Genomic DNA, 56,560 nt, shown 5'->3' on the forward strand with positions numbered 1-56,560 from the left:
CTCCAAGACCGCGGTCGATTACCAGTCGTTCCTGAAGCTTCTGATCGCCGAGATGAAGAACCAGGATCCGACCAAGCCGATGGACTCGACGCAATATGTCGCGCAGCTCGCCACCTTCTCGCAGGTCGAGCAGTCGGTGCAGACCAACACCAAGCTCGACCAGATCATGTCGTCGTCGGCACTGTCGCAGGCCGACGCGCTGATCGGGCGCTCGATAACCTCGGCCGACGGCAAGACGACGGGCACGGTGGCGTCGGTGCGCCTTGCCAGCAACGGCCTGATCGCCGTACTGCAGAACGGCACCGAAATCGCGGTCGGCCCGGGAGTCTCGGTCAAGGCAGCGAGCTGACGCTTCCGGCAGGGTCAGTCCCATGAACGAGGCCGACGCACTCGACATCGTCCAATACGCGGTGTGGACGGTGCTCACCGCGTCCGCACCGGTGGTGCTGGTCGCCATGGCGGTTGGCATCGGCATCGCCCTCATCCAGGCGCTGACGCAGGTCCAGGAGATCACCTTGACCTTCGTGCCGAAGATCGTCGCCATCATGCTGGTGGTGGCACTGACCGGCCCCTTCATCGGCAGCCAGATATCGGCCTTCACCAACGTCATCTTCGAGCGCATCCAGAACGGGTTCTGAGCAACTCAGCAAGCCGTCCCGTCGCCATACCACCAGCCACCCCACCGAAGCGCTGCACGCGGAAGTTCGTGACGCCCGCTACGTCCTCGGACTCGTGGGCAATAGAGGCGTGGACCGGCTCTATCCCATTGTTGGACCATCACCTTTGCCGAAAGCTGTTCGCCCTTTGCGGTGCCTTGCCCTACTTTCGGCAAATGATCTGAGCAAACGGATCATCTGACGAGCAGGCACGACATGGCAGGTACCACCGATGATTGACGAAAAGCCGGAAAGCGAGAGCGCTTCGGCGCTGGCGCCCTTCCGGCACGGCATTTTCCGCGCCGTATGGGCGGCAAGTCTCGTCTCGAATTTCGGGGGCCTGATCCAGGGCGTAGGCGCCGCCTGGATGATGACCACGATCGCCACCTCGCCCTATCAGGTGGCCCTGGTCCAGGCTTCGACCACCTTGCCGATCATGCTGTTTGCGCTTGTCGCCGGCGCCATCGCCGACAGTTTCGACCGGCGCAAGGTGATGCTGGTCGCCCAGACCTTCATGCTGGTCGTCTCGGTGCTTTTGACCCTGTTCACCTATTTCGGCCTGATCACGCCGTGGACGCTGCTGGCCTTCACCTTCCTGATCGACAGCGGCACGGCGCTCAACAGCCCGTCCTGGCAGGCCTCCGTCGGCGACATCGTGCCCCGCAACAAGGTGCCGGCCGCCGTCGCGCTCAACTCGATGGGCTTCAACCTGACCCGCAGCGTCGGCCCGGCGATCGGCGGCATCATCGTCGCCGCGGCCGGTGCGGCGGCCGCCTTCGCGGCCAACGCGGTGAGTTACATCGGCCTGATCGTCGTGCTGGCGCGCTGGAAGCCGGAGCTGCCGGTCTCGACCTTGCCGCGCGAGTCGCTGGGTGCCGCCATGGGCGCCGGCCTGCGCTATGTCGCCATGTCGCCCAACATCGCCAAGGTGCTCGTCAGGGGCGCCGCTTTCGGCTTCAGCGCTGGCGCCGTGCTGGCGCTGCTGCCGCTGGTGGCGCGCGATGTTGTCAAGGGCGATGCCCTGACCTACGGCATCATGCTTGGCGCCTTCGGCATCGGCGCGGTCGGCGGCGCGCTGATCAGCGTGCGGCTGCGGCAGCTGCTGTCCAGCGAGACGATGGTGCGCGGTGCCTTCGCCGGCTTCGCCGTCTGTGCCTTCAATGCCGCCGTCAGCCATCATGCCTGGCAGACGTCGCTCGGCCTGCTTGTCGGCGGCGCCTGCTGGGTGATCGCGCTGTCGCATTTCAACGTCACGGTGCAGATGGCGACACCGCGCTGGGTGGTCGGCCGGGTGCTGTCGGTGTATCAGACCGCGACCTTCGGCGGCATCGCGCTCGGCAGCTGGATCTGGGGCGTCGTCGCCGATGCGCATGGCGCCGAAACCGCGCTGATCGCCGCCGGCATCGCCATGCTGGCCGGCGGCGCCATCGGCCTCTTGCTGCCGCTGCCGCAACAGCAGGTGCTCAACCTCGATCCGCTCAACCGCTTCAAGGAACCGCACCTGGCGCTCGACCTGAAGCCGCGCAGCGGCCCCATCGCCATCATGATCGAATACATCATCCGCGACGGGGACGTGCCGGAGTTCCTCGCCACCATGGCCGAACGCGGCCGCATCCGCCGCCGTGACGGCGCCCGCAACTGGACATTGGCGCGCGACCTCGAAAATCCGGCGATCTGGATCGAGCACTATCACACACCGACCTGGATCGAATATGTGCGCCACAATGGACGCATCACCCATGCCGACGCCGTCGTCGGCGAGCGCCTGCGGGCGCTGCACAGCGGCGACGAGCCGCCGCGCGTGCGGCGCATGATCGAGCGCCCGACCACTGCAGGTACGGCCCTCGTGATGGCGAAAGGCCCGATCGAACATTAGAGCTTTCCACGAATTTTAGAGGAACCTGATATAAAGGTTTTTGGCGTATTCGTGGCCTTGACGGGAAGCCGCCCTGCAAGGACACAACGAGAAACCCAGATGTCAGCATTGCGTAAATCGGGTGCACAGACGGATTGCGAATCGCACGAACCGGCAAAGATCGGCCCGCCAGACCAGTCCCTGCGGGAAAGAGTTCGGCTCCTGGAGGCAGTCGTCGACAACTTCCCCGGCGGCATATCCCTGTTTGATGACGACCTGCGGATGGTCCTCTGCAACGACCAGCAAAAGTCCATGCTGGATTATCCTCCGGAACTCTTCCGCAATGGCTATCCAAACATGGGGGATTTGTTCCGGTTCAATGCTGAACGAGGTGAGTATGGCCCCGGGTCGGTCGACGAACACGTAAGCAGGCGCCTTGAGCTGGTCAGACAGCGAACGCCCCACAGCTACCACCGTACCCGACCCAATGGCACGGTGCTTGAAGTACGAGGCGTTCCCCTCAGCGGGGGAGGATTTGTGACAACCTACCTGGATGTGACGGAACAGCGCCGCAACCAGGAACTGGTTGCCCATATGGCGCACCACGACCACTTGACCGATCTTCCCAACCGCGCGCTGTTCAATGACCGTTTGCAGCAGGCAATCGCAAAGACGAAGCGCAACGGAACCATAGCCGTCCTGTGCCTGGATCTTGATCGGTTCAAGCCGGTCAACGACCAGCTTGGCCATCAGGCAGGAGATGAGCTCTTGAAGCAGGTTGCCGGACGATTAAGCGCCTCGGTTCGCGATCACGATACGGTCGCACGTCTTGGAGGCGACGAGTTCGCGATCGTGCAGACCGATATCCATCGGCGATCCGACGCCAGCGTCCTTGCACGCCGTCTGGTTGCCGCGATGTATGAACCGTTCGCTGTTTGCGGGCATTCAATCTCCATCGGCACCAGCATCGGAATCTCCGTTGCACCCGACGACGGATTGTCATTGGACGACCTGTTGCGGAAAGCCGACCTTGCGCTCTACCGGAGCAAGCGTGACGGTCGGGGCACATTCAGCTTCTACGAGGGAAGTGACGAACAGCGACAGTTCGCTTCCGAACCGCGCCTGGCCTGAAGCGGCGGGCTGACCTAACCTTCGCCCGACAGGTCCCTGCGCGCCTTGTCGAGTTCCTCGGCATAGCGCCGCATCAAATGGCCCTCGGTCAACAGCCCCAGCACGATGCAGTCGGTGAAATCCTCGACCACGGCGAGCTCTTCAGCGCCGGCGCGCTGGAAGGTTTCGGCGGCGGCCTGCACGTTCATGCTCGGCACCAGCACCGCGTCCTGGTATTTTGCAAGATCGCGCACCGCCACCTCGCCGTCGGAGGGATCGCTGTGCAGTTCGGCCACGATCAGCACGCCGACATAGTGATCGCCATCGTCGACGGCAATGATGCGCTGGGCCGAACCGAGCGGCACTTGCCCGCGGAAGGCCGCCAGCGTCGTCGAGGCATGGATGGTCTTGATATCCTTGCGCATCATCAAGCCGACAGTCAGGCTGCGCATCCAGCCGACGTCGTGAGCACTGCGGATGGTCTCGCCGCGCAGATGGAAGCGCCATGTCGAGAAGGAGTAGCCGAAGGTTTCGCGCACCAGGATGGCCGACATGATCGAAGCCGCCAGCACGACACCGGTCAGCGTCAGGTCGCGGGTCGATTCCAGCGCCAGGAAGGTCATCGTCAGCGGGCCGCCGACGACGCCAACGGCGAGCGACGTCATGCCGACGACAGCAGCGACGGCGGGGTCGATGCCGGTTGCTGGCGACACAAGAGCCATCACACCGGCAAACGCCTTGCCGAGCAGCGCGCCAAGGAACAGCGAGGCGAAGAACAACCCGCCGCGAAAGCCCGAGCCCAAGGAGATGGCAGACGCCGCCAGCTTGAGCACGAAGACGCTGGCCACCACGGCCAGGCCGTAGTTCATCGCGAATTCCCGATGCAGCGCGCCATGGCCGCTGGACAGGACCTGCGGCGTGACCAGTCCCAGCAGGCCGACGATGACGCCGCCGATGACGGGGCGCAGCGATGCATCGATCGACAGCCTGGCAAAGCCGCGTTCGATCAGCGTCACCAGATGCATGATGGCGATCGAGGCCGCACCGCCGAGCAGGCCGAGCAGCAGGAACGGCACGTACTGGCTGGCGGTCAGCGCTGGCAGGCCTGAAAGCTCGAGCGGAAACGGCACCCCGCCAAACATCTCGGCGGTCAGCGAGGCCGAGATCGCGGCGGTCATGACAGGTGCGACATTGGCGACCGAGTAGATGCCGATGACCAGTTCGAAGCCGTAGAAGGCGCCGGTCAGCGGCGCATCGAAGGCGGCGGCGATGGCGCCGGCGGCACCGCAGCCGACCAGGATGCGGACATCGTTGCGGCGCAGCCGGAAGATGCGCGCCAGCCGCGACGCCAGGCCGGACCCGACCTGCGTGTAGCCAGCCTCCAGCCCGACCGAGGCGCCAAATCCGCTCGAGATCATGGTCTGGCCAGCGATGATGAAGGTGTCGGTCAGTGACATGCGCCCGCCGTAGAGCGCGTTGGCCTCGATCGGGTCGATGGGCGTGCGGAATTTCCGCAGTCTCAACCAGATCACCGTCAGCCCGAGCAGGATGCCACCGATCGCCGGTATCAGCGCCTGCATCGGATTGGCGAGCGAGAACATGCCCGACAGCCGGCCGCCGGGCTGCACGCCGAACAACAGCCCGTGCAGGTCCTGCACGATCTGGCTCATCGCCGTGACCAGGACCCCCGCCATCACCCCGACGATACCGGCCAGAATGACCACCGCGATGCCGCGCGCCTCGAGCAGCGGCAACGATCTGATCAGCACCGCGCGGAACCGGCGGGCGTAGACTTCGCTGTGGTTTCTGGAAAGCACCGGGGCGGCTCGCCGATATCAGAAAAAGGCAGTGGAAAGCCCGCCTGATACGCCCGGCGACATGGCATGGCAACCACAATGGCGACAGACAAGGCGCCATTGTGGCAGCCGGTTGCGGCCGGGTGCTACCTCTGCTGGAACGCAAACGGCGACCCCGTCGGCTGGCACCATCCTGAGCGCTCGCCGGTGGCTGACGAGCAGCCGGCTGGCGGATCGATCAGGTCGGCTTGGGCTCGCCGGCTTCATAGAGCACGAGATTGCGCTCGCCGATGCCAAGTGCCGGCCAGCTCGCACGCCAGTCCGCAATGTGCGGCGAGCGGAAATGCGCGTCGAGCGCTGCCCTGTCGCTCCAGACTTCCGTGATCCGGATGAGCCCGGTGTCGAGCACGTCCTGCGCGTAGGAATATTCGAGGCAGCCGGGTTCGGTGCGGCTGGCCAAAACCATGCGTTCCATTACGGGCTTCGCCTCCCCTAGCCTTTCCGGTGACAAGCGGATGGTGCCAATGATCAGGAGCATGAGATTTCCTTTGGAAGCGCGATCCAGAGCCCAGTAGCCAGTCTCCCACCCTCGCGCAAGCTTGGCCGGCTAGGCTCACAGGGCTGCCGCGCGGGCAGGCTTGGCATTTTTTTTGGGGACGACATGGCGATCAGCGAAAGCATTCAGCCCGGCGCGGTGGCCAAGAACGGCCGCGACGTCTTCTTCGCCATCGGCATCGTCATCATCCTGGCCGTGCTGTTCCTGCCGATCCCGGCCTTTCTCATCGATATCGGCCTTGCCTTCTCGATCGCGCTTTCGGTGCTGATCCTGATGGTGGCGCTGTGGATCCAGCGGCCGCTCGACTTCTCATCATTCCCGACCGTGCTGCTCATCGCCACCATGCTGCGGCTGTCGCTCAACATCGCCACCACGCGCATGATCCTGTCGCATGGCAATGAAGGCACGCACGCGGCCGGTTATGTCATCGCCGGCTTCTCCAAGCTGGTGATGGCCAGCGACTTCGTCATCGGCCTCATCGTTTTCATGATCCTGATCGTGGTCAACTTCATCGTCATCACCAAGGGCGCCACCCGTATCGCCGAGGTCGGCGCCCGCTTCACCCTCGACGCCATCCCCGGCAAGCAGATGTCGATCGACGCCGATCTCTCCGCCGGCATGATCGACGACAAGACGGCGCAGCTGCGTCGCCGCGAGCTGGAAGAGGAATCCTCCTTCTTCGGCTCGATGGACGGCGCCTCGAAATTCGTCCGCGGCGACGCCATCGCCGGCCTCATCATCACTGCCATCAACATCGTCGGCGGCATCGCCATCGGCTATATCAGGCACGGCATGGGCATGGGCGAAGCCGCCGACGTGTTCATCAAGCTGTCGGTCGGCGACGGCCTCGTCACCCAGATCCCGGCGCTGATCGTCTCGCTCGCCGCCGGCCTGCTGGTGTCCAAGGGCGGCACGCGCGGCTCGACCAACCAGGCGGTGTTCGGCCAGCTCGGCGCCCATCCGCGCGCGCTCTATGTGGCGGCCTCACTGCTGGTGCTGCTCGGCCTGATGCCTGGCCTGCCGCTGTTTCCATTCTTTGCGCTGGCCGCCGGCATGGCCGGCCTCGGCTATATCATCCCGATGCGACACAACCGCGCCGTCGCCGCCGCCGAAGCGATCAAGGACCAGGAGAAGGCGAACAAAGTCGAAGAGGAAAAGAACTCGGTCAAGGCGTCGCTCGCCACCGCCGAGATCGAGCTCCTGATCGGCAAACAGCTGTCGACCCGGCTGCTGGTCTCGCATCAGGAACTGGTTTTCCGCATGGCCAAGATGCGCAAGAAATTCGCCACCCAATACGGCTTCGTCGTGCCGGAGGTGCGGGTCGCCGACGATTTCGCCATTCCGCCGAAGAGCTACCAGATCAAGGTGCACGGCACCGTGGTGGCCGAATACCAGATGCGCGTCGGCGAAATCATGGTGCTGCTCGGCAATCGCGACATACCCGAAATACCGGGCGAGGAAATCCGCGAGCCGGCCTTCGGCATGCGCGCCTATTCCGTGGTCGAAACCTTCGCCGAAGACTTGAAGCGCGAGAACTACACTTTCGCCGACAACATGTCGGTGCTGCTCACCCACCTCTCCGAGGTCATCCGCAACAACCTGCCGCAGCTTCTGTCCTACAAGGACATGAAGGCGCTGCTCGAGCGGCAGGACCAGGAGTACCGCAAGCTCGCCGACGAGATCTGCACCACGCACATCTCCTATCCCGGCCTGCAGGCGGTGCTGAAGCTGCTGCTCGCCGAGCGGGTCTCGATCCGCAACCTGCACCTGATCATCGAGGCGATCGCCGAAATCGCGCCGCATGTGCGCCGCACCGAGCAGATCGTCGAGCATGTCCGCATCCGCATGGCGCAGCAGATCTGCGGCGACCTCTCCGAGGGCGGTGTGCTGAAGGTGCTGCGCCTCGGCAACCGCTGGGACCTCGCCTTCCACCAGAGCCTCAAGCGCGACGCCAAGGGCGAGGTGCGCGAGTTCGACATCGATCCGCGCCAGCTGGAAGAATTCGGCCAGGACGCGACCAAGGCGATCAAGAAATATCTGGAGGCCGGTGAGCGTTTCGTGCTGGTCACTGCGCCCGATGCCCGCCCCTATGTGCGCATGATCATCGAGCGGCTGTTCACCACGCTGCCGGTGCTCAGCCATGTCGAAATCGCCAAGGGCGTCGAGATCAGGGTGCTCGGGACCATATCGTGAGCGTTCTCTCGCAAGGCGTCGTCATCGCGGCGTTCCTCGCCTTCTGCCGCATCGGCGCCTGCTTCATGCTGATGCCCGGCCTGTCCAGCGCCCGCGTTCCGGTCCAGGTCAGGCTGTTCGTGGCGGTCGCCGCCACCGGCGGCCTGCTCGCCTTCCTGTGGGATCGCATCTTCCCCTTCGTCGACCCGCGCCCGCAGATCCTGGTGCCGATGATCATCTCGGAACTTCTGGTCGGCGGCCTGATCGGCGCCATGACCAGGCTTTACATGGAAGCCCTGCGCTTCATGGGCTCGGCCATCGCCATGCTGATCGGCTATGGCGGCACCGGCGGACCGGCGATCGAGGAGCCGGAGCCGCAGGCGGCGCTTGCCGCCATCATCTCGTTCTCGGCGCTGTTGATGCTGTTCGTCTTCGATTTCGACCACGAGATCGTGCGGGCGCTGGTGGCTTCCTACACGGTCGCGCCGGTCAACATCTTCTTCAATCCGCAGGCCGCGCTCGTCGATGTCACCGACACGGTGTCGGACACATTCTTCCTGGTTATCCGCCTCGGCAGCCCGTTCGTCGCCTATGCTATTCTCGTCAATCTGACGATCGGCTTCGTCAACAAGCTGACCCCGCAGATCCCGATCTATTTCATCTCCCAGCCCTTCATCATCGCCGGCGGCATGATCATCTTCTATTTCGCCGTCGGCACCATGCTGTCGCTGTTCGTCGACGGCTTTGTCGACCTGACATTGGCAAGATAGCCATGAGCACGCGCAGGGACCGCCTCAGGAAACTGGTCAAGGTGCAGGAGCAGTTGAAGGCGCTGCACGAGACCCGTCATGCCACCTTCCTTGCCGCGGCCAGCGCCGCCGAGGCAGAAGCAAGGGATCTGGTCGGACATTTCGACCAGGCCGATTCCCTTTCCGGCCTGTTTCCCGAGCTCTACCATCGCCGCATCGCCAGCGCGGTCGGGCGCCAGGAGGCGAGCCTTGAAAGCGCCAGGCAAGAGGCCAGCCTGATCGCGGCTGCAACCGCGCGCACCAACATGGTCGAGCGCGCCTACAAGGACGTGCGCAACCGCGACGAGCGTCAACGCTCCGACCGCGAGCGCCTCGACCTGATCGCGCAGAAGCGGGGCGAGGAATAGCTGCCGGAATTCTGCTTTTGACCCAACGGTCACCTTCATTGTCCAGGTTGCGATCGCCAATGTTCAGCGATCGCAGCCAGCTACAGCACTTCGCGGATGATCATCCAGCGGTCGCCGCCCATCGCGCGCGCCGCCTCGATAAGGCGACGGTCGACCTCGCGCAGCGACACCTCTGCAATGCGCATAGTAAGGGTCGCCGCGATCTACTGGCCTTGATCGGCGACTATTTCTCAAGCGAAGCTTGGAGCGCGCTGACAGGATTGCAAGTTCCGGCTCGAAACTTTGGCGGACTCACTCTTGTTTTCTGGCAGGCCTGGTGACGCGGTGTCGCCACAGTGGGCGTTCCGTGGGTGGGCTGGAGTAAGTGCAAATGAATAGACAGGCAATTTCAGTGCGTTAACATAAGCGACGCAGTTCTGTAGAAAATTTCCTAGCAAGTCAGGCGAGCAAAAGCGTGGGAGCGGCTTCAAAAGGACGGAAATTGCAGCACTTTCGCTTGTTGATTCTCACACATGCAAATACCTTTTAAGAAGTGGAGGGTGGGTCATGGGCAAAAGCTTGCGGGCCGTCATCGTCACGGCGCTTTCGCTAGTGTGTCAAGGGGCAGGCGCGCAAGAATCTGTAGAACCGAACGAGTTGTCCTCAAAGCTGTTTGCCCAAGTAGCGCAGAACTCGTCCGTCGATGGTTCGAACGTCGAAGCGCCGCGCGAACTGCCACCGTTGGCCCTCGACATCTTAATGGCGTTCGAAGGATGGTCCTCTGATGAACAGGACTTTGGATTCGACTTTTGTACCATCGGCTACGGGCACCTGATCGCTCGAAAGCCATGCGCTGAGGTTCCAGACGAGGTGGCGCAGTATGACCCTCCAATCTCGCTCGAAGAAGGATTGGCTCTTCTGAAGCAAGACACCGTTAAGGCTCGCCTGACGGTGGCCAAGCTGGTCACGTCCGATATCAGCGACGAGCAGTTCGGCGCGCTTGTATCTTTTGCCTTCAATGTCGGGACCGGGCCACGTGGCTTCAGCGGATCAAAGATGCTGAGGCTTCTGAACGACGAGGAATTCAATATGGCGGCAAAGGAATTTCCGAAATGGATCAAGATCAAGGACAAGGTCAATGGAACCCTTGTCACCCGCAGATCCTGTGAGCTCGATTTGTTCCTGGAAACGCTATCGGCACCGTTTCGTCCTGAAGACTGCATTACACTTGGCACGGCGCCGGCCGCAAAGGATTTGATCAACATCGAAACCGGCCGCCCGGACTGATGGAGCGGGTATGAGCGGCATGCGCCGCGCTGAACGCACTGAACGTCGAAGAACCCGCCACCCAAGCGATGACGGGAATGCCTGCGCAAAGTATTCCGCGTTCGCATGAGGCCGCTCATAATTTCCGAAGCCATTTTACGAGCCGGATCGGCCTTTCGAACCAGGAAAAGGAGAGGGAGGCCAATGTTTCCGGCGGCTGTGCGGTTGGACGAGCGTTCCCTGGCATCTTCGATTCTTTGAGGTCCCGCCTGGAAAAGACTCGAAGCTCGGAAGCAACGATCGAATTTTCGGACACAACGTTCGCAGATATCCGCTCCGGCCGTGATCTACGCGTTGAAAACAACGTATCACCCACCAGCTTCTTCCATGCCTGCAAAACAAATTGCAGACGCTACCGCATTGGCGGCCCAACTCAGGAAGTAACAACAATTGCCAACAGGCGTTGGACGCATATTCAAGACGGAGATAACGATTTATCTGGTATTGCGAGGTGGTTGGTGCTGCGTTATGAATTGCTGGGAGGACAAGATCATGCGCAAAGCCGTTATAGCAATTGTTTCCGCAGCGGCCCTATTTTATCCAGGCGTGCTTTCGGCAGAGGATGTCAGCGGCGCCTCGGTGAAGCAGGATGTAGAAGGGCTGGAGCCCATACCCGAGGACGAAGATGTTTCCCGCGAGGCTCTCTTCGAACTCGTAAAGGAAGCCGCAGAGGCGGAAGATACCGGCCTGGCTGCCGAGGTACAGAAGTTCAGCCTTTACGGTCCCTTTCTTTTTCCAACGGACACGACGTTCGACGTCATCGAGAACACGCCGCGCAAAGATTCTATTTTTGGTATCGATCTGAGCCACCACAACAAGAACGGCTTCCCGTTCAAAAATCTTGATAAGCGGCGTGTTAAATTCGCCTTCGTTAAGGCTACGCAAGGCAAGAAATACATTGACCCGATGTTCCAATATTATTGGGAGGAGCTCGGCAAAGTTAAGGTTCACCGCGGCGCCTACCATTTCCTGAGCGCTGGCGTTGACGCTGCCGGTCAGGCCAAGGCATTCTCCGACGTCCTGCAGTACAACGGCAAGCTCAAGGCCGTCGACATGCCCCCCGTGATGGATCTCGAGTGGGACAAGGCCAAGGCCGATGCGCCCGATCGGTGGGCCAATGTGCCGCCGAAATCCATTATCGCATCGGCTAAGACCTGGCTGAAGGCGGTAGAGCAGAGAACCGGACGTCGGCCGATGATCTACACCGCCCGCGCCTGGTGGAATGAGCGCATCGGTTCGGCGGCCAGCTTCAGCGAGTTCAAGGACTACAAGATCTGGATTGCCGACTATTCGAAGAGCTCGCGCGGCAAGGAAATACCCAAGGTACCGGAAAACGCCGGCTACGCACTCTGGCAGTTCACGGACTCCTCCAAGCTCGCACAGGGCTACACAGGCGGGTTTGATGCAAACGTGTTCAAGGGCACGGAGGACGAATTCTACATGACGTTCGGTGTCGACAAGTTCTGAGACCATCGATGCTCAGGGTTGCAATCGGCCTTTCAGTCCTCTGGCTGCTGCTGGGTTGCCTCTCCGCGCGGGCAGAAGTCTGTGACACAGGCAACGCAGTCGGCGCCGAGGTAAAGGACGTCAAATACTGTCGCTTCTTTACTCACTATGAAAATGGCGCGACCGTGCTCGACCCCCGGATCGGCGAGAGCGTTCATGTCACGTCGTCGGACGATACCAGGTCGATCGGGCTGATCATCGCAATTGCCGATTACCAGAACGAGGGTGTGGCGGACGTGTCCGCGGCGGCCGTTGATGGCGACAATCTGACCAAATTCCTCATCGACAACCAGCACTTCGATGAGGTGATTGTTCTAAGGGACTCCGACGCCAGCAAGGATACCATCGACTATTTTCTGCGCGACTATCTGGTCAAACGAGGGGACTTCTTTTCCACGCAGGAAGGGGGGGAAACTAAGCACAAAGCGAGGCTGCTGGTAGCCTATTCCGGTCATGGGACCAGCGGCAGCGACGCCAGCTTTGTCCTGGCGAACGCAACATCCATGGACGACACGTCGGCCACCTATCCGATGGCCTCGCTGCGCGACAATCTAAAGAAATTGTCGTCTTCCTACTTCCACGTGCTTGCCTTGGTGAATGCGTGCTTCGGCGGCAATCTGTTCGGCGATGGCTCCATGGGAGGAAGCCTTAACGATTTCACCGAAGCTGGCTCTCATGCGCTGACCGCGGGTCCAGACAACAAGGAAACTCTCTCGATCGGCGCGGGAAACGGAAGTTTCTTCTTTGACACGCTCCTCAATGGGATCGAAGAGGGTGTCGCTGACATCGAGTACAAGCGGCTCATCTCTGAGGATGGAAAGCTGATCCAACAGGGCGGCGTCACGCGCCTGGGCGCGTTGTCAGTGTATCTCGATACGGAGATCCAGCGCATCAACCATAAGAAGATGACCGACAAGGACGGCAACCCCATCGAAATGGGATATGCTTGGATAGGTGCCATCGACAAGTCGGTCGCCCGGGGCAGCTTTTTCTTCACGTCTCCCATCACGCTTGGTGAAGGTGTCCAGACGGCGATGTATGTGCCACCGGGGCCCGCCAGCAGCGTTCCGGACCATCCGGAGGTGAAGGTCTTCGGAAGCGCCGAGACCTACCCGGTCAAGGGGATCGATGTTTCGCGCTACGAGGGGACTATCAACTGGAAACGGGTCAAGAAGGAGGCTGGCGTTCAGTTTGCATACATCCGTGCCGTGGGCATCAAGGGGAAGGACGACGCTTTCGAGGGCCACTGGGCGAAGGCCAAAGATGTAGGCATTGACCGGGGCGCCTACCGGATCTTCAATTATTGCCAGACGCCTAAAGAGCAGATGGAACTTCTGGAAAGCTTCGTCCCCGTGGATGATTCGTCGCTACCTGTTGCCGTTTCCTATGAATGGCCGCTTACAGGAGCACAGAAAAAATGTGCGTCCGACGATGGGATCACCAAGACACGCGCAAAGGTGCTGACGCTGCTTGGGCTGATCGAGGCGAAATACAAAAAGACACCGATCCTTTACAGCCCAAAATCGCTCATAAACGAACTGCTAACGCCGGATTTCGACAGGTACATGATCTGGCTGGCGAAATATACGAAGACCGGTAAGGTCGACCAATCCGACCTCGGTCTCAAGGGCGGGAACCCGTGGACGCTCTGGCAGTACACGTCTGGTCTGACGGTCCCCGGAATTGGTGACAATGTAGATGGAAACGTCTTCTTCGGCGGGGCCGGCGAGTATGAGAAGTTCAAGATTGGTGCGGGCAATGCGGCGCTCTTGGAAGCCAAAGCTGTTGATCCAAAAACGCTCAAGGAGAACGAAGAGGCCTTCCTCGCCTATGCGGATGTTAAGAATGACCTTTCAGCTCAGGATAGGATGATCGCGAAGCAGATCGACGGCGCTCGCAGGGCCATACAGGATGCGATCGAGAACGCAATGCAGAAATACGAGACCGTAAAATAGCAGCCAGCTGACCGCGACATGGCAAAAATGAAGCAAGACTGCCAGGTCTCGATTTACGCCTCCCCCTCTGGATGTCCGCGCAAGCTCGACACAGGAAAAGCATGGCCCCGGATGCCTGTCGGAGCTATGCACCGCAACCGAATTGGATAGAATGGCCCCGATGCATCGCCAGGCGGGCCGCTTCCATGAGAGCAGTCGATACGGCAGAGGTCATCTTTCTGGTCGACAACGCGACCGACAGTCTCTCGTCGAATCCTGGTTTCGTCGAGACCGAGTTTGCCGGCCATCGCCGTCGCGGGATGCAATGGCTGTCCGGGAAATGCCTGTGCTGCGCCGCGCATGGGCTTTCCTGTTTGATCACCACCCGGACCGGATCCGCCAGCCGCACGCTCCTGTTCGACACCGGGCCTGAGGAATGGGTGTTTGAGCGCAACGTGGTCAGGCTCGGTGTCGATCTCGGGAAAGTCGGCGCGGTGATGCTGTCGCATGGTCACTGGGATCATGGCGGGGCAATGCCGCGCGCCCTCCAGATGATCACAATGGGCAATGGCGGGCAGCCCGTCCCGACCTACATGCATCCCGATATGTTCGCCTTGCGCGCGACCAAGTCGGCTGACGGGCAGTTTCGGCCGATGGAGCTGGTGCCGGGCGTGGATATTCTGTCCGGAAACGGCGCCGATGTCATCGTTACCCGAGACGAGCAGCGGCTTTTTGACGAGACGTTCTATGTGAGCGGCGAAATCCCTCGCGTGACCCGGTTCGAACGCGGGTTTCCCGGCCAACATCGACAGACCGCGGCTGGCAGTTGGGCGCTGGACGAGGTCATGCCGGACGAGCGTTTCGTAGCGATCAACGTGGCCGGCAAGGGGCAAGTCGTCTTCACCGCATGCTCGCACGCCGGCCTGATCAACGTTCTGACGCACGCCCGGGCACGGTTTCCGGATATCCCGCTCTATGGCGTGTTTGGCGGCTTCCACCTCTCCGGGATCACCGAGCCAATCATCCCCGAGACGGTCGAAGCGCTGGCGCAGTTTGACCTGCAATTAATATCACCCGGGCACTGCACCGGTTGGCGCGCCGTGAGCGCACTGGCGGCCGCCTATGGCGAGAAGGTCGTTCCATCCGCGGTCGGCAAGACGTTCAGGCTTTGAGGCTCCAGTGGTGGCGAAGCGGATACGACAATCTGTGAGCGAACCAACCGTGGCCAGGCGACCGAAAGTATCTATGCTTCGCTCCGGCAGACAACGCCGACATCGACGCACATATCGTGACGCTTAAGGCGGCGCTAAAGCAGGCGATGTTCGATCCGACCAAGTTGGCGCAGAACAACCGCTCGGGCCGCAAGTTGATGCAGGCTTATTTTCGGCAGCGCGGCGTGAGCGTGAGGTTTTCGGGCTAGTAGAGCCGCGCGCGGGTCTCAAGCGCGCCATTGGGAGCGCGCTGTGGGTGGCGTTTCGACGAGCCTCCGGGGCACATCTCAGTGAGCCGGTCAAGGTTGTGGGTTGTTGCATCTTTACAGCTTTGCCCATCCCTTCGCTTTCGTGGCGCTGGACTTCGTGCAGGCGATCCTGGGCCAGCCGGCGTTGGCTGCACCAGCCCCTGTCACCGAGTATTATGTTCGCCGTCCTCCTCGTTTCGTGGCGGCCTTCTCGCAACCGGATTCAGTCCGCGTTCTTAGAACAAATGACGGGCCAGACTGTTCTTTGATACGACGCCGACGTGCCCGGCAGACTAGGTAAGCGGCGATTTAAGGAGTTCTCATCATGAAGATTTCGCCCGCATTTCGTTCAGCCGCATTTGCCGCCATCGCCGCTGCGGGCGTAAGCCTCGCCAGCGCCGCGCATGTCGACAGCGGCACGATCCGCTTCTCCGCCTACAAGGCTGCCTTCTTGTGGGTGGCTCCGGAGGCGAGGGCACGCTGACCTTCCATGGTCGCCGCTGTCCCGTCTCTGTCGGCGGCATCTCGGGCACTACGCTGAATCAAAGGTGGGCTTTCCAATCATACAATCTAGGAAGCCGACGTTCCGCTTCCGGCCAAAACGCGACGCCGAATAGTGGCTTCGCTATGCCTCCGTAGTTGGCCGCGGACCAAGACACCCGCCCGCATTCCGCCTCTCCCCACCCGCGCAAGCCTGCCACAAGCTTGTTGAGGCATGGTCTGGCTAAGGAAAACCGATAAAAGGCGGACTTTCTTGGCGATCTCTCCACCCAGCGACATCGTTATGGATGTGGCTCGAGCCGTCGACCCGACGGACATCGTGGCCGCCCGTGCCGCGCTGACCAAGCGGGCCGGCGGTGCCACCGGCACGTTTTCGGTCGACACCCCCGGTTCGCTAGATACCGCCGCTTCGGTCGATGCCGGCTCGATCCTGTCGCGCGCCACCGCCGACAAGGCGGCGACGACCGACCCGGCCAAGAAGTTCAAGAAGTTCGAGGCCATGGTGCTGCAGACCTTCATCCAGAACATGCTGCCCAAGGATACCGAAGGCGTCTACGGCAAGGGCCTGGCCGGCGACATGTGGAAATCGCAGCTTGCCGAGCGGGTGGCCGACGTGATGGCCGAACGCGGCGGCATCGGCATCGCCAAGTCGGTGCTTGCCGACCACTATCTCGACGGCAAGCGTGTCGTGCCGGTCGGTCCGGTTTCGGGCGGGCCGGAAAAGACCGAGATCGATCAACAGGGCAGCCTGTCGACCTCGCTGGTCCATGAATTGCAGCGCAAGGCGGCGCGGTCGATCACCGGTGACGAGACCACCATCAAGACAGACATCAAGATTTAGGGGCGTGCCCCCAGGACCGGGCACCGGTTTTGGGAAAGATCATGCTCAACCACTGAGACAGTGCGTATCCAAGTTCAATCTAACCAGACCGGGATTCTCATGGCCGATTTTTCGGAATTCACCGCCAACCTGCCGGCACGCACGACCGCGTCGGAAGCGCCGATCCCGTTCGCGCGGCCTGGCAACCTCGCCGCCATCATCGGCCGCATCGAGGAAGTGGTCGAGGAAGAGACCGCCGGCATCCGCAACGCCACCAACTATGATCTCAAGGCGTCGAACGCCCGCAAGAGCCGCTATCTCTACGAGCTGACCCGCGCCATGAAGGGCGGCAGCGAAGCCGAATTCCTCGAACAGCACCGCGAAGGCCTGACCCGGCTACGCCAGAAGCTGGCGAAGAACGAGGCGGCGATCCTGGCTCATCTCAGCGCGGTCAACGAAGTCGCCACCTTGCTGCGGCACGCGATCCAGCGCTCGCAAACCGACGGCACCTACTCCGCCGGCGAGTTCGGCTGGGCGAAGGCATGATGCCGCACACAATGCTCGGGCAAGAGGGCGGTGCCGCGTTCGCTTTGCGAGGGAATGACAGGACCCGATGATTAAGGTCGTCGCCATCGCCGTCTGGATCTGTGCCGCGACCCTCGGCGCCGTGTTCTATTCGTTCCAGGCAGCCGGCGAGCGTGGTGTCGGCGAGACGCCGAAACCGATGCTGGGCGGCCTCGACTACGTCAAGACCGACATCATTTCGGTGCCGCTGATCCGCGATTCCCAGATCAGCGGCTATTTCCTGACCAAGCTTGTCTACACGGTCGAACCCGAGCAGATAAAGAAACTGTCCATTCCGGCGGACGCGCTTATCACCGACCAGGTCTATTCCTACCTCTATGCCAATCCGCAGATCGACTTCACCAAGAAGGCGACGATCGATCTCGATGCCTTCCGCGCCGCGATCCGCGATACCGTCAACACGCGTGTCGGCGCCACTTTGGTGCATGAGGTTCTGATCGATCAGGTCAATTTCCTCAGCAAGGACGAGATCCGCGACAACTGGCTGCGCCGCAAGAAAAGCGAGACGGCGGCGGAAATGACCAAGGCATTCAAGGAACATTGAACTGCCCGGCGCGCGTTTCTCCGGTCACACCGGAACGTCATCCGCTGCTGCGACAGGAACCGCCCCTCCCGGAATTTGCGTTGACGTAAACGTCAATGCAAAGCTATATGCGGCAACGACCGTGATCGCGAAAACGCGGCATGGCGACTTAAGCCAGGTCGAGGCGCCGTTGCGCGACCAACCAGACAAGGAGAACAGCGTGAGCGTTCAGGAGATTGCCGAGAAGATCAAGTCGCGCGTTGCAAGCAGCGGGTTCGATCGTTCCGTGAAATTCGACACCGGCAGCGATGGCGTCATCGTCATCGACGGCGCAACCATTTCGACCACCGATGGGCCGGCCGATTGCACCATCAAGCTCTCGCTCGACGATCTGGATTCGCTGATCTCGGGCGACCTGAACCCGACCATGGCGTTCATGACCGGCAAGATAAAGGTCGAAGGCGACATGACCGTCGCCATGGCGCTCAGCCAGTTGATCGGCTGATCGCTTCAGACGCACAAAACGCCGCCCGATGGGCGGCGTTTTGTTTGGACGAAGCTCTTGCGGCCTCAGGCCGCCGACGCCTGCTCCTGCGCCTTCAGCTTGCGCCCCGCCGCCTTCAGCGTGCCCCTGACGTCGTCGAGCGCGCCGTCCACCAGTTCCAGCGCCAACAGGCGGTGCCGCTCATACGGGCCGGGCATGGCGAGCGAACCGGTCCTGGCGGCCGAGAATCCGAAGCGTCCGTAATAGGGCGCGTCGCCGACCAACAGGATCGCCGCGTGGCCGAGACGCGCCGCCTCGGCGATGGCATGGCGCATCAGCGCCGAACCTATGCCGGCACTCTTGAGCGACGGGGCGACGGCGAGCGGGCCAAGCAGCAGCGCCGCCGGACCACCCTCGCCCAATCTGACATCCCACAGCCGCACCGTGCCGGCCACCGCGCCCGACGCGTCGCGGGCGACGAAGGCCAGGCCTTCCGAGGGCCGCCGGCCGCGCCGCAGCTTCTCCGACGATTTCGTCTTGCGCTTCGGCCCCATGGCGTCGTCGAGCAGCGCCTCGCGCGCCACGACGTCGGCCGCGGTTTCGGCGACGATGGCAATCTCCCCCTCGAGGGGGGAGATTGGCCAGGCGCCCTCAACAATGAAATTTGCAATGTCCATTTCCGCAATCCCTAGCGAGCGGAGATCTGTTCCACAGGCGAGCCCGGGTGGACGCCAGACGCCCACCTGGGATGATCTGATCGGCTCTTGCGAGCCGTCAGATCACGTAGGATCGGAGAGGCTCGAAGCCGTTGAAGGCGACCGCCGAGTAGGTGGTCGTGTAGGCGCCGGTGCCTTCGATCAGCACCTCGTCGCCGATGGTCAGCGACAAGGGCAGCGGATAAGGCGTCTTCTCGTACATCACATCGGCCGAATCGCAGGTCGGGCCGGCGAGCACGCAAGGCGCGGTCTCGGTGCCGTCATGCGCGGTGACGATCGGGTAGCGGATCGCCTCGTCCATCGTCTCGGCCAGACCGCCGAACTTGCCGATGTCGAGGAACACCCAGCGCACATTGTCGTTGGCTGCCTTCTTGGAGATCAGCACGACTTCCGACTTGATGACGCCGGCATTGCCGACCATGCCGCGGCCCGGCTCGATGATGGTTTCCGGAATGGCATTGCCGAAATGCTTGCGCAGCGCCGAGAAGATCGCCTGGCCATAGGCCTGTGCCGCCGGCACGTCACGCAGGTAGCGCGTCGGGAAGCCGCCGCCCATATTGACCATCTTGAGCACGATGCCTTCCTCGGCGAGCGTCGCGAACACCGTCTTGGCGTCGGCCAGCGCGCGGTCCCAGGCGGTCAGGTCGGTCTGCTGCGAGCCGACATGGAACGACACGCCATAGGCGTCGAGGCCGAGCCCCTTGGCATGGCGCAGCACGTCGACGGCCATCGCCGGCACGCAGCCGAACTTGCGCGACAGCGGCCATTCGGCGCCCTCGCCGTCGGTGAGCACGCGGCAGAACACGCGCGCGCCGGGAGCGACGCGGGCGATCTTCTCGACCTCTTCGACGCAGTCGACCGCGAACAGGCGAATGCCGAGCTGGTAGGCGCGTGCGACGTCACGCTCCTTCTTGATGGTGTTGCCGAAGGAGATGCGGTCCGCCGGCGCACCGGCGTCCATCGCCATCTCGACTTCGGCAACGGAAGCGGTGTCGAAGGACGAGCCCATCGCAGCAAGCAGGCGCAGGATCTCCGGCGCCGGGTTTGCTTTCACCGCATAGTAGATTTTCGAATCGGGAAGCGCCTTCTCGAAGGCGCGGAAATTGTCGCGCACGACATCGAGGTCGACGACGAGGCAGGGGCCGGTCGGACGTCGGGTGGCAAGGAAGTCAAGGACACGCTGGGTAGCCATCGGGGTCTCTCCATCAGCGCCTTTCGGCGCGCAATAAGGCTGCGGGCCGCGGGCTGTCGGCCTCGCGAACACGCGGTGGACAAAGGCGGGACGGAAATCCATGGAACCAGCCGGTGGAGACCCCGGAACCATGAAACGCCGTCTCGCGGCGGTGAACCTTGGCCTTGCCCGGCCTCGGTTCGCTTTGTCTGCCTTGGCTTGGATGGGAGACCCGTCCGCACTGCCGGCAATGAAGGTGTGCCTCTTCAGTAACCCCGGTCTTTGGACAACCGGCAGAACACCAGAAAGGCCCGCACCGTCGTTGCTTCAAGGTGTCCTCGGTCTGGCGGTTGGCCGCTAAACCGACTGGAGGGGTTGGCTCCAGTTACCTTACCGATTTCCCTCACCATTCGAGGATCGGCGGACACCCACAGGCACGTGCGACTTTGGGCAAGCGCGATATAAGAGCGTACGCTTTCACAATCAATAAAAATCGCATCCAAGGTTGTAAAATTTCTGGCATCGAACAATGTTGGTGCAATCGTATGCGGATATCGAACGATGACAGGCACGCACGGCCCCCTCAACGCCTTTCTCGATGTTCGCCAGATGCCGGTGGCACATGCCGAACTCGGACCGCTGGCCGGCTTGCGGCTGGCCGTCAAGGACATCTACGACGTTGCCGGCTACCGCACCGGTTGCGGCAATTTGCGGAAGTTCGCCGAAAGCCATGCCGCCTCGCGCACCGCGCCAGCCGTGCAGATGATTCTCGATGCCGGCGCGCGCTTCGTCGGCAAGACCCAGACCGACGAGCTTGCCTTCGCGCTGTTCGGTCAGAATGCGCATTTCTCGTTTCCCGTGAACCCGGCAGCGCCCGACCGCGTCACCGGCGGCTCGTCGTCGGGGTCGGCGGCGGCGGTGGCGGGTGGGCTGGCCGATATCGCCACCGGCTCCGACACCGGCGGCTCGATCCGCGCGCCGGCGAGCTTTTGCGGACTGATCGGGCTGCGCACCACGCATGGCCGGATTTCGCTCGACGGCGCGATGAAGCTGGCGCCAAGTTTCGACACGTTCGGCTGGTTCGCCGACGATATCGAGACCTACGAAACCGTCGGCAAGCTGCTGCTTGGCCGCGACCCGCACCAGCACACGTTGGACCGGCCGCTGTCGCTGGACTGGCTGGACGAGCTGGTCGCCCGCCCGGCGCTTGCCGAATATGCCGCAATGAAGGCACTGGCGAGCGCGGTTTTCGGCACGCCGGCGACGCCGGCAGCGCCCTTCACCTCGTCTCCGGATGAACTCTACTGGTGTTTTCGCCGGCTGCAGGCCAAGGAGGCCTGGGCTGTGCATGGCGCATGGATCACCAGTGGCGAGCGCGACCTCGGCCCCGGTGTCGACGAGCGTTTCGGCTTTGGCCGTGCGGTCGACGCTCCGACAGCGCAGGCAGAAGCGGTGCGCCGACAGACCTTTCGCGCCGAACTGAGCGCCCTGCTCGGCAGGGACGGCTTCCTTGTCCTGCCGACGGTGCCGGGCCCGGCACCCTATGTGGACAGCACGCCGGAGCAATTCCAGGCCTATCGCGAGCGGGCGCTGCAGCTTCTGTGCCTCGCCGGCCTGTCGGGTTTTCCGCAAATCACCTTGCCCATCGGCTCGGTCGCCGGCGCCCCGTTCGGTCTGTCGCTGCTTGGCCCTTCCGGCAGCGACATTGCCCTGATACGGCTCGGCCGGAAACTTCTCGACGCGGCACGAAAGGCCTGACCATGGACACACTGACCCGCATGCGCGCCTTCATCGATGTGGTCGAGGCCGAGGGCTTTTCGGCGGCGGCGCGCAAGATCGGCCGCTCCAAGGCATTGCTGTCGAAATATGTGCGCGAGCTGGAGGACGAACTCGGCGCGCTGCTCTTGAACCGCACCACAAGGCAGTTCTCGATGACCGAGGCCGGCCACACCTATTACCGGCGTGCCTCCGAGATCGTGCGTGAGGTCGACAGCCTGGCCGACGCCGTGCGCGAATCCTCCGGCGACGTGCGCGGCCGGATCAAGCTGTCGGCGCCGCGCACCTTCGCCGACGCGCCGGTCGGCCAGTCGCTGATCGACTTCGCCAAGCAACATCCCGAGATCGTGCTCGACATCCAGCTCGACGACCGCTTCGTCGACCTCGTGGAGGAAGGCTTCGATCTCGCGGTGCGCATTTCGCGGCTGGAGAACTCGTCGCTGATCGCCAGGCGGCTGGCGCCGTTTTCGATAAAGCTCTGCGCTTCTCCCGAACTGATCGCCAGGCATGGCACGCCGACACGGCCGCAGGATCTCGGCCGCATGCCCTGCATCGTCGACACCAATGGCCGCGGACTGAACAACTGGCCGTTCAAGGGTGACAATGGCGATCCGGTGAGCGTCGCGGTGTCGGGTCCAATCGAGGTCAACAGCCCGATGACGGCGCGGGCCGCGGCCGTGGCGGGACTCGGATTTTCCGTCCTGCCGGATTTCATCGCCGCGCCCGACCTCGCGAGCGGCCGGCTGGTGACGGTGATGGATGACCGCATCCTGTCGGGCGGCGGCATTTTTGCCGTCTACCCGCATCGCCGCTATCTGCCGGCGAAAGTGCGCGTCTTCGTCGACTTCCTGGTGCAGTGGTTCAGGACGCGTGAGGCCGCCTGATCGGTTTCAGCCGTCAAAGCGCATCGCGCCGCGACGCGCCTTGGGCTTTTGTCGATTGGGTGTCGCTGTTGCTAGACCGCTGCCCGCTTTTGGGCGACACCTACCAGCGGTCCCAATTTCGCCCCCTTTCTGGTAACTGTCGAATATCTCTCCGAGGACGATGGAATCGCGACCGAGAATGCACCTGAAACGGCACGCAATCATGCTGGCTTCGGCCTTGGCGGCGACCTTTGTCGCCACCGGACCGGCTTACGTGCATCCCCACGTCTTCGCCGAGGCTCGCCTCGACGTGATCCTCTCCCCGGATCACCAAAGTGTGAAGGCGCTGCGTCATCTCTGGCGCTTCGACGATCTGTTTTCCTCGACGGTGATGATGGAGTTCGACAAGAACTCCGACCTGAAGCTCGACGACAAGGAGCTGAAGGAAGTCGCCGACACCGTCCATGCCTCGCTGGCCGAGTTCAATTACTTCCAGCTCGTCACCGTCGACGGCAAGGACGTGGCGATGACGCCACCGCCGCATCTGATGGCCAATTTCGACAATGACCAGCTGATCATCCTGTTCGAGTCCGAGCCGAAAGTGCCGATCAAGCTCGCCGGCAAGATCGACATCGGCGTCTACGATCCGACCTTCTACACGGCGATCGACTTCACCGAGGACCGCAACATCACGGTTGAAGGCTTGCCGTCGAATTGCACCAGCAAGGTGGTCCGTCCGGACCCGGACGAGGCGATCAAAGAGAACCAGAAGACCCTGACGGACGCTTTCTTCAACGATCCGACAGGCACCGACATGAGCAAGATCTTCGCCACCAAGCTTGAACTGAACTGTCAGCCAGAAGGATAGATCCGGTGACGAAACCGTCCCTGCGTTTGGCATTCGGCCTGTTGGCCATCACCTTCGCGATGATGCATTTCGCCAACGTCGCCCATGCCCAGAGTTCGCTCGGCATCGGCGTCAATGACGGCATGGCGCCCACCACCGGCCCGTTCGCCCACATGCTGATGTGGATCAACCTGAGGCAGCAGGAGTTCTATCGCGCGCTGGCGATGGCGATGAAAGCGATGCGCCAGGACAACAGCAAGCTCTGGGTGCTTATCGGCCTGTCCTTTGCCTATGGCATTTTCCACGCCGCCGGTCCCGGCCACGGCAAGGCGGTGATCTCGTCCTACATGGTGGCCAACGAAGTGGCGCTGCGGCGCGGCATCCTTTTGTCCTTCGTCTCGGCACTGCTGCAGGGCCTGACGGCGGTCGCGGTGATGGCGGTCGCTTATTTCGTCCTGCGCGGCACCGCCGTCTCGATGACCGACGCGGCCTGGTTCATGGAGATCATGAGCTTTGTCTTCGTCACCCTGTTTGGCGCCTGGCTGCTGTGGCGCAAGCTCGGCCCGTCCGTCCTGCGCCTGTTCGGCAGAGGGCCCGCCTACAGCCTGTCGGCGGCTCATGCCGGGCATTCGCATGCAGGCCATTCGCATGGTGGTCATTCGCATGCCGGCCACTCGCATGCTGCCCATGACCATTCGGCGCATGCCCATTCGCACGCCCTGCACGCGCATGACGATCACGACCATACGCATGGCCATTCGCACGATCATCACGACCACGGCGCGCACGATCATGGCGCACACGATCACGCGGCGGGTGAAGTCTGCGAGACCTGCGGCCATTCGCATGCGCCCGATCCGGCGCTGCTGTCGGGCGACCGCTTCGACTGGCGCACCGCGTGGACGGCGGTGGCGGCGGTCGGCATCCGCCCCTGCTCCGGCGCGCTGATCGTGCTCAGCTTCGCACTTCTCAACGGGCTCTGGCTCGGCGGCCTGCTGTCGGTGCTAGCGATGTCGCTGGGCACCGCGATCACCGTCTCGGCCCTGGCGACGCTTGCGGTGACCGCCAAGAACTGGGCGGTGTATTTCGCCGGCGACGGCCGCATGGGCAACCGCATCCACTCGATCGTCGAGATCGGTGGCGCGGCGTTCGTCTTCCTGTTTGGGCTGTTGCTGCTGTCGGCGAGCCTGGCGACCGGCGGATGATTTTGCGCGTCGCGACGCTCCGCGTTTAACCCGCGAGCTTGCCGCCCAGCTCATCCTCGATATGCGCCCGGATGATCTCGTCAAAGCTCTTTTCGGCGCTGAAGCCAAGCTCCCTTGACCGCCGCGCCTCGAACCGCGTCGGCCAGCCCTTGACGATCGCCCAGATCGTCTCGTCCGGCTCCTCGCGGATCAGCTTCACCACCTTGCCGCCGGCGATGCGCTCCAGCGCCTCGATCTGCTCGCCGACGGTGACGGCGACGCCGGGCATCGTCAAATTGCGGCGCGGCCCGACGGCATTGCCGTCGATCTCCGCCGCATGGATCAGGAAATTGACCGCCGAGCGTGGGCTGGCATGGGTGTGCATGACCGAGCGCGGCACCGGCAGGATCGCCTCGTGGCCGCTCAATGGCTCGCGGATGATGCCGGAGAAGAAGCCGGAGGCTGCCTTGTTCGGCTTGCCTGGCCGTACGCAGATGGTCGGCAACCGGATGCCGATGCCGTCGAAGAAGCCGCGCCTGGAATAGTCGGCGAGCAGCGCTTCGCTCATCTGCTTCTGCGTGCCGTAGGAGGTCAGCGGCGTCGGATGGAAGTCATCCGGTATGACATCGGGGAACGGCGCGCCGAACACCGCGATTGACGAGGTGAAGACGACGCGCGGCGCAAAGCCCGCTAGCCGGATGGCATCGAACAGGGCGCGAGTGCCGTCGAGATTGACGCGGTAGCCGAGATCGAAATTCGCCTCTGCCTCGCCGGACACGATACCGGCGAGATGAAAGACGACATCGGGACGCGATGCGACCAGGCGCTCAGTAGCCCCCGCCTCGGCGAGATCACCGGTGTGGAGGGTGACGCTGACGCCGTCCATGCCAGGTGCCTGCGGCGGCACGATGTCGTGCAGGTCAAGTGCTGCGATCTTGTGGCCGCGCAGCGTGCCGTCCTTGGCCAGCCGGGCGATGAGCTTGCGGCCGACCATGCCCGCGGCGCCTGTGATCAGAATGCGCATGTCGAAGAACCTCTACTTGCCCTGGTTTTTGCGCTGGTTGCGGCCCCGCAGCCAGAACACCGAGAAAAACGCCAGCACGAAGACGATGCCAAAGGCACCGGCCAGCACGGTCGAAATGCCGCCAAGTGCCAGCATCACGGTCGGCAGATAGAAGGCGGCGATGCCGAACAGTAGCATGATCCACGCCGCGGCGATGGCCGCATTCCTGGTGTCGCGGTCCATCACGCGGCACCTGGGCAGCGGGTGTTCATCAAGCTGGTTTTCAAGGCTTTGGGACTCCTGAAGCAGGACCAATCGATATCAATCGATCAGGCCTGGTGATGGTGTTCGTGATGCTGGGCCGCATCATGCTCGTGATCATGATCGTGATCTTCGCCATCGTCGGCGCACTCTCCGAATTCCGATTCCACGGTGGCATGACTGATGCCATGCGCGCTGGCAAGCCGCTTCTTGATGGCGCTGACCGCCCGATGCGCATCGACGCCTTCGTCGAGACAGGCATGCAGCGTTGCCATGTTGTTTGTCCCGTCAAGCGACCAGACATGCATGTGGTGCACTTCGCGCACCCCCTGGATCGTCGCCTCGATATCCCTGGCGATCAGATCGCGATCGAGCGTTGGCGGCACGCCTTCGAGCAGGACATGGGCGGCGGCGCGCATCAGCGACCATGCTGTAGACAGGATCAGCAGCGAGACCAGGACCGACAGGATCGGGTCGATCGGCGTCCAGCCGGTCGCCAGGATGACCAGCGCGGCGACGATCGCCGCCGCCGAGCCGAGCAGGTCGCCGAGCACATGCAGGATGGCGCCGCGCATGTTCAGGCTCTCGCGGTCGCCGCCATGCAGCACGAAGAAGGAACCGATATTGACCAGCAGGCCAAGGATCGCCACGACCAACATCGGTCCGCCAAGTACCAGGGCCGGCGCCCGCAGGCGCGCCCACGCCTCGTAGACGATCCACAGCGCGATGACGAAGATGGCGATGCCGTTGGTGTAGGCCACCAGTGTCTTGACCCTGCCGAAGCCATAGGTGAGACGGCCGGTCGCCGGGCGTCCCGCAAGATGAAACGCATACCAGGCAAGGCCGAGCGCGATCGCATCGGCAAGCATATGGCCGGCATCGGCCAGCAGCGCCAGCGACCCGGTGAAGAGGCCGCCGAGCGCTTCGGCGACCATGAAGCCGCCGGTCAGCCAGGCGGCGATCAGGACGCGTTTCTTGTCGGTCGAGCCGTGCACATGGCCGGGACCGTGATCGTGCCCGCCATGCTCGTCGGAATGGGTATGCGCCAATGACGAACTCCCGTTACGCGCCGAATTCAGCTCACGCGCCGAACTCCGCGCGAAATTCCTCAAGCCGTCGCTTCTGTTGGCCGTCGCCATCGAAATTGGCCGGATCGAGCCACGCTTCATAGGCTTTGCGTAAGGCCGGCCACTCCTTGTCGATGATCGAATACCATGCCGTATCGCGGTTTTCACCCTTGACGATGAGATGCTGGCGGAAAATGCCTTCGAACTTGAAGCCGAACCGCTCGGCCGCCCGCTTCGATGGCTCGTTGCGGTTGTTGCATTTCCATTCGTAGCGGCGATAGCCGAGCTCGTCGAAGATGTATTTCATGAACAGGAACTGCGCCTCGGTCGCCCCCGGCTTGCGCGAGATGAGCGGTCCCCAATAGATGTTGCCGATCTCGATGACGCCATGGGCAGGATCGATACGCATCAGCGTCTGGCGTCCCGCGACCTTGCCGCTGGCCTTGTCGATGACGGTGAAGAACAGCGGATCCTCGCTGGCTTCCACCTTGTCCAGCCATGGCTGGAAGGCGGCGCGGGTCTCGGGCGGATAATCGGGCAGCCAGGCGAAGCGGCCGTCGATGTCGGACACGGAGGACGCTTCGTAGAGCCCGTCGCCGTGTTTTGCGGCACTCAGCGGTTCAAGCCGGACGGTGCGGCCATCGATGGCCTTACGCTCGGGCCGCGGACGCGGTTGCCAATCTTTGAGATTTTCCGACACCGAAAACTCCAATCCGTTTGACTTTTGCCAGCCGAAGCTCACAAAAACGCACGCCAACAGTAAGAACCACACGGACGGGAAAAATGCTCCACACGATTTCGGCCTTCGACCGTCTCGGCGAGGAAAACGCGTTCGCGGTGCTCGCGAGGGCGACAGCACTTGCCCAACAAGGCCGCGACATCGTCAATCTCGGCATCGGCCAGCCCGACTTCAAGACGCCGCAGCACATCGTCGAAGCGGCGATCAAGGCGCTGCGCGACGGCCACCATGGCTACACGCCGGCCAACGGCCTGCTGGCAACGCGCGCGGCGGTGGTGCGCCGTACGCTGACCACCACCGGCGTCGAGGTGTCGCCGGAAGCGGTGATGATCCTGCCCGGCGGCAAGCCGACCATGTTCGCCGCGATCCTGATGTTCGGCGAGCCGGGCGCCGAGATCCTCTATCCCGATCCCGGCTTCCCCATTTACCGCTCGATGATCGAGTTCACCGGCGCCGCGCCGATCCCGGTGCCGATGCGCGAGGAAAACGGCTTTGCCTTCTCGGCCGAGGAAACGCTGGCGCTGATCACCTCGAAGACCAGGCTGTTGATCCTCAACTCGCCGGCTAACCCGACCGGCGGCGTCACCGCGCGGAGCGAAATCGCCAAGCTCGTGAAGGGACTGGAGAAGCACCCCGACGTCGCCATCCTCTCCGACGAGATCTACGACGTCATGACCTATGACGGCGAGACGCATTGCTCGCTGCTTGGCTTTCCCGAGATCCGCGACCGGCTGATCGTGCTCAACGGCTGGTCGAAGACCTGGGCGATGACCGGCTGGCGGATGGGCTGGTCGATCTGGCCGAATGGCGACAAGGGCGCGCATCTCTACGACAAGGTGCGCAAGCTGGCGGTCAATTGCTGGTCCTGCGTCAACGCGCCGAGCCAGTTCGCCGGCATCGCGGCCATCGACGGCCCGCAGGATGACGTCGACAAAATGATGCGCGCCTTCGACCGCCGCCGGAAGGTCGTGGTCGAGGGGCTGAACGCTTTGCCCAATATTTCCTGCATCACGCCAAAGGGCGCGTTCTATGCCTTCCCCAACGTGTCGAAGACCGGCTGGAAGGCAAAGAAGCTTGCCTCGGCCCTGCTTGACGAGGCCGGCGTGGCGCTGATCGGCGGTCCCGATTTCGGCATTCTCGGCGAAGGCTATATCAGGCTCTCCTACGCCAACTCCGAGGAGAACATTTTGCGAGCACTGGAGCGGATCGGAACGTTTCTGGCGAAGTGAGGCTCTCAGCCCGCGCTGTCGAGGTAGGTTCTTGCTATCGCTCGCAGCTCGATCTGGTCGATCGTTTCGCCATGTCCGCAAAAGGCGCGGCTGAATTCGATCTGCAAAAGCCGCTGCATGGTTTGCCGATAGGCCAGCGCATCCGAACCCGGAAGGTCGTCGATCAACCGTCCGCGGTAGATCGCATCGCCGGCCAGGAGGTCGCCGTTTCTTTCGTCGAGAAGCCCGATCGACCCCGGCGAATGACCTGGGAGATGGATGACGTGGAACGACCTGTCGCCTGTCTCGATCATGTCACCCTCATCCAGAATCCGGGCCAGCGGGGCCGGGCTAAGCCGGAAACGCTGCGGCGACCACGCCTCATTCGGTGACCTGCCGACGGCCTGCGGCTGCGCACGAAACAGATGCGCCAATGTGTGCTCGTCCGCCATGTCTTCGAAGAAGGCTGCCTCCGCGCGATGACCGGCCCCTTGTCTCGAACTCGCTCAGGCCGCCGACATGATCGACATGGATGTGCGTTGCAACGGCCACCACCGGCTTGCCATGCGGCAGGCCCAGCACCGGCCTGAGCGGCACAAGTCCCATCCCGGCATCGATGACGAGATCGACATCGCGCCCGCGGACATGAAAGATATTGCTTCTGAAATAGTGATGGACGTGCGGGCTCCCATAGCCGCGTGATGCCCTGCCCCAGAGTCTCTCGAGAAAACCAGTCGGAAGCCTCACGGGGCACAGCGGACGACATCAACGATGTCCCCGCGACAACATGCGCTCGACCTTCATCTGGAAGACGGTCAGAACCGAAACCATCGACAGGTAGTGATCAGCGCGGCGCCATACCATTCCAGGAAACGGAAGCTGGTGGCGATCGCGAACTGGGTGACGGTCATGAGTTCCTTCAGGGAGATGACGGTCGCCAGCGAGGTCGCCTTCAGCAACGAAATGAACTCGTTGACCAGGGACGGCAGCACGACGCGAAGCGCCTGTGGCAGGATGATCAGGAAGAATATCTGGCCCCGGTGCAAGCCAAGGGCCGCCGCCCCTTCCGATTGCCCCTTGCCGACGGATGCGTAGGAACTGCGGAGGATCTCGGTCAGGTAGGCGATCTGGATCAGCGTCAGGGCGAGAAACGCCGCGACGAACGGCGTGAACCAGTCCGAGCGCAAGACCGCCGATATCTGCGGCAGCCCGTTCCAGACGAACAGCAGCACTAGCAGCGCCGGCGCACCGCGAAAAAGCCAGACAAAGGCGGCGATCGACAGGCGGATCCAACGCCGCTTCGACGTGGCCAGCGCCGCCGTTGCCAGGGATACCGCCAGGGCGACGGCCATCACGAGAACCGAAAGGGCCAGGGTCAGCAAAGCCCCCTTGGCGAGGGGCCAGCCGAACAGCGCCGACAGGAAGAGCTTGTGGTCGAACACGGCAGCCCTTCCCTCAATCGGTCGTGTGCTTGACGTCGGTGGCGGTCTCGGGAAGATTCCACTTCTGCAGCAGGGTCTTCATCTCGCCGCTGGTCTGCAGCGCCTCGATGGCTTTCACCAATGCCTCGCGGTTGTCGCCACCCTTTCTCAGATAGAGTCCATAGGTTTCACCGTCGCCGTAGTTGTACGGCACCTGCAATCGCCCTGGCATCTGCTTGATGCGGAATGCCGCCGTTGTGTCCTGGGTGATCGTCGCCGCGGCCCGGCCGACGAGAATCTGCTCGATGACGGCGGAAGCGGAAGGGTAGGTCTGTATCTGCGCGGGCGCCTTGCCGGCTTTCGCCAGATCGGCGTTCAGGTCCGCGGCCGTCTTTTCATAGGTGGTGCCCGCCGAGCGGCGACTTGGTCTCGGAATCCGAAGTGGCCGTCACCATCACGACATTCGAGACAAAGTAAGGAACGGCGTCATAGGCTTTGAGGCGCTCCTTGGTCACCATGATGCCGCTTGCAACGAGATCGCAGCGCTCGGCGCCCAGGGATGGCAAGAGTCCTTTGAAGTCGCCGACCACATACTTGCTGGTGCCACCCCACTGCTTGGCGATCGCATCGACGACATCGACTTCGAAACCGACAAGCTTCTCGTCCCCGGGATTGGCGTAGTACTGCATCGGTGGGAAGTCGCCACCCGTGCAGACACTCAGCACACCCTCGCGCACGAGACTTGTTTCGGCAGCCTGCGCCGTCGTGGCGGAAAGCCCGGCGACGATCATCCCGCCAAGGGCGAGTCTGGCTGCGGCAGAAATCGGCGTGTGAAACATATCGCGGTCCCCATTTGTTTTTTGTCATGGCTGGCCCGGATGGGCAGCGCGGGGACGTTATGTTGCAAGTTTTCTGCAAACAAGCTAAATCTTTAGAGGAAAATGAATGCAGTTTTTCTAAACTGTTTGGATCAAATGGCGCTCCCGTCCTTTCATTCGCTCCGTGCCTTCGAAAGCGTATCGCGGCTCGGCAACATCGCGGCGGCGGCCGCCGAATTGCATGTGACGTCGGGCGCCATCAGCCAGCAATTGCGCGCGTTGCAACTATCGCTCGGCCTCGACCTGTTCGAGAAGCGCGGTCGCCGGCTCGTGCTGACGGAGCGCGGGGCCGCGCTGCAGAAGAGCGTGGGCATAGCCATGCAGCAGATATCGGGATCGATCCGCGAAATATCGGCGGATGCCTACAGCACAGCCGCCAAGGCGACCCTGACTGTGTCGGTGCCCTCGGTTTTCGGTACGACGTGGCTGGCAGCTCGGATTTTTCGGTTTCTCGATGCGAACCCCGACATTCGTATGCAGATGCGCACGGCGGTGGACTTCGAGGAGGTGGACTGGCGGGACGTCGATGTCGCCATCGTCTATGGAAACCCACCCTGGGCCGGATTCTGGTGGCGGATACTGCACAGCATCCATGCGTCACCGGTGTGCAGCCCGCAATTGCTGCGCGGGCCAAACGGCATCCGCGAGCCGCGCGACGTCCTGCACCACCGCCTGCTCCACGAAGACGATGGCGACCAGTGGAGGCGCTGGTTAACGGAGGCGCGGGTGCCGCACACCGTGCAGTCCGATATCTATTTCGACAACTTCGCCATGGTGCTTCAGGCCGCGCGAGACGGTCATGGTGTGGCCCTCACAAACGATATCATTTCATTCAGGGACCTCGACGAGGGCCGTCTCGTTCAACCCTTGGCGCTCGGTATCGCGTCAGCCCGAAGCTACTACTGCATATGCCATGAGGAAGGTCTGGCAAATCCGGTTATCGCCCGGTTTGTCGACTGGTTGGTCGATCAGGCGTCGCGGTCGTCAGGCTGACACCGATATGCTACGCAGGCCATCGGTTCTGTTCATCACCGGAGAAACGGTGACATCGGATGTTCTATGCAATCCTCGCCTATCACGTCGAAGATGCGATCAAGGCGCTGACGCCGCGGGAAGATGCGGCGCTGATGGCCGACCTGCTCAAGATAAACGATCGGCTCTACGCCGACGACAGCCTTGGCCCGTCGGCACGGTTGGGCGCGACCCAATCGGCCGTCACCTTGCGCGGGCCTGGCGATGGAACCGTCATTGACGGGCCGTTCGCCGAGACCAAGGAACAGCTTCTTGGCCTTTACGTCGTCGATTGCGCCACCCGGGACGATGCGATCGCCATTGCGCGTGACCTGCGCCGCGTCAATCCGACCGCCGTCTACGAGATCCGCCCGATCGCGCTCTACCTTCCCGGCGTGCCGTTGCAGGGGAAATGATCACCCACGCCCGACGAACGGCATCTTGGTGGCCATCACCGTCATGAACAGCACATTGGCGTCGAGCGGCAGGCTGGCCATGTGGACGACGGCGTCGGCGACGTGCTCGACGTCCATCACCGCTTCGGCGGCGATCGAGCCGTTGGCCTGCGGCACGCCGACCGTCATCGGCTGCGCCATGTCGGTCAGCGCGTTGCCGATGTCGATCTGGCCGCAGGCGATGTCATAAGGCCGGCCGTCGAGCGCCAGCGTCTTGGTCAACCCGGTGATGGCATGCTTGGTCGCCGTATAGGGCACCGACCCGGGGCGTGGCGCATAGGCCGATACCGAACCGTTGTTGATGATGCGGCCACCCATCGGCCGCTGCTTGCGCATGGCACCGAAGGCGGCGCGGGCGCACAGGAACGAACCGGTGAGATTGACGCCGACAATATCGTTCCACACCTCGACCGGGATCTCGTCGATCGGCGTCGATTTGTAGCCCATGCCGGCATTGTTGAAGAGCAGGTCGACGCGGCCGAAAGCCTCCGCAACCGTCTCGAACAGATCATCGACCTCGCCGGCCTTGCTGATGTCGCAGGCAACCGCCAATGCCTTGGCCTCGGTCGGCCCGGCCTCGGCGACGGCGGCATCCAGCACGGATTTGCGGCGACCGCAGAACACCGTGTTCCAGCCGGCCTTGAGCAGCGCCGTGGCGACGCTCTTGCCGATGCCCGTGCCGGCGCCGGTGACAATGGCGGTTCTTTGATCGGTCATGGCTGTTGTCCTCCGACAGTGCTGCGTGTGCTCGACTGATTTTCGGGGTTTGGTTCAGGAAGAGAAGGCATCGCAAATGACAGCTGCGATGGCAAGCGAGACCACCAGAGCCTGGTCCCGAAAGTGGAGCTGATAGGTCCCGACAAAAAGGGCGGTCATTGGCGACCGCCCTGATCTGAACCGGGCTTGGGAGGAGGAAAGCCGGTCCGACTGTCTAGAATCATGCGCTTCCTGAGTTAACGGAAGGTTAACCCCGGAAAGGCTGCCTCTGCCGATTTGGCTTAGGGTCAGGACCCTAAAACCGACGTTTAAGCCGTCGATTACTTGGCCAATGTTGCCACCGGTCTAATCTAATGCCAGCTGGCGACATGATCATCGTGCGCTATGCGGACGATGTGGTGGTCGGCTTCGAGCGAGAGGAGGACGCGGTGAACCTCTGGCGGCGGGCGCTCCAGTCCGCTCCTTGGCAATATCTACTTGCACTACGTTCTCGACCTGTGGGCCAAGCGCTGGCGACAGCGCGAGTCATGACGGCTGACTCACGGGCTTTCGTTGGGGGACGTTTCGTGATTCATCGTGAGGAACCGAGGGAGGTTCTTCAGGCGGTGACGCTGCGCGAGGATTTGTCGGCTGGACAGCTGCGCGAGCTGGCCGGGCGCAGCGGTGATGCCAATCAGACCCGGCGCCTTCTGGCGCTTTCCGCGATCTATGACGGCGGCCGGAGGGCTCCCCGCCCTCCGGCCGCCGGCGCGTCGTCACCGCAAGTAGGCCTCGCCCGCCCACGTCGGACTCAGGGCGTGACCTCGAAGTGGGTCCACATTCCCATAACGTAGTGGCCTGCAAGGTTGCACACCAGCATGTAGGTGCCGGGCTTCAGCCGCAGCGTGACCTTGCCGCTGGCGCCGGGATCGAGTTCGGAGACTTCGCCGATCGCGCCGGCCGCGTCCTCATCGATGCGCATCTCGTTCTTGATGTAGGGCGCGTCCTGTTCACCCGAAGCCATCGGCATGACGATCATCTCGTGGATAAAGTCGCGCGACGTGTTGGCGACCTCGAACGTAACGTCGCCCGCCTTTATGCTCGGAAGGTCGGTGACGACTCCCATGGTCGCATTGACCGGGTCGGGCTTGCCCGACATCGCCATGCCCATGCCTTTGACCTTTTCGATGTTGTCCATCGAGTTCGGCCCCATGTCCCACAGGAACACCTTGATCACGGGCACGTGCAGGTCGGCCCACGCCGGACCGGACAGGCCGAGCGGCACCAGCGCCGCCGCGCCAAAGAGCGATCTTCTCGTCAAAGTCATCGTATAGCCTCCTCACTGCGGAATCAGGTTTCCGGTTCCGGGAACGTGGCGGTTTTCGATCGGCGTGACTTTGATCTGGATCAGTTTCCCGACGCTACAGCGCAGAAATCCCGCCTTTCGATCCCCATCAGAGTCACCTTGGCGGCGCAGGCGCATGCCGGTCTTGACAGGTGGCCGGGAGGCAGTGTCCCAGGCTACCGCAAAAGGGCGTCGTCCCCAGGCCGCATTTCGAAACGATTCCTAAGACTAAGGTCGCGTGCCTGACCAGACGCCGAGGGACTCTTTCAACAATATCAGCTCGAAGCCGTCATTTGACGCTTTCACTCGGTTTATGGGTCCTGACCCTAGCGCCAAACAGGCTCTTACCAGCGCGGATTGGGTGAGGTCCCAGCCTTGGCCGGCACCTTCGCTGCCGAAACCGTCGCCTCGACATGGTCGACCAGCGCATCCGGCAGGCCAAGCCGGCCGGCAAGCAGGTCGAGATAGCCGCGTTCGGCGCGGCTGTCGGGTTCGATGGTGAGGCGCGACGCCGTGTAGAGTTCAAGCTTCTGCGCATCGGTCTTGGCGCCCGCCACAAGCGTGTCGAGGTCGAGCGGGCTCTCCAGCTCCGCCATCAGGAATTTTTCGGCGTCCGAGCCGATCCCGGCCAGGCTGAGCTTGCCGGCGATCTTCTGGCGCTCGTCATCGTCGATATGGCCGTCGGCCTTGGCCGCCGAGATCATCGCCCGAACCAGGGTCAGCGTGAATTCGTCCTCGCCTTGCGGCGCCTGCGATGGGTGGAAGGCGGTGTCCTTGGGCGGCGGCAGCAGTTCCGGTTCGCCGGCCGCCGGCGCTTCCGCGGGTGCGTTGCCGGCCTTGTAGTTCTGGTAGGCCTTGTAGGCGAGGCCGCCGATCGCGGCCAATCCGCCAAGCTTCACCGCAGCGCCCGTCACCTCGCGGCCGGCGCCGGTTCCGAGCAGCACGGCAGCGAGCGCGCCGGCGGCCAGCGGATTGTCCTTGGCCATCTGCACGGCCTGACCCGCCTTGTCGCGGACGGTGCCGCTGGTGCCGGGGATTTGCGAACCGAGCAGATCATCGAGAAGCTTCTTGGGATCGAACATTCAGTGCCTCCAGGATTTGCCCGGCCGAACGGGCAGGTTTCGAACGCCGAAGACGTAGGCCCCGCACTTTGACATTACAATGACGGATCCTTGGCGGGGAGCCCACCGATACCGGGATCAGGATCCGATATGCCGGCCCCTGCCCCGCACTTGCGCGAGTTCGACCTGACGCTGGCGCTCTGCATAGCGCTGACGGTCTTCGTCCGAACGCGCATCGAAGCAATGCGGACAAGACACGCCGGTGGCGAATTTCGGTGACGTCAGGTCGCTCGGCGTCAACGGATGGCGGCAGGCGCGGCAGAGTTCGGCATCACCCACAGCGAGGCCGTGCGACACCGAAACGCGTTCGTCGAAGACGAAGCACTCGCCTTGCCACAGGCTCTGTTCGGCCGGAACTTCCTCCAGGTATTTGAGGATGCCGCCCTTGAGGTGGAAGACATCCTCGAAACCGAGCGACTTGACGTAGGCGGTCGCCTTTTCGCAGCGTATGCCGCCGGTGCAGAACATCGCCACCTTGCGACCCTCGAGCTCTTCCCGGTGCGCGTCCACCCAGGCCGGAAACTCGCGAAAACTTGCCGTCGCCGGATCGACCGCGCCCTTGAAGGTGCCGATCGAAACCTCATAGGCGTTGCGCGTGTCGATGACGATCGTATCGGGATCGGAAATCAGCGCGTTCCAGTCGGCCGGCGCGACATAGGCTCCGGCACTCGTCGCCGGATCGATATCGCCGACGCCCATGGTGACGATCTCGCGCTTCAACCGCACTTTCATGCGATGAAACGGCATTTCCGTAGCGCTGCTGTATTTGATCTCGAGGCCGGCCAGCCCTTCGATGGCTTCGAGGTAACCGATCAATTCGGCGATCGCCATCTCGCTGCCGGCGACGGTGCCGTTGATGCCCTCATGCGCTAGCAGCAGCGTGCCCTTGATGCCGCGCCCGCAACAGAAAGCAGCGAGCGGCGCGCGCAGCTCGTCGAAGGCGTCGAGCCGCGCAAACCGGTAGAGCGCGGCGACGCGGATGGGGTCTGTTGGCGTGGGCAATGTCATCGCCGAAGCCACTAAACGCTCGCCGCAGCCGTTTCAAGGCGGGGCGGGTTCATCAGCCCGTCATCGTGTTTGATGGGTAATGGCCGGCACGACCCGCCCCACGGCGCGTGACATCGCGACACGCTTCGTTTCATGGACAGAAAAACACTCGTCTGCTAATCGGTTGAATTATCCCACACTACGGAGAGACAGATGCCCAGCAAGACCGAAAAACTCCTGTCGCTCCTTAACGGCCAGCCGGTCATCCCGGTGCTGAAGATCGCCAATGTCGATGATGCCGTGCCGCTGGCACGCGCGCTAGCGCGTGGCGGCCTGCCGGCGATTGAGATCACGCTCAGGACCGCCGATGCGCTGGAAGCGATCCGGCGGGTGGCGGCTGAGGTCGAGGAAGCCATCGTCGGCGCCGGCACCATTCTGGACAGCGGGCAGTTCGAAGCGGCCGCGGCCGCGGGCTCGCGCTTCATCGTCAGCCCCGGCATCACCCGCGAGCTTCTGGCGGCAGCCGCGGACAGCGATGTTCCGCTGCTGCCCGGCGCCATCACGCCCGGCGAGATCATGGCTGCACGGGAAGCCGGCCTGCGTTTCCTCAAATTCTTCCCGGCCGAGCAGTCGGGCGGCATCGCGTCGCTGAAGGCCTTCGCCTCGCCGCTCGCCGATGTGAAATTCTGCCCGACTGGCGGCATCACCGGCAAGAACGCGGCCGAGTATCTCAGCCTGCCCAACGTCGTCTGCGTCGGCGGCTCCTGGGTGGCGCCCGACGACATGGTCAAGGCCGGCAAATGGGACGAGATCGAAGCTCTCGCACGCGCGGCGAGCAAGCTCGCGAAGTAGGCTTTCGGCACGGCGTGAAAAAACCCGGTCGACGTGCATCGGTTCGAACCGCGTTTCACACCTTCAAGCACCGCATGGGGCTTGGGAAACAGCAAAAAGCCGCGCAGGTCACCCGGCGCGGCCTTGTCGTTTGGCTGGTCCGTTACTTGGTCTGGAAGCGGGCGACGGACAGGAACTTGACGGCGTTGCCGGTGAAGCGGTTGGCATCGGCCATCTGATCGCCCTGCTGGAAGCCGGCCGTGTAGACCTCGCTCGGCGGCGTGTGCACGATGCTGTAGGCGTAGCCCGGCGCTGTCGTGGCGCTTGAAACGGAGGCGACATGCTCGCCGCTGGTCAGCGCCCAGCGGGCGGCCTGCGGTGCGGCGGCAACCACCATGGCTTTGGGGCCAGGCTTCAGGTCGCGGGCGGTGGCCCTCGATTCCTTGCGGGTCGTCTTCACGCCAGCGCCGATCGCGGCGGCCGGGTCGGAACCGGCCGGGCGGGCAACGACAGCCTCGCGCGGCGATGCGGCATCGGCGCCCGACGGATCGTTGAAGGCCGAACGCGGCTCCGAAGCGGACAAGGAAGCGACCTGGTACGCGTCGGCCGCCGCGCCGACCTGGGCGTTGGCCTCGTCGAGCACGGCCTTGACCGCATCCGGCCTGGCCATCTCGGGACGCGCCGTCGGCAGCACCGAGAACGCATCGGTCGCGGCGCCGCCGTGCTCAGCCGTATCCGCCAGTGCCATCAGCACGTCCTTGCTGGGCGGCGGAGCCAGAGCGGCCGGCAGCGAATTGTCGGGACGCCATGTCGGCAACGGTATGTTGTTGACCGCGACCTGCGCCGGGTTCGGGGCGGCCGACGGATCGGCCATGCCAAACGGCACGTTCGCCGGCGCATGCGCGGTCGCCACGGCCTGCTCGGTGGTCGCTGTCGCATCCGCCATCGCAAAAGGAACGTTCTCAGGCGGCTGGGCACCGACGTCGGCCTTCGGCCGCGGTGCAAAATCAGGCAGCGGAATGCTGCGGGCTGGCAGCGCCGCGATGATCGTCTCCGGCGTGTCCTTTTCCGGCTCCGGAGCCTGCTCCTCGGCAACCTGCGGAATTTCGGCGCGCTGCGCATTCTCCGGAGCCACGATGGCGATGCCAGGGAGATTGCTGGTCTTGGCTGCCGCGGCCGGCTCCAGGTTTCTAGCCTTGGGCGGAGGCGCGGCCGAAGCGACCTCGACATCGGCGCTGTCGTCGGCCTCGTCGTCGCCGCCGCCAAAGAAAGCCGACAGGAACCCACCTGATTTCTTGCCGCTGCCGCCGGCGCTGGCCAGCTCGATGGCTGGCGCGCCCGAACCCTTGCGCGCCTTGTAGGAGGCGAGCGCCTGCTCATAGCCGGGCAGCGGCCTGCCGTCGCTCGGCACATGCAGCGTCTTGCCGTTGGGGAACAGGCTGACCAGTTCCTGGCGGCTGATGCCGGGCCAGTGGCGCACATTGCCGACATCCATATGGACGAACGGCGAACCGGAGGTCGGATAGTAGCCGACACCGCCGCCCTGCATCTTGAGACCGATATTGCGCAGCTTCTTCAGCGGCACGCCGGGAACGTAGAAGTCCATCGCCTTGCCGAGCATGTGCTGGCTCTTCTCGGCGACGCCCCTGCTACGGCTGCGCAGCATCGAGTTCGTCGCCGGCGAGCGATAGCCGCAGACGACCTGGATGTAGTCCGTGGCGCCGCTTTCCCGATACGCTTCCCAGACCAGATCCAGCAGGCGCGGATCCATCTTGGTCGGCTCGTTGCGGCGCCAGTCGCGCAGAATGATGTTGATCTTCCTGAGACCCTCGGGAACGTAGCGTCCATTGCGCTTGTAGACGATCTCGGCCTTCTCGTGGGTGTGGAGGTGATAGAGCTTCAGCGAACGTGTTTCGGCGCTGGCGCCGGTCGCGGCCGCGGCAACAAAACCAAATGCGACAATCAACGCTGCCAGCCACTTCGGCCAGACGCTCACGTGATGGTGCCGCCCGTTTGTGTGTCGTTCGATTCTGTTCAAATCAAAAGGCCCTGCAGGCTGCCGTTTGTCCCCGGATTTGCCCAAACGGATGTGTCGCTATCACATCCGAATATCGATCCTAATGGTTAATCATCGCTTATTGAAGCCGAAATGCGGTAACACCGTGGCGATATCCCGTCAAAAATTGTACACAGGGTTTCTTGGTAAACCGCTGGTTTAGATCATGTTTCCGCCTTTGGCCGAAACACGATCTGTTACCGTTAGCCTTAATGCGTGAACAGGCCTGTCCATAAGACTGCCACAATCCCGTCGAAAAGCGCGATCCGGGCCTGTTGTGGCCCCGTTGTGGCATTGCAAGCTGGCTCCGGCCTTGCGCCTGGGACACCTGATCCCGAATCAAACCTCAGTTTAGCAAAAAACGGCAAGGGTTTTCGGCTGCAATCCGAACGGGATCCGCCCTAGGAAGCGAGCCGGTCGACGCGGCCGGTTTCCGGGTCGATGCCGTATTCCTTGAGCTTGCGGTACAACGTCGAGCGGCCGATACCGAGGCGGCGGGCGACTTCACTCATCTGGCCATTGTAGTGGTCGATGGCGAGCTTGATCATTTCGAGTTCGACATCGGCCAGCGCACGCACATTGCCGCGTTCGTCGAGCGCCCGCAAAGTGCCGAAGCGAAGCTGCAGCCTGGCCGGCGGATCGGGCTCGGTCGCCGAGACACCTTCACCCCGCAAGGCGCCCTCGCCGGGCGAGGTTGCCTCGTCGCGCGGCTCGCTGTCCAGGGGCAAGGACGCAGGCCGTGAAGCGCCATCGGCGTCGAGATTGACGGTCCCTTCCACCTGCGCCCGGATCTGCGGGAAGTCCTCCGTGGTCAGCACATCGCCTTCGCAAAGCACCGAGGCCCGGAAGACCGCATTTTCGAGCTGCCGGATGTTTCCCGGCCAGTCATAGGCCTGCAGCACGGCAATGGCCGCGGCCGAAATGCCTTGCAGGCGATGACGCGGGTCGGCCGGCGCGACCTTCTCCATGAAATGCGTGACCAGATAGGGGATGTCGTCACGGCGGTCGCGCAGCGGCGGCACGAAGATCGGGTAGACGTTCAGCCGATAGAACAGATCTTCGCGGAACTTGCCGTCCTTGACCTGTTGCAGCAGGTTGCGGTGCGTCGCCGAAATCAGCCTGATGTCGACCCTGACGGTCGAGCGGCTGCCGACTGGGTCGACCTCGCCGTCCTGCACGGCGCGCAGCAGCTTGACCTGCACGTCGAGCGGCAGATCGCCGATCTCGTCGAGAAACAGCGTTCCCGAATGCGCCTCGACGAACTTGCCGGTGTGCTTATCGGTGGCGCCCGTGAACGAGCCCTTCTCGTGGCCGAACAGGATCGATTCGACGAGATTGTCGGGAATGGCGCCGCAATTGACGGTGACGAAGGGTTTCGAGCGGCGGTCGCCGCTGCCCTGGATGGCGCGCGCCACCAGTTCCTTGCCGACGCCGGACTCACCCTCGATGAGGATCGGGATGTTGGATGCCGCCGCCTTCTGGCCGAGGCGTATCACCTTGTCCATGGCCGGGCTGTGCGTGATCATGTCCTTGAAGGTCAGAAGCCCGCCGCGCCGCCGCGATGTGCGCTTGACCTCGCCCTCGACGGCCTCGACCTTGAGCGCATTGCCGATCGACGCCTGCAGCCTGTCGGGTGACGCCGGCTTGACGACGAAATCGAAGGCGCCATGGCGCATCGCCGAGACCACGGTCTCGATGCCGCCCTGGGCGGTCTGCACGATTGTCGGGACGTTTATGTCGCGCTCGCGCATCGCCTTCAGCACGCCGATGCCGTCGAGACCGGGCATGACCAGATCGAGGATGACCACCGAAACCTCGCGGGGGCTTGGCCCGTCGAGGACATCGAGCGCGGCTGCGCCGCCGTCGACGACGATTGCTGTGTGGCCGAAGCGCGTCACCGCTGCCTCGAGCAGCCGGCGCTGAACGGGATCGTCATCGACTATGAGTATGGAACCTGTCATGACTGATACGACTATGCCCGCCCGAGGAATCTGCCCTGTGGACCATCTTGGCACAGGGTTCTAAATAAGGTTTCAAAAAACCCGGTGAACGAATTCCTTAGGATTTGACCGGCTTCTCATTTCCCCTTGAACCTTGGCCACGGAAGGTATCGGCGATGCACATGGTTTCTGGGCACATGGTTTCTGCTCGGCTGCTGACGGCGCCAGCGTCCGGTCAGGGCGCGGCCGAGCTTGGCGACCTGCCGGAGTGGAACCTTGCCGATCTCTATGCCGGCATGGAAGCGCCGGAACTGAAGCGCGACATCGCCAGGGCCGCCACCGACGCGATCGGCTTCGAGACCCGCTGGAAGGGCACGCTGGCCGCCGAGGCCGCGCGCGGCGGCGCCGGCAGGCTGGGCGAGGCGCTTGTCGCCTACGAGGCGCTGGAGGAACTGATCGGCCGCATCGTCTCCTACGCGGGGCTGGTCTATGCCGGCAACACCGCAGACCCGCAGCGCGCCAAGCTCTACGGCGACATCCAAGAGAAGATGACCGACGCCAGCGCGCACCTTCTGTTCTTCGCGCTCGAACTCAACCTGATCGACGACGGCGCGATCGAAGCAGCACTCGCCGCCGATCCCGCGTTCGGCCACTACCGGCCCTGGGTGCTCGATCTGCGCAAGGACAAGCCCTACCAGCTCGAGGACCGCGTCGAGCAGCTTTTCCATGAAAAGTCGATCACCGGACGCGGCGCGTGGAACCGGTTGTTCGACGAGACGATGACCGACCTTCGCTTCGACATCGACGGCGAGGAGCTGACACTGGAGCCGGCGCTCAACCGCTTGCAGGATGCCGACGGCGAGGTGCGCCGGCGGGCGTCCGAGGCGCTGGCCACGACCTTCCGCAAGAATTTGCGCACCTTCACGCTGATCACCAACACGCTGGCCAAGGACAAGGAGATCTCCGATCGCTGGCGCGGCTTCGAGGACATCGCCGATTCACGCCATCTCGCCAACCGCGTCGAGCGCGGTGTGGTCGATGCCCTGGCATCCGCCGTTCGCGACGCCTACCCGCGCCTGTCGCACCGCTATTACCAGATGAAGGCGCGCTGGCTGGGCATGGAGGTGATGAACCACTGGGACCGCAACGCGCCGTTGCCGGATACGCCCCAGGCGATCATCGGCTGGGACGAGGCCAGGCACACCGTCCTTTCCGCCTATCAGCGCTTTTCGCCCGACATGGCGGAGATCGCGCGAACCTTCTTCGACCGCAACTGGATCGACGCGCCGGTGCGTCCGGGCAAGTCGCCCGGCGCCTTCGCGCATCCGACCGTGCCGTCGGCGCATCCCTACGTCCTGCTCAACTACATGGGCAAGCCGCGCGATGTGATGACGCTGGCGCATGAGCTTGGCCACGGTGTGCATCAGGTGCTGGCCAGCGGCCAGGGCGCGCTGATGGCCTCGACGCCGCTGACGCTGGCCGAGACGGCATCCGTCTTCGGCGAGATGCTGACCTTCCGCTCGCTGCTCGACCAGACCACCGACAGGCGCGAGCGCAAGGCGATGCTCGCCCAGAAGGTCGAGGACATGATCAACACCGTCGTGCGCCAGATCGCCTTCTATGAATTCGAGCGCAAGGTGCATGCCGAGCGCAAGAATGGCGAGCTGACCTCCGACAGGCTCGGCCAGTTCTGGCTGGAAGTGCAGGCGGAAAGCCTCGGACCGGCGATCAAGTTGCGCGAAGGCTACGAGCTGTTCTGGACCTACATCCCGCACTTCATCCATTCGCCCTTCTACGTCTATGCCTATGCTTTCGGCGACTGCCTGGTGAACTCGCTGTACGCGGTCTACCAGAACGCCGAACGCGGCTTCCAGGACAAGTATTTCGAAATGCTGCGCGCCGGCGGCACCAAACATCATTCAGAGCTCCTGGCGCCCTTCGGCCTTGATGCCACCGATCCCGCCTTCTGGCAGATCGGGCTTGGCGTCATCAGCGGCCTGATCGACGAGTTGGAAACACTCGACGCGTGAAAATGTGCCTGTAGGTCTCATCTGCTCGCAGAACAGTTTAGCCGGAATGCATGTCGGGGACGGCTCTATTCTTGGCTTAAATATCTGTTCTTGAAGTACTCTGCGGGGAAGTTTTCCGATAGCTTTCCACAAGCTCTATGATAGCTTTCGTTCCAAGCTCAGCCGGAGCGCATGCGGATCGGCGAGGGAAAGTCTCAGCCGACCGTGGCGCTTTGGCGAACGCGACAACGGCCGTTGGCCATGGGCAAGCAAAGCCGATCGCCGACGGCTCCACCGAAGCCGGGTGTTCCGCCAACCGCGGAACCACCATCGAGTAGTCCTTCGCCGAAGGTCATGGACCCATGCCACGGCTGACGGATCTGACTGGAGAGAGAAATGGGCACTTTTTTCTACATGCTCCTGGCGTTCCTGGTAGGCGTGTTGGTGGGCTGGTTCCCCTGGGGACGCCTGCGCGGTGAGCTCGACAGTTCGCGCGGCGACCTTGACCGCACACGCAGCGAGCGCGACAAGCTGCGCGCCGACAGCGACCGCCTGACCGGTGAACTCGATGCATGCGGCAAGACCCGCGCCGACCTCGAGCGCCGGCTGCGCGAGGCGCAGGCGACGCCCGCTGCCGGAACCGGCGCGGCAAAGGCCGCGAGCCAGGCGCCGGCTGCCCTCATGTCGACGCCAGCCGCGGCCAAATCGGCACCGGCAGCGGCCAAACCGGCGCCAAAGAAGCCGGCGGCGGCCAAGGCGGCGCCCAGCGCCGCGAAGGCAGGCGCACCGAAAGCCAGCGCCCCAAAGGCGGGCGCCGCGCCAAAAACGGCAGCACCGGCGAAAGCCGCGGCAGCCAAGCCAGCGCCGGCGAAAGCCGTGACAGCCAAGGCGAAAACCGCGACAGCCAAGGCAGCGCCGGCGAAAACCGCGACGTCCGGCAAGCCTGACAATCTGCGCCGGCTGATCGGCATTGGTCCGGTCAACGAGAAGCTGCTCAAGGCACAAGGCGTCACCAGCTTCGCCCAGATCGCCGCCTGGTCAGCCGCCGATATCAAGCGGATCGAGGATGTCATGAACTTCGACGGTCGCATCGCGCGCGAACGCTGGATCGAGCAGGCCAAGCTGCTCGCCGCCGGCAACGAAAAAGAGTTCACCAAGCAGTTTCCGACGGCGGGAACCGCCAGCAACACCTGAGCGGCGGACGCAACATTATTACAACGGCGGTGCCCCAGGGCGCCGCCGTTTGTTTTTGGCGCGCAATATCGACCCTGATGTTGGCCCAAGGTCGGCCCAAAGGTCGGCTTTGAGTGGCAGCGTGCCGTTCCCTCGATTGCGCGTGGCCGGCCCCCCATATAGAGCGGTCGACGGCTTCATTGAGCGCAGCATCCGAGTCCATGTCCCTGCCCGCCGCAATTTTCCGCAACGACGAAAGCGCGCGCCAGCTCGTTTTCGACCGGCCGGCCGACATCATCATGGCGCATGAGGCAAAGGATTTCGCGGCCGCGCTGGCGGCGGCGCAAGCCGCGCACGACGCCGGCAAATGGCTGGCCGGCTATTTCTCTTATGAAGCGGGTTATCTGCTCGAACCGAAGCTTGTTCCCTTGCTGCCGGAGGGGCGCCGCGCTCCACTCGTGTGCCTTGGGGTTTTCGATGCGCCGGTCGAAGAGGCGGTGCCGCCCAGCAGCGCAGCCGCGACCAACGGTCCGATCTTCGACGCCCGCGCGACCTGGTCGCTGGAGGACTATGAGAAGCGGTTCTCGCGGCTGCACCAGCACATCAGGCAAGGCGATTGCTACCAGGGCAACCTGACCTTTCCCATTCATGCGCAATGGTCTGATAACCCGCTGGCCGCCTTCAATGCGCTGACCGAGCGCCAGCCGGTGAAATATGGCGCGCTGGTCGCGCTCGGTGATCCCATCGTGCTGTCGCGCTCGCCCGAACTGTTCTTCGAGATCGACGCCGCTGGCATGATCGAGACGCATCCGATGAAGGGCACAGCGCCGCGCGGCGCGACCAGGGCCGAGGACGAGCGGCAGAAGATCTTCCTGCGCAACGACGAGAAGAACCAGGCCGAAAACCGGATGATCGTCGACCTCCTGCGCAACGATATCTCGCTGATCAGCGAGGTCGGCACGCTGGACGTGCCGGCGCTGTTCCGCATCGAGACCTATCCGACCGTCCACCAGATGGTCAGCGACGTCAGGGCAAAACTGCTGCCGGGTCTCAGCATCCGCCAGATCTTCGCGGCGCTGTTTCCGTGCGGCTCGATCACCGGCGCGCCAAAAATCCGCGCCATGGAAATCCTGCACGATCTGGAAGGCACGCCGCGCGACGCCTATTGCGGCGCCATCGGCTGGATCGCGCCCGGCGGCACGATGCGCTTTTCCGTGGCGATCCGCACCATCTCGCTCTTTTCCGGCGGCGAGGCCGTCTACAATGTCGGCGGCGGCGTCGTCTTCGATTCGACGGCGCAGGAGGAGTATCAGGAGTGTCTGCTGAAAGCGCGCTTCGCGACGGGAACACCGCCGATTTCCAGCTGATCGAGACCATGCGCTGGGAACCCGGCTCGGGCTTCCTGCGCTTCGATCGCCACCTTGCCCGCCTCTATGGCTCGGCGGCGGAGCTCGGCTTTGCCTGCGATCCGCAAAAGATCGGCGAGGTGCTGGGCGATGCGGTCAATGGATCCGGCATCGCGCTGCGCACGCGCCTTGCTTTGTCGCGCGGCGGCGAGGCGACCGCCTCGGCCCAACCCTACGAACCGCTCGCCGCAGACAAGGTCTGGGTGCTGCGGCTGGCGCGGACGAGGCTCGATACGCGCGAGACGCTGCTGCGCCACAAGACCAGCCGGCGGCAGCTCTACAGCCATGCCCGCGCCGAATATCTGATCACCCAGGCTGACGAGGTGCTGCTGGCCAATGAGCGGGGCGAGATCTGCGAAGGCACCATCACCAACGTCTTCGCCGATCTAGGCGATGGCATGCTGTCGACGCCTCGGCTCGACTGCGGCCTGCTGCCTGGCGTATTGCGCGCCGAGCTTCTGGATGAAGGCCGTGCCCGCGAAGCGATCTACAGCTACGGTGATCTGCAGTCGGCCAAGGCGCTCTTTGTCGGCAATTCGCTGCGCGGCTTGATTCCCGCAAAGCTCGTATGACCGGGAGAATGCCATGTTCGTCGTTTCGCTGAACTACAAGGTGCCGCTGACCGAGATCGACCGCTTGGCGGCGGCGCATGTCGAATGGCTGAAGGCCTGCTATGCGGACGGCATCTTCGTCGCCTCCGGGCCGAAGAAACCGAGAACCGGTGGCATCATCATCGCGCAATGCCCGCGCGAGGTGCTCGAAGCCAGGCTGGCCGCCGACCCTTTCGCCAAGGCGGGCGCGGCCGACTATGATGTCACCGAATTCACGGCGAGGATGACGACCGCAAGCCTGGACGATTTCAGGGAAGCATGAGCTTGGCCGAGGCGCTGCCCACCCATACGCCTTATGACGGCTCGTCGAAACTCTTCAGCATTGGACTGAAGCCGCTCGATCCGGCGGACTGGATCGAGGTCGACGACCATCTGCTGCCCTATCTCGCCGAGAAGCGTCGACTTTATGCCGAAATCCCCGAGCGGGTTTTCGTCGAGGAGGACGGCACGCGGGACGCCCAGCAGGAGGTGCTCGAATTGCTCGGCACGTATCTGCCGGAAAGATTTCCCGACACCTATCGGCGCATCGCCACGGGCGTCGAGGCAGCGGGCGAGCCGAGCCGTTCCCCCACCCTTTCCGCTCTCGCAGATGCCCCGCTCGTCGCCGCCTCGCTGCTGGTCCAGGAAGACCTGATCCTGATGCGCCGCGATGACAGCGGCTGGCGGCTCGTTGCCGGTTCGCTGTGCTTTCCCTCATCCTGGCTGCTGGTCGAGAAATTCGGCCGACCGCTGCAGGAGATCCACGCGCCGGTGCCGGGTTTCGGTCCGGGCACCCGCCCGGCCGAGCTGATCAACCGCATGTTCGACGGCCTCCAGGGCCAGGCGGTCGAGCGCTACAACTGGTCGATCCAGTCCGACAACGCGCTCTACCATCCGCTCTCCGACCTGCAGCGCATCGACCGCGCCACCAACCGCCCGTCGCGGTTTCCGGACGGCGATGTCGATGCCCATGCCTTCATCCGCGTCGAGCGGCAGACGCTGCGCAAACTGCCGGTCTCGCGCGATATCCTGTTCACCATCCGCATCCATCTTGACCCGCTCGCCGTGCTGGCGCGGCACCCGGATCGGGCGAAGCTCGCCATGTCTTTCGCCGCCCAGCTCGAAGCGCTCGATCTCGCCCAGCTCGACTACAAGGGCCTGACATCGGACCGCGACCGGCTGATGTCAGTCCTTAACCACATGGCCAATGACGCCTAGCCCCTGGTTGGCGCTTTTCACTGGTTTGTGACAATGATCTGTGATGTAGCGCATGACCGCCGGGCAAAAAATGCCCAGTTTTTGCGTGTGCTTTCCCCAGTTTCCTGGGTTTTGAAGGAGTGTCCGATAAAATGGCGAATGAAAACTGGCCCGTTTACGGTGAAATCACCGGCCCTGTCGTGATGATCGGCTTTGGCTCGATCGGCCGGGGAACGCTGCCGCTGATCGAACGCCATTTCAAGTTCGACAAGTCGCGCATGACGGTCATCGACCCGCGCGACACCGATCGCAAGCTGCTCGACGAACGCGGCATCGCCTTCGTCCAGGAGGCGGTGACCGAGAAGAATTACAAGAAGCTGCTGACGCCGCTTCTGACCAATGGCGGCGGCCAGGGCTTTTGCGTCAACCTGTCGGTCGATACCGGCTCGGTGGACCTTATGCGGCTCTGCCGCAAGCTCGGCGTGCTCTACATCGACACCGTCGTCGAGCCATGGCTTGGTTTCTATTTCGATGCCAGTGCCGACAATGCCAGTCGTACCAACTATGCGCTGCGCGAAGCCATGGTCAAGGAAAAGCACGACAAGCCGGGCGGCGCGACGGCGGTCTCCACATGCGGCGCCAATCCCGGCATGGTCTCGTGGTTCGTCAAGCAGGCGCTGGTCAACCTGGCCACCGATCTCGGCCTCGAGTTTTCAGAGCCCACGCAGGACGACCGCGAGGGCTGGGCCAAGCTGATGAAGAAGGCCGGCGTCAAGGGCATCCACATCGCCGAGCGCGACACCCAGCGCACCAAGAAGCCGAAGCCGATGGATGTGTTCTGGAACACCTGGTCGGTCGAAGGCTTCATTTCCGAGGGCCTCCAGCCGGCCGAGCTCGGCTGGGGCACGCATGAGACGTGGATGCCGAAGAACGCCAGGAAGCACAAGCATGGCTCCAAGGCCGCCATCTACCTGGAACAGCCGGGCGCCAACACGCGCGTGCGCTCATGGTGCCCGACGCCCGGCCCGCAATACGGCTTCCTGGTCACGCACAACGAGGCGATCTCGATCGCCGATTTCTTCACCGTGCGCTCCAAGAAGGGCAAGGTTCAATACCGCCCGACCTGCCATTATGCCTACCATCCCTGCAACGACGCGGTGCTGTCGCTACACGAGATGTTCGGCGCCGCAGGCAAGGCTCAGCCGGTGCACCACGTGCTCGACGAGAACGAACTGGTCGACGGCGTCGACGAGCTTGGCGTGCTGCTCTACGGCCACGACAAGAATGCCTACTGGTACGGCTCGCATCTGTCGCTGGCCGAGGCGCGCAAGCTGGCGCTCTATCAAAACGCCACCGGCATGCAGGTCACTTCGGCGGTGCTGGCCGGCATGGTCTGGGCGCTGGAAAACCCCGAGGCCGGCATCGTCGAGGCCGACGAGATGGACTACAAGCGCTGCCTGGAAGTTCAGTCGCAATATCTCGGGCCGGTCGAGGGCCACTACACCGACTGGACGCCGCTGGATAACCGCCCCGGCCTGTTCCCGGAAGACCTCGACCGGAGCGACCCGTGGCAATTCCGCAACATCCTGGTCCGATAGCAGCCCCGTCAGCATGCCCCGTTGCCTTGCAATCGCCCGGAAATCGGGCGATTGAAGGGATGCGGACGAGAGCGACGTGCGTCCATTTGGACGCATGTCGTACGCTCTGGAAACTTGGATGCACGCATCGTGCTTTCCGAAAATCGATTCCGATTTTCGGCCGATGCGAGAGGAGAGGATTTTCATAATGAACATTGCGCGCAAGATTGTTTCGATGAGCGTTGCAGCAGCTGCCGTGGTGGGGCTTGCTGCCTGTGCGACCAGCGGCCCCGATCAACCGCCGATGGCGGCCTCGCCGAAAGGCGTCGAAGGCTCCTGGATCGATGCCAAGGGCACCGGCCTTTCGACTTTCGCCAGCGGCACCTTCACGACCGTCGCCACCGACACCGGCCAGAAGCTTGCCGATGGCAGCTACACGATGACCGGCGCCACATCGGTGCAGATCAACGGCACGTCGCTGATCCGCCAGACCGCGGTCAGCTTCAACTGCCTGATGGTGTCGACGAGCCAGCTCAACTGCACCAGCTCCAGCGGCCAGAACTTCGTGCTGACACGGCGCACCTGAACCAGCGAACATTCGCTTCCTCAAGGACGGCGGCCGATTGGCCGCCGTCCTTTTTTATGCCGGCAAAGGTCTCCGGATTTCCGCTTGCGTCATCCGGAACGCGATGGGAACATGGCCGAAACGCCGACTGTTATGTTCCAGTCAAGCAAGAGCGCTAAACGCATCCGATCAGCCTGTCCGGGAGACGAAGATGAAGAAACTTGCTGCCATCGCGGCCCTGTCCGCCTCAGCACTTGGCCTGTCGGCTGGCGCATCCTTTGCCGACTACACACTGAACATCCTGCACATCAACGACTGGCACAGCCGCATCGAAGGCAACAACAAATATGAATCGACCTGCTCGGCCGATGAGGAGACCAAGGGCGAGTGCATCGGTGGCGCGGGCAGGCTGATCACCGCGATCGCCCAGGAACGCAAGAAGCTGGAAGGCCAGAACGTGCTACTGCTCAGCGCCGGCGACAATTTCCAGGGATCGCTGTTCTACACGACCTACAAGGGCAAGGTCGAAGGCGAATTCCTCAACGAGATGAAGTTCGACGCCATGGCGCTCGGCAATCATGAATTCGACGATGGCGAGACGGCGTTGGCGCCGTTTCTCGACATGATCAAGTTCCCGGTGCTCGGCGCCAATGTGAAGGCCAACGCGCAATCCAAGCTCGGCGACCGCGTCAAGCCATCTGTTGTCGTCGAGGTCGGCGGCCAGAAGATCGGCATCATCGGCGCGGTGACCAACGACACCCCGGAACTGGCCTCCCCCGGCCCCAACATCACCATCGAGGACGACGTCAAGTCGATCACCGCCGAGGTCGAGAAGCTGAAGGCCGAAGGCGTCAACAAGATCATCGCCGTGACCCATATCGGCTACAAGCGCGAGCGCGACGTCATCGCAAAAATCCCGGGCATCGACATCGTCGTCGGCGGCCACAGCCATTCGCTGCTGTCGAACATCGACCCGAAGGCGGAAGGCCCCTATCCGACGATGGTCGACAATCCCGACGGCTACAAGGTGCCGGTGGTGCAGGCAGCTTCCTATTCGAAATATCTCGGTGAGTTCAAGGTGGTGTTCGACGCCAATGGCGTCGTCAAATCGGCGAGCGGCGACCCGATCTTTCTCGACAAGTCAATCACCCCCGACCCGGCCGTGCTCGCCCGCATCAAGGAGCTTGGCGCGCCGATCGAAGCGTTGAAGAACAAGGAAGTGGCCGAGACCACCGACGCCATCGACGGCAGCCGCGAGAACTGCCGCACCCGCGAATGCGCGATGGGCAACCTTGTCTCCGACGCCATTCTCGACCGCGTCAAGGGACAGGGCGTCGAGATCGTCATCTCCAATGGCGGCGGCCTGCGTGCCTCGATCGACAAGGGCACCGTCACCATGGGCGAGGTGCTGACCGTGCTGCCGTTCCAGAACACGCTGGCGACCTTCCAGATTTCCGGCAAGGACCTGGTGGCCGGCCTCGAGAATGGCCTCAGCCAGATCGAGGACGGCGCCGGGCGCTTCCCGCAGGTCGCCGGCCTGAAATATTCCTTCGACAAGTCGGTCGCGCCCAATGCCGGCCGCGTCAAGTCGGTGGAAGTCATGGAAGGCGGCGCCTGGACGCCGATCAATCCGGACAAGGACTATCTCGTCGCCACCAACAACTATGTCCGCCAGGGCGGCGACGGCTACAAAATCTTCGCCGACAAGGCCAAGAATGCCTATGACTACGGTCCAGGCCTGGAACAGGTGGTTGCCGACTATCTCGGCGCGCACCGGCCCTACACGCCAAAGCTCGACGGCCGCATCACCGAGATCGCCGCGACCGTCGCGGCGGCGCCTGCGGCCCCGGCCGCGGAACCAGCCAAGCCTGCCGAGGCCGCTCCTACACCGGCGGCGGAGCCGGCCAAACCTGCAGAGGCGGCGCCTGCAATGCCCGAACTGCCCGCCAACTCAGGCGATATCGCCAATACGCCACCAGCCGTATCGACGGAGGCAGCGCCCGCAAAACCGGCCGAAGCAACGCCGGCTCCCGCCCCTGCCGAACCGGCAAAGCCAGCCGAGGCCGCACCGGCCGAAAGCAGCCATGTCATCGTTGCCGGCGACACCTACTGGGATCTGGCAAAGAAGGCCTATGGCGACGCGACCAAGTGGAAACTGATCTATGAGGCAAACAAGGGGCAAAAGCCTCACCGCCTTGCGCTTGGCGCGACGCTCACCATCCCGGCGAAATAGCCTCGCTTCACCTTTCGGCGACAAAACCCGCCGGGGAAACCGGGCGGGTTTTGTGTTTGATGCATGTCGCCCAAAAGTGGTCCCGGTTTGGGAGAACGACATGCACAGGAACAAAGGTCTAAGGTGCGGCCAGACGCTGCATTGAAAGCACGCCCAAGATGGTTAGGGTCGCGTCTCCTGGAGAACCCTTATGACGCTTTCCACCCCTGCCGATCCCAAAGCCGAGAAGGCCGTCGGCTCGCGCCCTGCCTGGGCCGGTGCGGGCAAGGTCGGCGTCATGCTGGTCAATCTCGGCACACCGGATGGCACCGATTTCAAGCCGATGTGGCGTTATCTCAGGGAATTCCTGTCCGATCCGCGCGTCATCGAGCTCAACAAGGCGATCTGGTATCCGATCCTCTACGGCCTGGTGCTCACCACCCGGCCGAAGAAGTCGGGCGCCAACTACGCCAGGATCTGGAACCGGGAACAGAACGAGTCGCCTTTGCGCACCTACACCCGCGCCCAGGGCGAAAAGCTGGCCGAGGCGCTGCACGACCTGCCCGATGTCATCGTCGACTGGGCGATGCGCTACGGCAATCCTTCGACCGCCAGCGTGGCCCAGACGCTGGTCGACAAAGGCTGCGACCGCATTCTTTCGTTCCCGCTCTATCCGCAGTACTCGGCGACGACGACGGCCACCGCCAACGACCAGTTGTTTCGCGCCTTGATGAAGATGCGCCGCGCACCCGCCATCCGCAGCGTGCCGCCTTACTATGCCGAGCCCGTCTACATCGACGCGCTCGCCCGTTCGATCGAGCGGCATCTGGCGACGCTGGATTTCGAGCCGGAAGTGGTCGTCACCTCCTATCACGGCATCCCGAAACCCTATTCCGACAAGGGCGATCCCTACCAGGCGCATTGCCTCGAGACGACGCGGCTGCTGCGCGAAAAGCTCGGCTGGAGCGAGAACAGGCTGATCACCACCTTCCAGTCGCGCTTCGGCGCGCAGGAATGGCTGCAGCCCTATACCGACAAGACCGTCGAGAAACTGGCGAGCGACGGCGTCAAGTCGATCGCCATCGTCAATCCCGGCTTTTCGGTCGACTGCATCGAGACGCTGGACGAGATCGGCCGCGAGGCGGCCGAGACCTTTCATCACGCCGGCGGCAAGAACTTCGCCCACATCCCGTGCCTCAACGACAGTGCCGAAGGCATGGCGGTGATCGAGGCGATGGTGCGGCGCGAACTGTCCGGCTGGGCCTGAGGCCGGAACTTACACAAGCTCCGGGCGTTGAGCAGCACCCTCTCGCAGATCGTTTCCAAGATCGTCTCGGCCTCGTCAATGGGCAGGACGACACGGATGCAAGGCTGTTTGCCTTCAACCTCTGATAGCAGACCCATAAACAATCCATCATCACCTGATTGTAACGCACCTGAAACACACTTAAGTCTTTGCTGAAGCCGGGGGCGCGAGAATGGCTTGCGCGGCCTGCGTCTGAGGGAGAGCCAAATGGACTTCAGTGGTTTCGGCATTGCAATTGGTGCGCTTGCCCTTCTGGTATTGGTGCTTCTGATCAAGGGCATCAGGACAATTCCACAAGGTTACAACTATACCGTCGAACGCTTTGGCCGTTACACCAAGACACTGAGCCCAGGCCTCAATCTCATCACGCCGTTCGTCGATCGCATCGGTGCCAAGATGAACATGATGGAGCAGGTGCTCGACGTTCCGAGCCAGGAGATCATCACCCGCGACAACGCCATCGTCGGTGTCGACGGCATCGCCTTCTACCAGATCCTCAATGCGGCGCAGGCCGCCTACCAGGTTGCCGGCCTGCAGAACGCCATCCTCAACCTGACGATGACCAACATCCGTACCGTCATGGGCTCGATGGACCTCGACGAGCTGTTGTCGAACCGCGACGCCATCAACGAGCGCCTGCTGCGCGTCGTCGACGAAGCCGCGCATCCGTGGGGCATCAAGATCACCCGCGTCGAGATCAAGGACATCAACCCGCCGGCCAATCTCATCGAATCGATGGGCCGACAGATGACCGCGGAACGCAACAAGCGCGCGCAGATCCTCGCCGCCGAAGGCCTCAAGCAGTCGCAGATCCTGGAGGCCGAAGGCCGCAAGGAAGCCGCCTTCCGCGACGCCGAGGCGCGCGAGCGTTCGGCCGAAGCCGAAGCCCGCGCCACGCAGGTGGTGTCGGAGGCGATTTCCAAGGGCGACGTGCAGGCACTGAACTACTTCGTCGCCCAGAAATACACCGAAGCCCTGACCAGGATCGGCTCCGCCACCAACAGCAAGGTCGTGCTGATGCCGCTGGAAGCCTCGTCGCTGATCGGCACGCTTGGCGGTATCGGCGAGATCGCCAAGGAAGTCTTCCGCAGCGAAGGCACTACCGGCGCGCAAAGGCAGGCCGCACGCCCGCCTGTGGTTCGCCCGAGCGAGAACTGAGGGGTTCCGATGTTGGACAGTATCATTTCCGAACTCGGCCCTTGGAACTGGATGGTTCTGGGCCTGGTATTGCTGGTGATGGAAATCATCGCGCCCGGCATCTTCATGCTGTGGATCGGCATCGCCGCCCTGATCATCGGTGCGGTATCGCTGCTGATCTGGGATGCGGCCATCTGGACGTGGCAGGTTCAGGTTCTTGCCTTCCTGGCGCTGTCGCTGGTCTCGGCCTATGTCGGCAAGCAATTGGTCGGCGGTCGCAACGAACCGACCGACCAGCCACTGCTCAACCGGCGCGGCTCGCAGATGGTCGGCAAGATGGCGACGCTCACCGAACCGATCCGGGATGGGCGTGGCCGCATCAAGCTGGGCGATACGCTGTGGCGTGTCGCCGGCCCGGACCTGCCGGCCGGCACGCAGGTGCGGGTGACGGCCGCGGCGGACACCGATCTGGAACTGACCGTGGAGCGGGTCTGAACGCTCAGGCCGCGCCGATGCGCAAGAGATCGTGCAGGTGGATCAAGCCGACTGGCCGCCTCCCCTCCACCACCATCAGGCTGGTGATGGCCGAATTGTTGATCGTCTGCAGCGCCGTTGCCACCAAAGTGTCCGGCGACGCCGTCTTCGGTCCTTTTGTCATCACCTCATCCACCGTCATCGCCAGCAGATTGCTGCCGATGTGACGCCTAATGTCACCATCGGTGATGATGCCGACCAGCACGCCGTCGGCGTCGGTGATCGCCACGCAGCCAAATCCCTTGCGCGACAGTTCCAGGATCGCATCCTGCATGCCGGTGCCCGTGGCCACCAGCGGCAGCCTGTCGCCGACATGCATGATCTCGCGGATCTGCGTCAGGTTGGCGCCAAGCTGGCCACCCGGGTGAAACGTGCGGAAATGGTCCGGCGTGAAGCCGCGCGCCTCAAGCAGGGCGATCGCCAGCGCATCGCCCATCACCAGTTGCAGCAGCGTTGACGTCGTCGGTGCCAGGCCGTGTGGACAGGCCTCAGGCGCGCGCGGCAGCAGCAGCACGACGTCCGCGGCCCGCGCCAGCGCCGATGTCTCTCCGGCGGTTATGGCGATAAGCGGAATCGAGAAGCGCCTGGAATAGGCGACAATGCCCATCAGTTCCCTGCTCTCGCCCGACCACGACATGGCGATGATGGCGTCGTCCTCGGCGATCATGCCGAGATCGCCGTGATTGGCTTCGGCGGGATGGACGAAAAAGGCCGGCGTGCCGGTCGAGGCCAGCGTCGCCGCGATCTTCGAACCGATATGGCCGCTTTTGCCGACGCCAGTGACGATGAGCCGGCCCTCGATCTTCGAGATCATGTCGACGGCCTGGGCGAAAGGTCCGGCCAGTCCGTTCTCGAGCGCC

The 56,560-nt window shown here is 63.2% G+C and carries 56 protein-coding genes and 3 pseudogenes (2 of these 59 only partly in view); 38 read left to right on the forward strand and 21 right to left on the reverse strand.

The genetic code is table 11. The features are described 5' to 3' along the window. The 4 genes from flgD to ACFSQT_RS35405 form a co-directional block, all read left to right on the forward strand. On the forward strand, positions 1–349 hold the 3' portion of the coding sequence (gene flgD / locus ACFSQT_RS35390) for a flagellar hook assembly protein FlgD (protein ID WP_379026678.1). The gene continues 59 nt to the left of window position 1, outside the view; 349 of the gene's 408 nt are visible here — the last part of the coding sequence; its start codon lies off the left edge, out of view; the stop codon is at positions 347–349. A gap of 22 nt (positions 350–371) precedes the next feature. Next, the gene (gene fliQ, locus ACFSQT_RS35395) at positions 372–638 is read left to right on the forward strand and encodes a flagellar biosynthesis protein FliQ (RefSeq protein ID WP_095084529.1); all 267 of its coding nucleotides are present in this window, start codon (positions 372–374) and stop codon (positions 636–638) included. 250 nt (positions 639–888) lie between these two features. After that, positions 889–2,532, forward strand: coding sequence for an MFS transporter (locus ACFSQT_RS35400; RefSeq protein ID WP_379026679.1), 1,644 nt, complete (start codon positions 889–891; stop codon positions 2,530–2,532). A 99-nt stretch (positions 2,533–2,631) separates the two neighbouring features. Beyond that, positions 2,632–3,642 (forward strand): diguanylate cyclase domain-containing protein, encoded by a 1,011-nt coding sequence (locus ACFSQT_RS35405; RefSeq protein WP_379026680.1) that lies wholly within the window; start codon positions 2,632–2,634, stop codon positions 3,640–3,642. Between the two features lie 14 nt (positions 3,643–3,656). Here the strand turns inward: ACFSQT_RS35405 and ACFSQT_RS35410 are convergent, their stop codons facing one another. Further along, positions 3,657–5,438, reverse strand: a complete 1,782-nt coding sequence (locus ACFSQT_RS35410; RefSeq protein WP_379026681.1) for a chloride channel protein — start codon at positions 5,436–5,438, stop codon at positions 3,657–3,659. Positions 5,439–5,655: 217 nt separating this feature from the next. Beyond that, the gene (locus tag ACFSQT_RS35415; RefSeq protein WP_379026682.1) at positions 5,656–5,955 is read right to left on the reverse strand and encodes a putative quinol monooxygenase; all 300 of its coding nucleotides are present in this window, start codon (positions 5,953–5,955) and stop codon (positions 5,656–5,658) included. A gap of 123 nt (positions 5,956–6,078) precedes the next feature. On the opposite strand from ACFSQT_RS35415, the gene flhA reads away from it, so the two are divergent. From flhA to ACFSQT_RS35430, 3 genes are read left to right on the forward strand one after another with little or no spacing between them, the layout of a single operon-like run. Next, entirely contained in the window at positions 6,079–8,166 is a 2,088-nt protein-coding gene (gene flhA / locus ACFSQT_RS35420) for a flagellar biosynthesis protein FlhA (RefSeq protein ID WP_379026683.1), read from the forward strand. Continuing rightward, positions 8,163–8,915 (forward strand): flagellar biosynthetic protein FliR, encoded by a 753-nt coding sequence (fliR, locus tag ACFSQT_RS35425; RefSeq protein ID WP_379026684.1) that lies wholly within the window; start codon positions 8,163–8,165, stop codon positions 8,913–8,915. Before flhA ends, fliR begins: the two co-directional genes overlap by 4 nt. A gap of 2 nt (positions 8,916–8,917) precedes the next feature. Next, on the forward strand, positions 8,918–9,301 hold the full coding sequence (locus tag ACFSQT_RS35430; RefSeq protein WP_379026685.1) for a hypothetical protein: 384 nt from the start codon (positions 8,918–8,920) through the stop codon (positions 9,299–9,301). An 83-nt stretch (positions 9,302–9,384) separates the two neighbouring features. Here the strand turns inward: ACFSQT_RS35430 and ACFSQT_RS35435 are convergent. Continuing rightward, positions 9,385–9,504 (reverse strand): annotated as a pseudogene (locus ACFSQT_RS35435) (ABC transporter permease); the annotation flags it as partial. A 343-nt stretch (positions 9,505–9,847) separates the two neighbouring features. Here ACFSQT_RS35435 and ACFSQT_RS35440 point away from each other — a divergent pair. From ACFSQT_RS35440 to ACFSQT_RS35485, 10 genes and pseudogenes are all read left to right on the forward strand, one after another. Next, entirely contained in the window at positions 9,848–10,567 is a 720-nt protein-coding gene (locus tag ACFSQT_RS35440; protein ID WP_379026686.1) for a lysozyme, read from the forward strand. Between the two features lie 531 nt (positions 10,568–11,098). Next, entirely contained in the window at positions 11,099–12,073 is a 975-nt protein-coding gene (locus ACFSQT_RS35445) for a glycoside hydrolase family 25 protein (RefSeq protein ID WP_379026687.1), read from the forward strand. A gap of 8 nt (positions 12,074–12,081) precedes the next feature. Continuing rightward, on the forward strand, positions 12,082–14,067 hold the full coding sequence (locus tag ACFSQT_RS35450) for a GH25 family lysozyme (RefSeq protein WP_379026688.1): 1,986 nt from the start codon (positions 12,082–12,084) through the stop codon (positions 14,065–14,067). Between the two features lie 101 nt (positions 14,068–14,168). Next, positions 14,169–15,218: an MBL fold metallo-hydrolase gene (locus ACFSQT_RS35455; protein WP_379026689.1), complete on the forward strand. Its 1,050-nt coding sequence runs from the start codon at positions 14,169–14,171 to the stop codon at positions 15,216–15,218. Between the two features lie 34 nt (positions 15,219–15,252). Continuing rightward, positions 15,253–15,466: pseudogene (locus ACFSQT_RS35460) on the forward strand (hypothetical protein). Positions 15,467–15,830: 364 nt separating this feature from the next. Further along, positions 15,831–16,036: pseudogene (locus ACFSQT_RS35465) on the forward strand (hypothetical protein); the annotation flags it as partial. 184 nt (positions 16,037–16,220) lie between these two features. After that, positions 16,221–16,847: a rod-binding protein gene (locus ACFSQT_RS35470; protein ID WP_379026690.1), complete on the forward strand. Its 627-nt coding sequence runs from the start codon at positions 16,221–16,223 to the stop codon at positions 16,845–16,847. A gap of 99 nt (positions 16,848–16,946) precedes the next feature. Next, on the forward strand, positions 16,947–17,372 hold the full coding sequence (locus ACFSQT_RS35475) for a hypothetical protein (protein ID WP_379026691.1): 426 nt from the start codon (positions 16,947–16,949) through the stop codon (positions 17,370–17,372). 67 nt (positions 17,373–17,439) lie between these two features. Next, positions 17,440–17,955, forward strand: a complete 516-nt coding sequence (locus ACFSQT_RS35480) for a hypothetical protein (protein ID WP_379026692.1) — start codon at positions 17,440–17,442, stop codon at positions 17,953–17,955. Between the two features lie 199 nt (positions 17,956–18,154). Continuing rightward, a complete protein-coding gene (locus ACFSQT_RS35485; protein ID WP_379026739.1) occupies positions 18,155–18,439 on the forward strand; it encodes an SCP2 sterol-binding domain-containing protein in 285 nt (94 codons plus the stop codon). Positions 18,440–18,504: 65 nt separating this feature from the next. On the opposite strand, the gene ACFSQT_RS35490 is transcribed toward ACFSQT_RS35485, so the two are convergent. Continuing rightward, positions 18,505–19,095: a GNAT family N-acetyltransferase gene (locus ACFSQT_RS35490; protein WP_379026693.1), complete on the reverse strand. Its 591-nt coding sequence runs from the start codon at positions 19,093–19,095 to the stop codon at positions 18,505–18,507. Positions 19,096–19,192: 97 nt separating this feature from the next. After that, the gene (gene odc2, locus ACFSQT_RS35495) at positions 19,193–20,326 is read right to left on the reverse strand and encodes an ornithine/lysine decarboxylase (RefSeq protein ID WP_379026694.1); all 1,134 of its coding nucleotides are present in this window, start codon (positions 20,324–20,326) and stop codon (positions 19,193–19,195) included. A gap of 540 nt (positions 20,327–20,866) precedes the next feature. Between odc2 and ACFSQT_RS35500 the strand changes: the two genes are divergently transcribed. The 4 genes from ACFSQT_RS35500 to ACFSQT_RS35515 all read left to right on the forward strand — a co-directional run bounded on the left by ACFSQT_RS35500 (position 20,867) and on the right by ACFSQT_RS35515 (position 24,996). Next, complete coding sequence (locus ACFSQT_RS35500; RefSeq protein WP_379026695.1) at positions 20,867–22,063, forward strand: amidase; 1,197 nt, start codon at positions 20,867–20,869, stop codon at positions 22,061–22,063. A 2-nt stretch (positions 22,064–22,065) separates the two neighbouring features. Continuing rightward, a complete protein-coding gene (locus ACFSQT_RS35505; protein ID WP_379026696.1) occupies positions 22,066–22,965 on the forward strand; it encodes a LysR family transcriptional regulator in 900 nt (299 codons plus the stop codon). Positions 22,966–23,143: 178 nt separating this feature from the next. After that, complete coding sequence (locus ACFSQT_RS35510) at positions 23,144–23,812, forward strand: DUF1007 family protein (protein ID WP_379026697.1); 669 nt, start codon at positions 23,144–23,146, stop codon at positions 23,810–23,812. Then, positions 23,809–24,996, forward strand: coding sequence for a nickel/cobalt transporter (locus ACFSQT_RS35515; protein WP_379026740.1), 1,188 nt, complete (start codon positions 23,809–23,811; stop codon positions 24,994–24,996). Before ACFSQT_RS35510 ends, ACFSQT_RS35515 begins: the two co-directional genes overlap by 4 nt. A 25-nt stretch (positions 24,997–25,021) precedes the next feature. On the opposite strand, the gene denD is transcribed toward ACFSQT_RS35515, so the two are convergent. From denD to ACFSQT_RS35535, 4 genes are all read right to left on the reverse strand, one after another. Then, a complete protein-coding gene (denD, locus tag ACFSQT_RS35520) occupies positions 25,022–25,999 on the reverse strand; it encodes a D-erythronate dehydrogenase (RefSeq protein WP_379026698.1) in 978 nt (325 codons plus the stop codon). Positions 26,000–26,011: 12 nt separating this feature from the next. Continuing rightward, entirely contained in the window at positions 26,012–26,224 is a 213-nt protein-coding gene (locus tag ACFSQT_RS35525; protein WP_379026699.1) for a hypothetical protein, read from the reverse strand. An 83-nt stretch (positions 26,225–26,307) separates the two neighbouring features. Next, the gene (locus ACFSQT_RS35530) at positions 26,308–27,288 is read right to left on the reverse strand and encodes a cation diffusion facilitator family transporter (RefSeq protein ID WP_379026700.1); all 981 of its coding nucleotides are present in this window, start codon (positions 27,286–27,288) and stop codon (positions 26,308–26,310) included. Between the two features lie 31 nt (positions 27,289–27,319). Further along, positions 27,320–28,006, reverse strand: coding sequence for a GNAT family N-acetyltransferase (locus ACFSQT_RS35535; protein WP_379026701.1), 687 nt, complete (start codon positions 28,004–28,006; stop codon positions 27,320–27,322). 83 nt (positions 28,007–28,089) lie between these two features. Here ACFSQT_RS35535 and ACFSQT_RS35540 point away from each other — a divergent pair, with 83 nt between their 5' ends. Next, positions 28,090–29,274: a pyridoxal phosphate-dependent aminotransferase gene (locus tag ACFSQT_RS35540; protein WP_379026702.1), complete on the forward strand. Its 1,185-nt coding sequence runs from the start codon at positions 28,090–28,092 to the stop codon at positions 29,272–29,274. A gap of 5 nt (positions 29,275–29,279) precedes the next feature. Here ACFSQT_RS35540 and ACFSQT_RS35545 read toward each other — a convergent pair whose 3' ends face one another. Further along, the gene (locus tag ACFSQT_RS35545) at positions 29,280–29,705 is read right to left on the reverse strand and encodes an MBL fold metallo-hydrolase (RefSeq protein WP_379026703.1); all 426 of its coding nucleotides are present in this window, start codon (positions 29,703–29,705) and stop codon (positions 29,280–29,282) included. Continuing rightward, positions 29,635–29,859, reverse strand: coding sequence for an MBL fold metallo-hydrolase (locus ACFSQT_RS35550; protein ID WP_379026741.1), 225 nt, complete (start codon positions 29,857–29,859; stop codon positions 29,635–29,637). The genes ACFSQT_RS35545 and ACFSQT_RS35550 overlap by 71 nt, the downstream gene beginning before the upstream one ends. Between ACFSQT_RS35550 and ACFSQT_RS35555 the strand changes: the two genes are divergently transcribed. After that, positions 29,773–29,955, forward strand: coding sequence for a hypothetical protein (locus tag ACFSQT_RS35555; protein ID WP_379026744.1), 183 nt, complete (start codon positions 29,773–29,775; stop codon positions 29,953–29,955). The genes ACFSQT_RS35550 and ACFSQT_RS35555 overlap by 87 nt on opposite strands. 113 nt (positions 29,956–30,068) lie before the next feature. Here ACFSQT_RS35555 and ACFSQT_RS35560 read toward each other — a convergent pair whose 3' ends face one another. The 3 genes from ACFSQT_RS35560 to ACFSQT_RS35570 all read right to left on the reverse strand — a co-directional run bounded on the left by ACFSQT_RS35560 (position 30,069) and on the right by ACFSQT_RS35570 (position 31,513). Next, on the reverse strand, positions 30,069–30,695 hold the full coding sequence (locus tag ACFSQT_RS35560; RefSeq protein WP_379026704.1) for an amino acid ABC transporter permease: 627 nt from the start codon (positions 30,693–30,695) through the stop codon (positions 30,069–30,071). Positions 30,696–30,708: 13 nt separating this feature from the next. Continuing rightward, positions 30,709–30,888 carry a hypothetical protein gene (locus tag ACFSQT_RS35565; protein WP_379026705.1) on the reverse strand — a complete coding sequence of 60 codons (180 nt, stop codon included), beginning with the start codon at positions 30,886–30,888 and terminating at the stop codon, positions 30,709–30,711. Between the two features lie 181 nt (positions 30,889–31,069). Then, on the reverse strand, positions 31,070–31,513 hold the full coding sequence (locus ACFSQT_RS35570) for a transporter substrate-binding domain-containing protein (RefSeq protein ID WP_379026706.1): 444 nt from the start codon (positions 31,511–31,513) through the stop codon (positions 31,070–31,072). Between the two features lie 102 nt (positions 31,514–31,615). On the opposite strand from ACFSQT_RS35570, the gene ACFSQT_RS35575 reads away from it, so the two are divergent. Further along, on the forward strand, positions 31,616–32,545 hold the full coding sequence (locus ACFSQT_RS35575; RefSeq protein WP_379026707.1) for a LysR substrate-binding domain-containing protein: 930 nt from the start codon (positions 31,616–31,618) through the stop codon (positions 32,543–32,545). A gap of 59 nt (positions 32,546–32,604) precedes the next feature. Further along, positions 32,605–32,979, forward strand: coding sequence for a YciI family protein (locus ACFSQT_RS35580; protein ID WP_379026708.1), 375 nt, complete (start codon positions 32,605–32,607; stop codon positions 32,977–32,979). Here ACFSQT_RS35580 and ACFSQT_RS35585 read toward each other — a convergent pair whose 3' ends face one another. The 4 genes from ACFSQT_RS35585 to trhO all read right to left on the reverse strand — a co-directional run bounded on the left by ACFSQT_RS35585 (position 32,980) and on the right by trhO (position 37,188). Then, on the reverse strand, positions 32,980–33,735 hold the full coding sequence (locus ACFSQT_RS35585; RefSeq protein ID WP_379026709.1) for an SDR family oxidoreductase: 756 nt from the start codon (positions 33,733–33,735) through the stop codon (positions 32,980–32,982). It lies immediately after the preceding gene. 790 nt (positions 33,736–34,525) lie between these two features. Further along, positions 34,526–35,041, reverse strand: a complete 516-nt coding sequence (locus tag ACFSQT_RS35590) for a hypothetical protein (RefSeq protein WP_379026710.1) — start codon at positions 35,039–35,041, stop codon at positions 34,526–34,528. A 362-nt stretch (positions 35,042–35,403) separates the two neighbouring features. Then, positions 35,404–36,141 carry a tellurite resistance TerB family protein gene (locus tag ACFSQT_RS35595; RefSeq protein ID WP_379026711.1) on the reverse strand — a complete coding sequence of 246 codons (738 nt, stop codon included), beginning with the start codon at positions 36,139–36,141 and terminating at the stop codon, positions 35,404–35,406. Between the two features lie 117 nt (positions 36,142–36,258). Further along, complete coding sequence (trhO, locus tag ACFSQT_RS35600) at positions 36,259–37,188, reverse strand: oxygen-dependent tRNA uridine(34) hydroxylase TrhO (RefSeq protein ID WP_379026712.1); 930 nt, start codon at positions 37,186–37,188, stop codon at positions 36,259–36,261. Positions 37,189–37,380: 192 nt separating this feature from the next. Here trhO and ACFSQT_RS35605 point away from each other — a divergent pair, with 192 nt between their 5' ends. Next, the gene (locus ACFSQT_RS35605; protein ID WP_379026713.1) at positions 37,381–38,019 is read left to right on the forward strand and encodes a 2-dehydro-3-deoxy-phosphogluconate aldolase; all 639 of its coding nucleotides are present in this window, start codon (positions 37,381–37,383) and stop codon (positions 38,017–38,019) included. Positions 38,020–38,161: 142 nt separating this feature from the next. On the opposite strand, the gene ACFSQT_RS35610 is transcribed toward ACFSQT_RS35605, so the two are convergent. After that, positions 38,162–39,994: a peptidoglycan L,D-endopeptidase MepK gene (locus ACFSQT_RS35610; RefSeq protein WP_379026714.1), complete on the reverse strand. Its 1,833-nt coding sequence runs from the start codon at positions 39,992–39,994 to the stop codon at positions 38,162–38,164. Between the two features lie 461 nt (positions 39,995–40,455). Beyond that, a complete protein-coding gene (locus ACFSQT_RS35615; protein ID WP_379026715.1) occupies positions 40,456–42,015 on the reverse strand; it encodes a sigma-54-dependent transcriptional regulator in 1,560 nt (519 codons plus the stop codon). Between the two features lie 176 nt (positions 42,016–42,191). On the opposite strand from ACFSQT_RS35615, the gene ACFSQT_RS35620 reads away from it, so the two are divergent. From ACFSQT_RS35620 to ACFSQT_RS35675, 12 genes are all read left to right on the forward strand, one after another. Then, positions 42,192–44,024 (forward strand): M3 family oligoendopeptidase, encoded by a 1,833-nt coding sequence (locus tag ACFSQT_RS35620; RefSeq protein ID WP_379026742.1) that lies wholly within the window; start codon positions 42,192–42,194, stop codon positions 44,022–44,024. 375 nt (positions 44,025–44,399) lie between these two features. Further along, the gene (locus ACFSQT_RS35625; RefSeq protein WP_379026716.1) at positions 44,400–45,197 is read left to right on the forward strand and encodes a proton-conducting membrane transporter; all 798 of its coding nucleotides are present in this window, start codon (positions 44,400–44,402) and stop codon (positions 45,195–45,197) included. 200 nt (positions 45,198–45,397) lie between these two features. Then, entirely contained in the window at positions 45,398–46,543 is a 1,146-nt protein-coding gene (locus ACFSQT_RS35630; protein WP_379026717.1) for an aminodeoxychorismate synthase component I, read from the forward strand. Continuing rightward, positions 46,492–47,154, forward strand: a complete 663-nt coding sequence (locus tag ACFSQT_RS35635; protein WP_379026718.1) for an aminotransferase class IV family protein — start codon at positions 46,492–46,494, stop codon at positions 47,152–47,154. The genes ACFSQT_RS35630 and ACFSQT_RS35635 overlap by 52 nt, the downstream gene beginning before the upstream one ends. A 13-nt stretch (positions 47,155–47,167) precedes the next feature. Further along, entirely contained in the window at positions 47,168–47,455 is a 288-nt protein-coding gene (locus ACFSQT_RS35640) for a YciI family protein (RefSeq protein ID WP_379026719.1), read from the forward strand. After that, positions 47,452–48,390, forward strand: a complete 939-nt coding sequence (locus tag ACFSQT_RS35645; RefSeq protein WP_379026720.1) for a heme-dependent oxidative N-demethylase family protein — start codon at positions 47,452–47,454, stop codon at positions 48,388–48,390. The genes ACFSQT_RS35640 and ACFSQT_RS35645 overlap by 4 nt, the downstream gene beginning before the upstream one ends. 131 nt (positions 48,391–48,521) lie before the next feature. Continuing rightward, positions 48,522–49,967, forward strand: a complete 1,446-nt coding sequence (locus tag ACFSQT_RS35650; RefSeq protein ID WP_379026721.1) for a homospermidine synthase — start codon at positions 48,522–48,524, stop codon at positions 49,965–49,967. A gap of 187 nt (positions 49,968–50,154) precedes the next feature. Next, positions 50,155–50,532: an outer membrane lipoprotein Omp10 gene (gene omp10 / locus ACFSQT_RS35655; protein ID WP_379026722.1), complete on the forward strand. Its 378-nt coding sequence runs from the start codon at positions 50,155–50,157 to the stop codon at positions 50,530–50,532. Positions 50,533–50,722: 190 nt separating this feature from the next. After that, entirely contained in the window at positions 50,723–52,744 is a 2,022-nt protein-coding gene (locus ACFSQT_RS35660) for a 5'-nucleotidase C-terminal domain-containing protein (protein ID WP_379026723.1), read from the forward strand. Between the two features lie 190 nt (positions 52,745–52,934). After that, complete coding sequence (gene hemH / locus ACFSQT_RS35665) at positions 52,935–53,990, forward strand: ferrochelatase (protein ID WP_379026724.1); 1,056 nt, start codon at positions 52,935–52,937, stop codon at positions 53,988–53,990. A gap of 246 nt (positions 53,991–54,236) precedes the next feature. Then, positions 54,237–55,187: an SPFH domain-containing protein gene (locus tag ACFSQT_RS35670; protein ID WP_379026725.1), complete on the forward strand. Its 951-nt coding sequence runs from the start codon at positions 54,237–54,239 to the stop codon at positions 55,185–55,187. A gap of 9 nt (positions 55,188–55,196) precedes the next feature. Further along, a complete protein-coding gene (locus ACFSQT_RS35675) occupies positions 55,197–55,661 on the forward strand; it encodes an NfeD family protein (RefSeq protein ID WP_379026726.1) in 465 nt (154 codons plus the stop codon). Positions 55,662–55,665: 4 nt separating this feature from the next. On the opposite strand, the gene ACFSQT_RS35680 is transcribed toward ACFSQT_RS35675, so the two are convergent. Further along, a protein-coding gene (locus ACFSQT_RS35680) for a KpsF/GutQ family sugar-phosphate isomerase (RefSeq protein ID WP_379026727.1) crosses the window boundary here: on the reverse strand, positions 55,666–56,560 show its 3' portion. The gene runs 107 nt beyond the window's last position; the window shows 895 of its 1,002 coding nt (coding positions 108–1,002); its start codon lies beyond the right edge, outside the window; its stop codon occupies positions 55,666–55,668.

The organism is Mesorhizobium calcicola (assembly GCF_042682105.1).
Lineage (GTDB): Bacteria > Pseudomonadota > Alphaproteobacteria > Rhizobiales > Rhizobiaceae > Mesorhizobium > Mesorhizobium calcicola.

Coding starts and splice junctions, on each gene's coding strand:
- fliQ (WP_095084529.1), top strand. CDS start 372: ATGAACGAGGCCGACGCACTCGACATCGTCCAATACGCGGTGTGGACG.
- ACFSQT_RS35400 (WP_379026679.1), top strand. CDS start 889: ATGATTGACGAAAAGCCGGAAAGCGAGAGCGCTTCGGCGCTGGCGCCC.
- ACFSQT_RS35405 (WP_379026680.1), top strand. CDS start 2,632: ATGTCAGCATTGCGTAAATCGGGTGCACAGACGGATTGCGAATCGCAC.
- ACFSQT_RS35415 (WP_379026682.1), bottom strand. CDS start 5,955: ATGCTCCTGATCATTGGCACCATCCGCTTGTCACCGGAAAGGCTAGGG.
- flhA (WP_379026683.1), top strand. CDS start 6,079: ATGGCGATCAGCGAAAGCATTCAGCCCGGCGCGGTGGCCAAGAACGGC.
- ACFSQT_RS35430 (WP_379026685.1), top strand. CDS start 8,918: ATGAGCACGCGCAGGGACCGCCTCAGGAAACTGGTCAAGGTGCAGGAG.
- ACFSQT_RS35440 (WP_379026686.1), top strand. CDS start 9,848: ATGGGCAAAAGCTTGCGGGCCGTCATCGTCACGGCGCTTTCGCTAGTG.
- ACFSQT_RS35445 (WP_379026687.1), top strand. CDS start 11,099: ATGCGCAAAGCCGTTATAGCAATTGTTTCCGCAGCGGCCCTATTTTAT.
- ACFSQT_RS35450 (WP_379026688.1), top strand. CDS start 12,082: ATGCTCAGGGTTGCAATCGGCCTTTCAGTCCTCTGGCTGCTGCTGGGT.
- ACFSQT_RS35455 (WP_379026689.1), top strand. CDS start 14,169: ATGGCCCCGGATGCCTGTCGGAGCTATGCACCGCAACCGAATTGGATA.
- ACFSQT_RS35470 (WP_379026690.1), top strand. CDS start 16,221: ATGGTCTGGCTAAGGAAAACCGATAAAAGGCGGACTTTCTTGGCGATC.
- ACFSQT_RS35475 (WP_379026691.1), top strand. CDS start 16,947: ATGGCCGATTTTTCGGAATTCACCGCCAACCTGCCGGCACGCACGACC.
- ACFSQT_RS35480 (WP_379026692.1), top strand. CDS start 17,440: ATGATTAAGGTCGTCGCCATCGCCGTCTGGATCTGTGCCGCGACCCTC.
- ACFSQT_RS35490 (WP_379026693.1), bottom strand. CDS start 19,095: ATGGACATTGCAAATTTCATTGTTGAGGGCGCCTGGCCAATCTCCCCC.
- odc2 (WP_379026694.1), bottom strand. CDS start 20,326: ATGGCTACCCAGCGTGTCCTTGACTTCCTTGCCACCCGACGTCCGACC.
- ACFSQT_RS35500 (WP_379026695.1), top strand. CDS start 20,867: ATGACAGGCACGCACGGCCCCCTCAACGCCTTTCTCGATGTTCGCCAG.
- ACFSQT_RS35505 (WP_379026696.1), top strand. CDS start 22,066: ATGGACACACTGACCCGCATGCGCGCCTTCATCGATGTGGTCGAGGCC.
- ACFSQT_RS35510 (WP_379026697.1), top strand. CDS start 23,144: ATGCACCTGAAACGGCACGCAATCATGCTGGCTTCGGCCTTGGCGGCG.
- denD (WP_379026698.1), bottom strand. CDS start 25,999: ATGCGCATTCTGATCACAGGCGCCGCGGGCATGGTCGGCCGCAAGCTC.
- ACFSQT_RS35540 (WP_379026702.1), top strand. CDS start 28,090: ATGCTCCACACGATTTCGGCCTTCGACCGTCTCGGCGAGGAAAACGCG.
- ACFSQT_RS35545 (WP_379026703.1), bottom strand. CDS start 29,705: ATGGCGGACGAGCACACATTGGCGCATCTGTTTCGTGCGCAGCCGCAG.
- ACFSQT_RS35555 (WP_379026744.1), top strand. CDS start 29,773: ATGATCGACATGGATGTGCGTTGCAACGGCCACCACCGGCTTGCCATG.
- ACFSQT_RS35550 (WP_379026741.1), bottom strand. CDS start 29,859: ATGGGACTTGTGCCGCTCAGGCCGGTGCTGGGCCTGCCGCATGGCAAG.
- ACFSQT_RS35570 (WP_379026706.1), bottom strand. CDS start 31,513: ATGTTTCACACGCCGATTTCTGCCGCAGCCAGACTCGCCCTTGGCGGG.
- ACFSQT_RS35575 (WP_379026707.1), top strand. CDS start 31,616: ATGAATGCAGTTTTTCTAAACTGTTTGGATCAAATGGCGCTCCCGTCC.
- ACFSQT_RS35580 (WP_379026708.1), top strand. CDS start 32,605: ATGTTCTATGCAATCCTCGCCTATCACGTCGAAGATGCGATCAAGGCG.
- ACFSQT_RS35585 (WP_379026709.1), bottom strand. CDS start 33,735: ATGACCGATCAAAGAACCGCCATTGTCACCGGCGCCGGCACGGGCATC.
- ACFSQT_RS35590 (WP_379026710.1), bottom strand. CDS start 35,041: ATGACTTTGACGAGAAGATCGCTCTTTGGCGCGGCGGCGCTGGTGCCG.
- ACFSQT_RS35595 (WP_379026711.1), bottom strand. CDS start 36,141: ATGTTCGATCCCAAGAAGCTTCTCGATGATCTGCTCGGTTCGCAAATC.
- trhO (WP_379026712.1), bottom strand. CDS start 37,188: ATGACATTGCCCACGCCAACAGACCCCATCCGCGTCGCCGCGCTCTAC.
- ACFSQT_RS35605 (WP_379026713.1), top strand. CDS start 37,381: ATGCCCAGCAAGACCGAAAAACTCCTGTCGCTCCTTAACGGCCAGCCG.
- ACFSQT_RS35615 (WP_379026715.1), bottom strand. CDS start 42,015: ATGACAGGTTCCATACTCATAGTCGATGACGATCCCGTTCAGCGCCGG.
- ACFSQT_RS35620 (WP_379026742.1), top strand. CDS start 42,192: ATGGTTTCTGCTCGGCTGCTGACGGCGCCAGCGTCCGGTCAGGGCGCG.
- ACFSQT_RS35625 (WP_379026716.1), top strand. CDS start 44,400: ATGGGCACTTTTTTCTACATGCTCCTGGCGTTCCTGGTAGGCGTGTTG.
- ACFSQT_RS35630 (WP_379026717.1), top strand. CDS start 45,398: ATGTCCCTGCCCGCCGCAATTTTCCGCAACGACGAAAGCGCGCGCCAG.
- ACFSQT_RS35640 (WP_379026719.1), top strand. CDS start 47,168: ATGTTCGTCGTTTCGCTGAACTACAAGGTGCCGCTGACCGAGATCGAC.
- ACFSQT_RS35645 (WP_379026720.1), top strand. CDS start 47,452: ATGAGCTTGGCCGAGGCGCTGCCCACCCATACGCCTTATGACGGCTCG.
- ACFSQT_RS35650 (WP_379026721.1), top strand. CDS start 48,522: ATGGCGAATGAAAACTGGCCCGTTTACGGTGAAATCACCGGCCCTGTC.
- omp10 (WP_379026722.1), top strand. CDS start 50,155: ATGAACATTGCGCGCAAGATTGTTTCGATGAGCGTTGCAGCAGCTGCC.
- ACFSQT_RS35660 (WP_379026723.1), top strand. CDS start 50,723: ATGAAGAAACTTGCTGCCATCGCGGCCCTGTCCGCCTCAGCACTTGGC.
- hemH (WP_379026724.1), top strand. CDS start 52,935: ATGACGCTTTCCACCCCTGCCGATCCCAAAGCCGAGAAGGCCGTCGGC.
- ACFSQT_RS35670 (WP_379026725.1), top strand. CDS start 54,237: ATGGACTTCAGTGGTTTCGGCATTGCAATTGGTGCGCTTGCCCTTCTG.
- ACFSQT_RS35675 (WP_379026726.1), top strand. CDS start 55,197: ATGTTGGACAGTATCATTTCCGAACTCGGCCCTTGGAACTGGATGGTT.